Consider the following 57,671-nt stretch of genomic DNA (forward strand, 5'->3'; position numbering starts at 1 on the left):
GTCAGTAATATTATTGCTTAACTTCGGTTAAGGCTAATATTCTACTTTGATTTATAAGTCCTCAACTTAGGTTGGGGATTTTTTTTGCCTGATGTTTTACGTAACTAAGTGGCTCTAGGCGCATCTGCACAACTCTTAATTTTAGTCTTAAATAAATTAAAGGTTTGTAATGTTTTTATCTAACTGCAGTAAGGCCAATATTCGACTTTCAATCTTTAGAGTAAAAAATCTCAATCTAGGTTGATTTTAGGTCGGTGAATTGGAGAAAGAGCGTTGAATGATTGTGAGCCTATTACAGATTTGCTTACGCGAGGTTTTAGCTCTTATAGCATTTTATAAATGTATCTAAGAGTGCGCTAAATCATATCTTATTTTGCTAACTCAGCGTAAAATGCGCGCTTTATTGAAATTGAATCCCTTTATTGACCCCCTATTGGAGCTACTATGCCTTCTCTCATTGATATACTTGGTTGGACAAGTGTCTTTTTTTACATCGTTTTAATGATTTTTAATGGCATGAAAAATGTGCGTCTTGCTTCGTTCCTTTCGGTTATTAATGATGTGTCTTGGGGGATTTTAATCGGTGTAATGCCTAAAGTATTGCTAAATTTGGTAGTAGGTAGTGTGACGTTATACCGTTACTTATGTGACTTTACTGAACTATCTCGTAAGATGACTCGTTTTATTCTTGTTATTATGATCGCTTTTTTATTGTATGCGACGTATTTTTCTATCAATGATTATCTTGCAAATCCATCATTAGGTTTGTTACTTACTTGGGCTGATTTTGCGATTATTTTGACTGCCTTGAGTGTTAAAAAATTGCGTATCTTCCAATTTTTCATGTGGATATCGGCTTTTGTTGGTGGTTACGCTTATTACCTGTTAGGTATTGAGCAAATGATTGTGATTAAAACTATTGTGGCATTAATTATGACGCACAAGTTATTCATCCATCCGTTTTATCCTCAACTTGAAGGTAAATTACTGTTTTGGAAAAATTGATTTTTGCTATTTAAATATGATTAAATTCTATTTTTCCTGTGAAATATGCACGGGGGAGAGTGCTTAAGTCAGGCCTTTTATATTCACTATTCGGTTTTACAGTGAGTATCAAAAGGCTAATGTCTTTGTTGAGTTAAGCTTCGTTTTATTGAACATTTTATTTACCGTTAACATTTAACCTCAATATTGAACCTAAGTAATTAACGCCAGTCATTAACCTTAACCATTAACCTTAACCATTAACCTCAGCCATTTGCTCTAGCTCTCTACCTTAGTTTCAAACCTCGCAATGACTAAAACTACCGTATTTATTCAGCTTTATGCTTTACTATCATCAACCCTACAACGCACCTCAATCTTTTATTAAAGTGGTTTTATTCGCTAACCTGTATTTTTGATATTGAGATCATGAGAATAAGTACGATTTAGCTGCCTTGGGTTGATTTTAATTTTCCGGTGAATGTGGGATGATTAACTTTTTAATACTGAGTCATAAAATCATGCGCTTACTGTTGTTTATCTTTATTTTTATATTCGCATTATTACAGTACCATTTATGGTTCGGTAAAAATGGGCTGCAGGATCATCATGAATTTACACAGGAGGTTGAATTAGCTATTTCAGGCAATGCTGAGTTAACAACTCGTAACCAAATGATGTTTTCTGAAATTGACGATTTAAAAACAGGGACGGATGCAATCGAAGAGCGCGCACGAAATGAACTGGGTTTGATCAAAGAAGGCGAGACCTTTTTCCGCATTGTACCCAAGGAAGAAAATTAAATGAGTAAACTCTCTTTTTCTGCGGTGATACCCGCTGCAGGTATTGGTAAGCGAGTTGGGGCGCAGATCCCTAAACAGTATTTACCTCTCTTAGATAAAACGATTATTGAACATAGTATTATCCCTTTTCTTAACCACCCTGATATTAATAAAGTAGTGGTGTCTATCGCTAAAAATGATCAATGGTTTCACCTATTAGATCTGGCTAATCACCCTAAACTAACGATAGTAGAGGGGGGGGAAGAACGTGTGGATTCGGTGCTGAGTGCCCTTAAAGTCTTGCCTGATAGTGATTATATTTTAGTTCACGATGCAGCTCGTCCTTGTTTGCAAATACAAGATATCGATAAGCTGATCGCTCATGCAAACACCTATAAAACTGGTGCGATACTCGGTTGTAGAGTCCGCGACACCATGAAACGAACCGATCTGCATAACAATATTGAACGTACTGTCGACCGTAACAATCTCTGGCATGCACTCACTCCACAAATGTTTAACAATCAGCAATTAATCTCTGCTATAACGTCTACACAAGAACAGCGCTTAATAACTGATGAAGCGTCTGCTATCGAATTAGATGGAGCAGCGGTCACTGTCATTGAAGGGCGCAGTGATAACTTAAAAGTAACTCAGCCCGAAGATTTATTACTTGCTGAATTTTATCTCTCTAAATTTAACGCCCACAATTAAGGAATTAATATGATCCGAATTGGTCATGGATACGATGTACATAAGTTTGGCGGCGAAGGCCCAATTACCATTGCTGGCGTGAAGATCCCTTACTGCCAAGGTTTACTTGCTCATTCTGATGGAGATGTTGCTATCCATGCGCTTTGTGACGCGATACTAGGTGCATTAGCGCTCGGCGATATTGGAAAGCACTTTCCTGACAATGATGCTGCTTTCAAAGGTATTGATAGCCGAGAATTGTTGCTTGATGTGTACCAAAAAGTGAAACAAAAAGGCTATCGTTTAGGTAATGCAGATATCACCATTATTGCGCAAGCACCTAAAATGGCACCTTTTATTGATCAGATGTGTGTAGAGCTAACCCGTTTGCTCAATACTGATTTAGGTAACATTAATGTTAAAGCAACCACCACTGAGCAATTAGGGCCAATGGGTCGTAAAGAAGGCATTGCCTCGCATGCTGTGGTTATTTTGTTAAAGGATACACAATGAGTGAAATACAACCTGAAAAAATGGTTTATCCATTAGACTTTAATTACTTATATGGAAAACCTAGCAGTACAGGTCGATTTAAACAGCATTGTGAAGACTTTCGTGTTGAAGAGCATTTAGATTTTGATTTAACTGGCGAAGGCGAACATGTTTGTTTGTGGGTTAAAAAAGTAGGTGAAAATACTGATTATTTAGCGAGACAGCTGGCTAAATTTGCAGGCATCGCTGCTAAGAATGTGAGTTATGCAGGGTTAAAAGATCGTCAAGCTGAAACCTATCAATGGTTTTCACTTTATATTCCAGGCAAAGTGACTCCTGACTTCAGTACGTTTGAATCACCTGGTGTGAGTATTTTAAAGGTCATTCGCCATAATAAAAAACTTCGCACAGGCTGCCTTGCCGGTAATCGCTTCGCCATCGTTTTACGTGAAATATCAGATAAAGCAACGCTAGAAAGTGTACTAGATCAAGTAGCGCAGGGGGTGCCCAATTATTTTGGTAATCAACGCTTTGGTTTTGATGGGCATAACGTTAATGCCGCATTACAAATGTTTAATGGTCGAAAAATAAAAGATCGTTTTAAACGTGGTATCTACCTCAGTGCAGCGAGAAGTTACTTATTTAATCGCGTTATATCACAGCGTATTACTGATAATTTACAGGTACAACCTTTACTTGGTGATTGTGTACAGTTTGTTGCTAATCGATCTTTTTTTCCGTTACCTGATTTATCTGAACAAACATTGCTACGTTTAACTAAACGCGAAGTTTGTTTAACGGCCCCTTTATGGGGAGCGGGTGAACTTACTTCATCTGACGATGCAAAGGAGTATGAATTAGCGTGCCTGTCATCATTTGAAGACTTACAAAAAGGATTGGCGAAAGAGGGCTTAAAACAAGAGCGTCGACCGTTATTATTGATTCCTGAGCAGTTTAGCTATCAATGGTTAGATGAAACAACGTTAACAATAAAATTCTATTTACCTGCAGGATGTTATGCAACCAGTGTGATCCGCGAGCTTATTGATACAAGCTTATGATGAATTGGTGGCTCGGTTATTAGGTTATTCGTATAGCGACAATACAGCGTTATGGAAGAGGGGCAAGTATTGACGATTGCTCCTAACAATCATCTTAAGGATAGAACCACTGTTTGATTAGGGTATCTGAGTTTGACGTTTATATGTTGGTATCCTACTTATATCTGATTTAACGGCGAGTCAAAAATTAATTGTTTATTGCATTGGTTAGGCGGCAATTAGTCGTCATCCATTATTTTTATTTATAAAAGAGAATACTGTGAAAATATTTGCCCCACTTTATACAAAGGTAATGCGTTGGTCTAAGCATAAATACGCCCCTTTTTATTTATACTTAACCGCATTCATCGAGTCGATTTTTTGGCCAATTCCTGTTGATATTATGTTAGCGCCAATGGCTTTAGCAAAACGTCATCTTGCATGGCGCTTTGCTTTCGGGGCAACTGTGTTTTCAGTATTAGGTGGTGTAGTAGGATATTACCTTGGTAGTGCCTTATATGAACCAGTTGTGTTGCCATTTATAGAAATGATGGGTTATCAAGATAAAATGCAAACAGCACAATTATGGTTTAATAGTTGGGGAGTGATGGTTATTTTTATTGCCAGCTTTACACCGGTGCCATTTAAAGTATTTACTATTACTGCAGGTGTCATGAATATGGCATTCTGGCCATTTTTATTAACGGCTTTAGTTGGCCGCGGGTTACGTTTCTTTTTAGTCGCAGGTTTAATGGTATTGGGTGGTGAAAAAATGGAAGCTAAGTTGAGTAAATATATCGATGCGTTAGGTTGGTTGACAATTGTTGCTGTTGCTATTTTATACTTTACTTTAAAGCATTAATTTTATTGTGAAAATTATATTATTTACTACATTGTTTTTTTTGTTTTCATGCTCTTCTCCGGGAGGTAGAGCACCGATTTATGATGTGAAATCAAATAAAGGTGCGCTTAACAAAGGTAGTGGCACTTATATTGCAAGTGGTAAAAGTATTAAGCCAGGGCAAAAAAAGTATGTTGTTCAACAGGGCGATACGCTTTATTCCATTGCCTGGCGTGCGGGTATGGCAGTGAGTACGTTAATCAAACGTAATCACTTAAAAAAACCTTATATTATTAGAAAAGGACAGGTCCTAAATTTACGCGCAAGTACCTCTAAAGTGGTGGTTTCTTCGTCAAATAAGGCAAAAAATAGCACTGAAAGTTGCACAGTTCAAACCTGCAAACAAAACAATAAAATAGGGGTTGTTAAAAAATCATCGAAAGCATATTCTGCTAATGTTGTTGATGAAAAAGTGATTAAAAAGAAAGCAAACAATCACCAAGATTCAAATAATAAAGTGGCGAATTGGCAGTGGCCAACTAAGGGGAAGTTAACAAAAACCTTTGCTAACTCCCCGCAAGGAATGAAGGGTATCTCCATTTCTAACGTTCGAGGAACACCAATATATGCAGCGGCAAAAGGAAAAGTTGTCTATGCAGGTAGCGGTTTAAGAGGGTATGGAAAACTAATCATTATTAAGCATAATTATGACTATTTAAGTGCTTATGCACATAATGACCAACTAATAATAAAAGAGAATGAACAAGTTGAAATGGGCCAAAAGATAGCTGTGATGGGGGATAGTGATACAGATACCGTACGATTGCATTTTGATATTCGCTATCGTGGTAAGTCTGTTGATCCCCTCCGTTACTTACCTAAACATTAATAACGCGATCAAGTTTTTAGTAAGCAGTTAATGATTGAAATAATTTAGGAATATCAAAATGGTCCAATTAAAAAGTAATAGTTCATCAAATTGAAGCAGGAAAAAGGGAGTGCAACCATGGTAGGAACAACTTCAGTTAATTCAGAGAACACGGATTTAGACAAATATAATCAGCCAATCGTCGACGATCTTGAAATAGATAATGGATTAGATATTGAAAAAGCTGAGGCTGATGCGCCTGTAGAACCTGAACGTTATGCAACAAGCAGTGAATTTAAGGTTATGGATGCCACTCAGTTGTATTTGGGTGAAATTGGCTACTCTCCGTTGCTAACAGCCCAAGAAGAAGTTTATTATTCACGCCGTTCTCATCGCGGCGATGAAGTGTCTCGTAAACGTATGATTGAGAGTAATTTGCGTCTCGTTGTTAAAATCTCACGTCGCTATAATAATCGTGGTTTATCATTATTAGATTTAGTGGAAGAAGGTAATTTAGGGCTTATCCGAGCGGTTGAAAAGTTTGATGCAGAAAAAGGTTTTCGTTTTTCTACTTACGCAACATGGTGGATACGTCAAACCATTGAGCGCGCCATTATGAACCAAACTCGTACGATACGTTTGCCTATTCATATTGTTAAAAAATTGAATGTGTATTTACGTACTGCACGAGAATTAGCACATAAATTAACACATGAGCCAACACCGGAGGACATTGCTAAAGAGTTGGATGTATCAGCAAAGGAGGTGTCAAAAATCTTAAAGCTGAATGAGCGTATAAGTTCAGTGGACACTCCGCTTGGTCATAGTTCTGACAAAGAATTATTAGATATCATTCCAGACAGTAATGAGACAACCCCTGAAAATACATTACAAACTAATGATATGAAATTACGTATAGTGGATTGGTTAGAGGATTTAAACGCGAAGCAACGAGAAGTATTAGCAAGGCGCTTTGGTTTATTAGGGTACGAAGCGGCGACATTAGAAAATGTGGGGAAAGAGATTGGTTTAACACGCGAACGTGTCCGTCAAATTCAAGTAGAAGCATTAAAAGCACTGCGTGAAGTATTATCAAAACAAGGCTTATCTATTGAAGCTCTTTTTCAATCTTAATATTTGAAATCGATAGTTTAATTGAAATAGTTTAATTGAAAAGCTAATAAAAAACGCATCCAAAGGATGCGTTTTTTATATCCGAAGATAAATTTTATTTCTTACCTAGTGGCGGGCTATATTAACTCTGATTGAGAAAAACTAAATGAAGGATCAATCTCTCGTAACTCTTTAGCAAGCATCAACTGTGCCTTGGCATTTTCAATTTCTCGCCACTTACGAGGTTTAGGTTTACGTTTAACGGGAGTGTGGAATAGGTTGTTAATTTTGATATCACTATCATTTAATTGAATCTGTTGCATGTTATCCCCTTAACTTTACTGTCCAAGTGTGTGTGCCTGAATACAATAAGCTGATGAGATGGCATTTTTATGACAGATATATTGCACTTTTATTAATTGTTTCATTCCTTTTAAGTTGGCCGTATTTGCTTTTTATTTGTTATTAATTTGCTAAAGAGAACAATCATTTATATTTTTCTACGTTATAAATTAAGCTACTCCTCCTTGTAAACTTGATTACCCATCTTTAAAAAAATCAACATAACTGCTTACTGATAATCACGCTAAATTGATTTTTTTGTTCTACGCTGAATAGATTGTTGTTTGATGCTTCAGCTATATTTTTGCGATTCAAAAGCACAGTGCTAAAAATCACTACAATACAATATTTAACCTCAAACCATAAACTGTAAAATATTAGGAGGGGCAATGACTCACTTCCATGATCACGGTTTTACCTTTATTGAGTTAATCATTACGCTTGCTATTTTGGGCGTTATTATTTCAATATCCACGGCTTCATACCAAGGGATTCTGGCAAATCAAACCTTGCTTAGCCGCACGTCAGAAGTTTATTACACGTTACAACTTGCAAAAGTAGAAGCAATCAAACGGAATCAAAAAATTTACGTTAATTTTTGTCAACAAGGTAACATCTGGAAGATGGGGATCAGTGATACCAATCAATGTGATTGTTTTAGTACTAATTCGTGCCAATTAGATGGTGTTGAAAAAGTACAAGATCTTGCCGATGGAAAAACTATTTTTATTGATAGTTCAACATTAACTTTTACAGGGACGCAGGCATCCTATGGAGCATTACGTTTTTCAGTAGAAACTGGCACGGTTACAATTACCAATAGCGAGCAACATTCTTTATCAATCATACAAAGCGCGATGCGTTTAAGAGTCTGTGCGCCAGCCCAAGCTCAACTTGGGCATAAAAAATGTTAGTGCCAATATCATTAAAGTCTGGCTTTAGCCTTATTGAAATGCTGATTTCATTACTACTAGGTTCTTTACTATTAGCGATGATTATAAGTTTATACGTTACCAATGTCAGTGCTGGTTATAAAGGGATGAAGCTCTCTCGTTTCCATGCAGATATACAATCACTTGTAGGGATAATGGAAAATGATATTCGTCGAGCTGGATTCGGTGGTAGTGATTTCATGGTCGGTCTAGCCAATAATAAAGTTGTCGATAGTATTAATAACGGCGCACAACACTGTATTGTTTATGCTTATAACTATAATCATGCGATTACAGCTTCACCGTCTCATTTTATGGCTTTTCGTTATTCATCAACATCGCATAGTGTACAGTTTGGAAGAGCTTTGAACTCGCAGGCTATCAATTGTTATAGTAGTGGTAGTTGGGTCAATTTAACGGATCCTAAATTTCTAAAGGTGACAGAGTTACGTTTTGTGGAAAGCATTGCTTCAAATGGTCTAGCAACAATGCGTAATGTTGAAGTGACAGTAAAAGCACAGTTAAAAAGCAACAGCGAATATACCCATCAAATAACCACACAGATACAAGTCCGTAACCCCGAGTTTCATTGATAACGTTAAATAAACCTAAGTTGATTTTTTTATACCAGCTAAATATAAAAAAACGATACAATAGTGTTTTTTGAGCATGCTCTTTCACCAATATGCAATATAAAATACTACAAAAACACCCATAGGAAGTATTACTTTTGAATATAGCTGCTAAGTCTTGGATAACCTCTTATTTTGTTTGTTTCTTTTTTATATGGGGAATATTTTTACCTTTCTGGGGGATCTGGTTAGCTGAAAAAGGAGTGAGCCCAGAACAAATCGGTACCTTATTTTCATTAGGCTTGGTATTACGTTTTGTTAGTAATATTGGTTTATTACCTCGATTAAAAACTGCGAATGGGCCAATACGTATGGCCTGTTATCTAACCTTTACTATCCTCATCTGTTTATTATTAATCGTGTATTTTCAAGGCTGGTATGCGTTGGCGGCGGCAACCTTATTACTAAACTTTTTAATGGCGCCGATGGTCCCTATTGGTGACATCATTGGTACTCGGTTAGTAAAGCAAATCCAAATTAATTACGGCAAGATTCGGTTATGGGGATCCGTCAGCTTTATTGTTGGCTCAACTTTTGTAGGTTGGACGATCGGTGAGTTTGGACATGAAAGTATTCTATGGTTAATTATTATTGCCATTTTCTTTAATTATTGCCTGACGCTGATAAAACTTGATCCACAATTACAACAACAAAGCTTGCCGCCTAAAAATAAACACCATAACTTATTGTCATTATTAAAGCAGCCAACGGTTATTTATTTTATATTAGTGATGGGGCTGATCCAGGGGAGCCATGCCGCTTATTACTCTTTTAGTGCGCTATATTGGAATTCAATGAACATCTCTGAGTTTAATATTGCTTTGTTATGGGGGATTGGGGTTTTTGCTGAAGTATTACTGATGCGCTTTAACGATAAATGGTTCCATCATTGGTCTATTAAACAAATGTGTTTGTTAGCCGTCGTGGCAGGGTTAATAAGGTGGGCCGTATTAGCGCAAACAACCGATCTTGTTTGGTTATTGTTGGTACAAACATTCCACGCTTTCACATTTGCATTAGCGCATTTAGCGGCCATGCGTTTTATCGCTAAACAACCAGAGCATCTAATGGTCGGTTATCAAACTTTATATGCCAGTGTTGCTTTGGGGTTAGTGATGGCGTTATTAACGTTTATTTCTGGGTGGATCTACGCACCACAAGAAAGCACGCTTTTTCTGTGGATGGCCGTTATCTTATTACCGGTATTCCTTTTATTAAAACGATGGAACTGTGATCAAGACAATAGTATTGAACATAGTGATTAAGCGTAGAACCACCGCTCTACAACGCATTAAAAAATCTACTTTAAACTAATTCAAACATCATTATCAGTAGCGGTAGTGGTGTTTGTTAGGTTTTAAAAAATGCTGATTTATCTTCTCAAAATAAGTAGCTGCATTGAACTTTTCGCGCCTTTTATTATCCAATAGGTTGATATTAGCAAAATAACCCCCATTATATTTAGGTATTCACTTTGTTAATTGAGGTCTCTATGTTTGCACGATTATTTTTAATCTTTACGGGTGTGTCTTTACTAGAAATATTTGTTCTAGTTAAAGTGGGTGGTTTTTTAGGTGCCTGGCCTACTATTTCCTTAGTGATATTAACCGCGTTAATTGGCTCTGCGTTAGTGCGAAGTCAAGGCCTACAATTAGTTCAAAAGTTACAACAACGGATGGCTGCTGGTGAAATGCCGGGACAACAGCTGATTGAAGGTATGATGTTGATTATTACTGGTGTGTTATTAGTGACACCTGGTTTTGTAACCGACATCTGTGGCTTGTTGTTGTTACAGCCAAGCCTTCGAGCAGGCATTGCCAAGGTTATCTTAGCCAATGTTAAATTTGCTCCTCAAGCAAGTATGGGAGGATTTTCTAGCCAAGGTTTTACACAAAGAACAGCGCAAGATGATTCAATCATCGAAGGTGAATTCGAGCATAAAGAAGATAAAAAACTAGATTAATTAGTGATTGATCAAACTATTTTAATAATATTGCCTTAATATCATTATTTTAATGACATTTTTTTAACAAAAGTGTCATCATTCTTAAGTAGGATATGCACTGCAAATAATAATGAATTATAAAAGTGATAAATAGCAGAGGGATAACGATGAAAATTAGTCGTTCTAGCACGTTAAGAGTTTTTAAAAAATATCAACCTCGTCAAATTGCAAAATTTGCCAAAGGTTTCTTTAATGGACGTATTTTTATTGCTGGCTTAGGTCGCTTTAGGGTGGTAGATGGTAAAGTTGTAGCTTATAAACACCTTATTGCAGAGCAAAAAATAATGATCGCAGTAAGCGAAATAAACAAAATGGTTTTAGAGCTTTCTCAACCGAAAACGATTGCCGTTTAATTTTCAATACAATTGTTTATCTCTAAAACAAGACCAGCTTCACTAAGCTGGTTTTTTTATGCCTGAAACGAATTTTTTTAGCAATTTTTTTATCAATCACCTTGAATCATATTTTTTTGGCCCCATCAGTTTAAACAACTAATACAACAACTATATCTGTTAACTATCAAAGGAAGTCATAATGTCTATTCGTCCTCTACATGATCGCGTTATTTTAAAGCGTACTGAGAAAGAAACTAAATCTGCTGGTGGTATCGTTTTAACTGGTAGCGCTGCTGAAAAATCAACTCGTGGTGAAGTTATCGCCGTGGGTAAAGGCCGTATTTTGGAAAATGGTGAAGTAAGACCATTAGATGTAAAAGTAGGTGATACTGTTATTTTCAGTGAAGGCTACGGTTTGAAAACAGAAAAAATTGAAGGTGAAGAAGTTCTGATCTTAAGTGAAAATGACATTTTAGCGATTGTTGAATAATTGCTAACGATTGCTGTTTATTCTCTTGTTGTGAAAACAAAAATTAAAGAAAAGTAAAAGGAAAATATAATGTCTGCTAAAGAAGTAAAATTTGGTAACGATGCTCGAATCAAAATGCTAGATGGCGTAAACATTTTAGCCAATGCAGTACGTGTAACACTAGGTCCTAAAGGACGTAACGTTGTTATCGACAAAAGCTTTGGTGCTCCTCAAATCACTAAAGATGGTGTGACTGTTGCTAAAGAGATCGAACTTTCTGACAAGTTTGAAAACATGGGCGCACAAATGGTTAAAGAAGTTGCTTCTCAAACTAATGATGCAGCCGGTGACGGAACAACAACAGCAACAGTACTAGCACAATCAATCATCACTGAAGGCCTAAAAGCGGTTGCAGCGGGTATGAACCCAATGGATCTAAAACGTGGTATCGACCAAACAGTTAAAGCTGCTGTTATTGAATTGAAAAAACTATCTACACCTTGTTCTGATTCTAAAGCAATTACACAAGTAGGGACTATCTCTGCTAACTCTGATGTGGAAATTGGCGAAATCATTGCAACAGCAATGCAAAAAGTAGGTAACGAAGGTGTTATCACTGTTGAAGAAGGCCAAGGCTTAGAAACTGAGCTAGAAGTGGTTGAAGGTATGCAATTCGATCGTGGTTACCTATCTCCTTACTTCATGACAAACCAAGAAGCAGGTACTGTTGAGCTAGACAGCCCATTCATTCTAATCGTTGATAAAAAAATCGGTAACATCCGTGAATTATTACCAACATTAGAAGCAGTCGCTAAAGCATCAAAACCATTATTAATTATTGCTGAAGACGTTGAAGGCGAAGCGCTAGCAACATTAGTTGTTAACAACATGCGTGGTATCGTCAAAGTAGCAGCTGTTAAAGCACCTGGTTTCGGCGATCGTCGTAAAGCAATGCTACAAGACATTGCAATCCTAACAGCGGGTACTGTTATCTCTGAAGAGATTGGTCTAGACCTTGAGAAAGTACAACTTGAAGATCTTGGTCAAGCTAAACGTATCGTTATCAATAAAGATGAAACAACTATCATCGATGGTGCAGGCGAGCAAGAAGCTATCTCTGCACGTGTTAGCCAAATCAAACAACAAATTGAAGCATCTTCATCTGATTACGATAAAGAAAAACTTCAAGAGCGTTCTGCTAAATTAGCAGGCGGTGTTGCTGTCATTAAAGTTGGCGCATCAACTGAAGTTGAAATGAAAGAGAAAAAAGACCGTGTTGATGATGCTTTACATGCGACACGTGCGGCCGTTGAAGAAGGTGTGGTTGCCGGTGGTGGTGTTGCACTAGTCCGTGTTGCTGGTCTATTAAAAGATCTTAAAGGCGACAACGACGACCAAAATGTAGGTATTCGCGTTGCACTTCGTGCGATGGAATCTCCATTACGTCAAATCGTTTCTAACTGTGGTGAAGAAGCATCAGTAGTGGCAAGCAATGTACAAAAAGGCACTGCAAACTACGGTTACAATGCAACAACGGGTGAATACGGCGATATGTTAGAGATGGGTATTCTTGACCCAACTAAAGTAACTCGTAGCGCACTACAATTCGCAGCGTCTGTGGCTGGCTTAATGATCACCACTGAATGTATGATCACAGACCTACCAGTAGATGCACCAGCTGCACCTATGCCTGACATGGGCGGCATGGGTGGAATGATGTAGCGGTTTTCTAACCCTATACAGATTACTTTAAGTAGTTAAAAAAAGCCTGAATAGCAATATTCAGGCTTTTTTATTAGCTGTTTCTTTTACTCAAGGCTGTAAGTCTAAGGTCTCTTGCGTAAGCATAATCTTTATTTTTTAGGCAACACATCAGCTTGCAAGCTACAATTATCTATACGGACAAAGCAGATTAATTCACCGTTAGCATTACTAATAGCAATCTGTGCAGTTTACTGCTCTGCAATATCTGGTCTATCAATTTTTGGCTTTGTTGTAAACTTAACCTTGTTTATTATCTTCTATTTTAATTGATTTCTAATCGTTATCATTCACCTTAAATTTGACCTATCCAGTGATCATCACATTCCCTAAAACGGGCGTATATATATTGGACGATCTCTTGAGATAACGGGCCTGCTTTGATTATTTCAATGTTTTTTTGTAAATGTGCGATATTGACACTGCCAACAATAGCGGTATCTACTCCGTAGGTAAATACCGTAAATCGCAGGGCGAGTTCTAATTCGGACATACCAAACTCTAAAGCCATTTTCCTACGGCGTAGCCAATATTCTTCTGCGTAGTCATCGTTTGGCTGACTATCGAAACGCCAAGGCGCATTAGCGATGGGGCGTTTGGCAATCATACCTAAGCCTTGCTGTTTTGCTTCTGGCAGTTGATTATGAATAATGCGTTGGTCACAAAAATTCAATGACGCCATAATACTGTCGAATCGATTACTTGATACTGCGTATTGTAAATCCTTGTTTTCTCCAGAGTAGGCAATAGCTTTAATCTTTCCTTGCTGTTTGGCTTGATCAAGCGCATCGATTACTTGGCCATCTTGCAATACTGAAGTAGGGCAAGAGTGTAAATGAACGACATCAAGGAAGTCAGTTTTCATGGTTGTAAGCGCTTGTTCTACACCTGTAATAATACAGTCATAGGTCCAGTCTTGATGCCCTTCAACGCCATAACCCACTTTGGTTGATAATTTAAACTCATCTCGACGATGACTAATATATTGGCCAATTCGTTGTTCAGATAAACCATAGCCTTTAGCCGTATCAATAAAACCGATCCCCAGATCCAACACCTGATTAAGAATTCTCTCTGCTTGTTTTTCTTCTAATCGGCTATCACCGACTGTACCTGCACCATAACCAATGGCTGGTACATCAAACCCTGTTAGTCCAAAATTTCTTTTTTGCATATGAGACTCTCTTTAATAATTATTATTCGTAAAAAGTGTTAAATACTGTAGCCGTTTCATTAATTACATTAAGTACCGTTTGGGCCAAACTTATTCTCAATTTAAGGTAACTCTTCGCCGCGAGCTGATTCATACAATGCATACCAATCACTGCGTGATAATTGAATATTGCTGGCTTGGGCACATGCTTTAATACGATCTAAGTTAGTCGTACCAATGACTGGCTGCACTTTCACGGGATGACGCATTAACCACGCTAAAACAATCGCTTCTGTTGACACTTGGTATTTGCCAGCCAATTGAAAAACCAACCCAGTAGTCGCTTTAATATGGGCAGGTTGATCATCAATATTTCGCCCAGAGAATAGGCCTTGTGATAAGCAGCCCCATGCTTGAATTTGTACATTATTGGTTTGGCAATATTCCAACGTACCCGCTGCAAAATTAATATTATTTCCTTGCGAGTTGCCCACTAGCACACCACTTTCTAACCAATCTAATTTTGCTAAACTTATCTCTATTTGATTGTTAACTAATGGTGCATCTAAGGCTGATTGTAAATAAGCTATTTGTTGATGCTGCATATTTGAAACACCAAAATGACGTACTTTACCGCTATTTTTTAGTGCCAAAAGCGTATTAGCAACTTCATTTAACTCCATCAGAGGATCGGGACGATGCAGCATTAAAATATCCAGGTATTCCGTGTTTAAACGCGACAAAATATTATCGACCGATGAATTTATCCATTGTTTTGAAAAATCGTAACGCTTTGGTCCACTTTCATCCGAAAAGCGAATGCCGCATTTTGATTGTATATACATTTTTTGACGTAATTCAGGACGCTCTGCTAACACATGACCAAACGCTTTCTCTGCTTTCCCGAAAGTATAAATATCTGCATGGTCAAAAAGATTAATGCCTGATTCAAGAGCAGTATCGATAACTTGGTGAGCTTGTTTTATCTCATTGTCAGCGACAGGATTTTGATCCCATCCACCCCCTAATCCCATGCAACCAAAAGCAAGATCACCGACATCGCTAAGATATTTATTTAACGGTTTCATTTTTTTTGTATTAGCAAGTTCACTCATTTTTCACTCTCTTGTTGTTGCTTATCAATATGTTTAATAGGGTTTATTTTAATACATAAAAATAAAATAATAAGCACTGAAAAACGAAATGATTATTCGTTATAAAAAACAATTAACACTATTATGCGTTGTAATGGATAATAAGTTATCTCAGTGTCTATTTTTAATCGATATAAAGGAAAGGCAATGCAACAGCACAAAAAAATAGAATGCTTAATGTTATTTGTCGAAATTGCTCAGCAACTTAGCTTTACCAAAGCTGCTGAAAATCTATCTATTTCAACTGGATATTTATCAGATCAAATAAAAAAACTAGAAAAAGAATTTAAATGTCCTCTATTAATAAGGACAACCCGAAGTGTACGCTTAACCCCTCAAGGTGAAAAAGTGTTGATGCAGGGTAAAGAAATTAAAGCCGCTATGTTGAATTTAGAGCGTAATATTTATCATGAACATAGCGCACTTGAGGGCGTCATAAAAATAACGGCCCCTAAAATGTTTACAGAATGTTTTTTGTTAAGCATCTGTTATGATTTCCAGAAACGCCACCCCGCAGTTACCTTCGAAATTGATTCCAGTTATACCAATTATGATTTGAATCAAGATGATTATGACCTAGCCTTTCGTGCAACACTTCACCCCCCACTAAATATGGTCGCAAAAGAGTTATTCTCCTATCAACATTGTTTGTGCGCCTCTCCTACTTATCTCTCTAAACACGGCTTTCCAGAATCGGTTAAGCAACTCACTGAACACCAATGTTTGACTACGTTAGAGCAACCTTTTTGGCCGTTGAAGTCAGGTGATATTGCTACTAAAGGCTGGTTATCAATTAATGATAATAATTTGTTAAAGCAAACGGCTATACAAGGAAAGGGTATTATTCGCATTGCAGATTATTATGTCACTAAGGAGTTGCATCAAGGTAAGTTACAACAGGTATTAACCGATCAATACATTCAAGGACAAAGTATTTATATATTGCATCCACAACTCATTTATTCTTCGGCCAAAATTAATACATTTATGGCTTTTGTCCAAGAAAATATAAGTGTTTTTCAAAACAATGAAACTAAAATGTGAAATTAAGTTGGTTGATGCATAGTGTCGAGGAAATGAGGTAATACCTTTCGTCCCAACATAAATTCACCCCTTGAAATATGCTATTGAGGCATTTGAGAGTTAGCTTCCTATAGTTGTAGTACTCTAGGTGGAAAGGAGCATAAAATAAGTTAGGATATTTTGACTAAGTCCTATTAAAGCATACCCAAATATACCATTCCTCGATAACATAAAAAGCTGAGGATAACGTGATGATTTATAATAAAAAGCGACCCAAATGGATCGCTTTTAACTTATTTAAGCATCAACAACAATGACTTCACCATTAATGAAACCATCAACTGATCGCTCAAACGCTTTACCAACTAACTTCCCTGGTACGGGTTCAAAGCCAGGCATCATTTCTCCGTAGACATCCCATGCTTCAACTAACACAGTTGGATTGACTACATTGATACGCATATTTCTTGGCATTTCTAAAGAAACACATTTAACGAAGGTATCGATTGCACCACTCGTTGTTGCATCTGCAATAGCGTAAGGGATAGGTTTTTTATTTAAAATACCACTAATTAAAGTAAATGAGCCTGCATCTGAGATGTATTCTTGTCCAATACGTACTAAGTTAATTTGGCCCATCATTTTACTCATCACAGTGGTCATCCATTGTGCCTCAGTCATCTCTGTGAAATTAGCATATTCACAAAAGCCAACAGTATTAACAACCGCGTCAAAAGCACCTACTTTTTCATAAAGCGCTCTAATTGATTGTTCATTCGTTATATCTACAATGTGGTCAACATCGCCAGAGCGACCTGCTGTAATCACATTATGATTGCCTAAACCAGTTAACGCGGCTTGACCCATTTTGCCTAGTACACCAATTAAAATTACTGTTTTCATTTTCTTCTCCGTTGATTTATTTTGATGGGATGATATTAAGCAAAAAATTAAACAATTAAAAACAAACCTTTTTTGTTAGTGTTACAGGTATTAATGGTTAAGTATTATGTTATAAATAACATAATAAGAGAGAGATAAATTTGAGTAAATTAGATAGATTAGATATTAAGCAGCTACGTGTGTTTCAAGCAATAATTCGTGAGCAAAGCGCATCGAAAGCAGCAGCTCAATTGGGGCTTACACAGCAAGCCGTGAGCGAGCATTTAAAAAAATTACGTGATGTTTTTGAAGATAGATTGTTTCTTCGAAAAACCAGTGGATTTATTGCTACCCCCTTTGCACAAACGCTATCTGTTAGTGTTGATAAACTACTTAATGATTTTAATGCTTTATTATCGCCTACCCACTTTGACCCTAATACTGTAGAAGGGACATTTGTTATTGCTGCAACCGATTATGCACAGCAAATAGTATTGCCTGAGTTGATTTCAATAATAAGGATACAAGCGCCTAATTTAAAATTGATAGTTAGAGATTTTGAAATTGATAAGCTCAATGAATTGATGGAAAGTGGCAACGTTAACTTAGCGATTGCCTTTCCGGATTATATTCCAGATAGTTATCCCATTTTAAAATTATTTGAAGAACACCATGTTTGTGTCGCTTCACAGGGCGCTTCTATTTTACAAAGTCAGCCCTCGTTAGCTGAGGTTGCTCAATATCCAAGCATTATCGCATCTCCTTCAAGGCCTAACTTTAAAGGCTCTATTGATGATTGGTTCAAAACATTTGGTTTTAAAAGAAATGTAGTGGTTTCTGCACCTTGTTTTTCAATTGTGCCAATGTACCTTGAAACAACGGACTCTATTGCTTTTTTGCCCTCTCGTGCAATTAAAGGATTGGATTTAATTGAAATAAAACTTGAAGAGTCTCCCGATAAATTCGATGTTATCGCTGCTTGGCATCCGCGCTACAGTGAAGATGCGTTGCAACGTTGGGTGATATCAATGCTTCAAGCTGAGTCATAGATATTAATCTTCGAGTGATCGGTTCAGTGGCAAAGTGACTCTTTATTTGGAAAAATATAGTTAGGAATTAGGACTTTTTTGAAAAACTGATAAAGAGTTATTAATATTAAATTCACTAGTAAATTTTTAAAATTCAATTGGTTAGATTTAGTCGTGAGTTGGTGGGGTATAAGGTGGGGTATTTAATACCACTCATGTGATTAATATAATAAAAACAAGTTTATAAGTTATATATGGGCGGTATGATGTAATTCTGGCTGCATAAATCGTCTACTTCATCGTTGCTTTACCACTCGTTTAATAAACACTAAACGTCGCGGGCAAAGCGCCTTGAATTAAACAATTTCTGTGGTTTAGTTCTCATTACATGCAATTGCATTTATTAGCTGAATCCAAGCGTCCTTAAATATTCGTTTTTAAATTTACATAAATAATTAACTATCAAGATTTCATTAGATGATGGCAGAGTATGTTTAGTTTAATCACTTTAACAATAGCTGAATTGACATAGAAGGTAGGTACGCTGAGAAAAAATTGCAGTTATTAAATTGTTTAGCTAATTAAGTCGAGTTATAAAATTATAATTTAATTGCGAGTAAATCAGTTATCTAAAATATTATCTAGGGGTAAGTTGCCCCTGCCGAAGGACAACTATACGTTAGTCTAATTTATTTCAATTACTAAAAAGCATCATAAATATGATTAAATATCACCTAGACAAATATATTTAATCTCTAAATAGTCATCAAGACCATACTTAGAGCCTTCTCTGCCTTGTCCTGATTCTTTTATACCACCGAAAGGAATAATTTCTGAGCTAATTGCAACCTCATTAACACCTACCATGCCATATTCAACTGCCTCAGATACACGCCAAACTCGAGACATATCTTTAGTAAATATATAAGAGGCTAAGCCAAATTCTGTATCGTTCGCCATCGTTATAGCTTCTTGTTCAGTGCTGAACTTGAAAATAGTAGCGACGGGACCAAAAATTTCTTCACGAGCGATACGCATCTCGTTATTGAGATTAACGATTACGGTTGGCTGATAAAAATTATCACCTAAGGTATCTATATTTCCACCAGTTAAGACTTTTGCTCCTTTTTCTTTTGCATCGTTTACAAGAGCTTGGATATTTTTGGTAGCTTTACTCGTTATCAAAGGCCCTATTGTAGTGTTCTCATCAAAACCATTACCTAAAGTAAATTGTTTTACCTGAGCGGTAAATTTTTCAATGAATTCATCGTAAATGCTATCTTCAACAATAATTCTGTTGGCACAAATACAAGTTTGACCTGCATTACGAAATTTGGCTATAAGTGCACCACTTACCGCTTTATCTAAATCTGCATCTGCAAATACTATTACAGGTGCATTACCCCCTAATTCCATTGAAGTGCGCTTAACAGTGTTTGAACATTGTTGGATCAATAATTTTCCGATAGGGGTTGAACCAGTAAATGTAAACTTTTTAACTAAAGGATTAGATGTTAATTCCTTACCTATATCAACAGCATTAGTACCAACTACAACATTGAACAGTCCCGCTGGAATACCTGCTTGATCAGCAAGTTCAGCCAAAGCTAAAGCAGAAAGTGGTGTTTCAGATGCTGGTTTAAGAACAATAGCACAGCCAACGGCTAAAGCGGGGGCTGCTTTGCGCGTAATCATTGCATTAGGGAAGTTCCATGGAGTCACTGCCGCCACAACACCAATCGCTTGTTTTATAGCAATAGAGCGGCGATCAATTGTTGTGCTAGGTATTACATCACCATAAACACGTTTTGCTTCTTCGGCAAACCATTCTACAAATGAAGCACCGTAACCAACTTCACCTTTAGATTCTGCTAATACTTTTCCTTGTTCCGCTGTCATTATAATGGCTAGATCATCTTGGTTAAGCATGATTAAATCGTACCATTTACGAAGTATATTTGAGCGTTCTTTTGCGGTTAACTTTTTCCAAGGTTGCATCGCTTTTTCAGCTGCTTGAATAGCGCGATGGGTTTCACCTACTCCAAGGTCTGCGACAGATGCAATAACTTCACCATTGGCTGGGTCGATTACATCAAAGGTTTGACCTGAATCTGCATCTAACCATTGGCCATTGATATAAGACTTTGTTTTTAATAAAGAAGTATTTTTTAAGTTTGAAATTGACATATATTTACTCTATGTTTTAAAAAATAATGGAATAGATTCTAGTACCTTGGAATAAGGCATTTATAACTACGTTAAGAGATAGAGCTAGTATTGTTATTAATTACTAACTCTATTTTTAGATTATATTTATGGCTGAGAATATTACGTTTAACTTGATTGTGTATTTTGAATAGCTAAATAATTATTGTGGCTAGATGAGTTCAAGTTCTTCTAGCACAACTCTAGCAATTCTGAAGCATTCAACACCTTGTGGGACACCACAATAGATTGATATAGCATGGATGGTCGAGCGAATTTCATCTACTGTTACGCCGTTTGTAATAGCACCGCGAAGATGTAATTCCCATTCATGCATTTTACCAAGGGCTGCAATCATGGTGAGGTTCATTAATGATCGAGTTTTGGCATTAATGGTTTCATCACCCCAACCAAACCCCCAACACCATTCAGTCATCGCTTCTTGAAAGGGGAGGTTGAACGAATCAGCTTTAGCTAGATTAGCGGTGACATATTCATCACCTAAAGTTTCTTTTCTTTTACGTAAGCCTAATTCAAATAATTCTTTATCCATCGTGCTTTCCTATATCAGTTTATAAGCTATTTCAGCGGCTTCGGTTAAATGCTGAGCACTAATTTTTTTAGCGCGTTCAGCATCTTTTTGTTCAATGGCTTCAAGAATATTAGCTAAATTCTCTGGGCCTTTAGATTGTCTTCCTGCTGAGCTAAGTGTTAAAGCTCTTAACCTAGAAATACGACCATTCAATCGTTCTACCAAGTCCCATGAGACATTTTTACCACCAGTATTGAAAATGATTTTATAGAATTCAGTCGTTAATTTTAATGCTTGTAGCACATCACCTTTTTGTAAATTTTTTGTAAGCTTTTGACATAGTGAACGCAATTTCTTTATGGTTTTACTATCTGCATTTAGTGCACAACTATAAATGGCAGCACATTCAAGCATGATACGAATTTCATAAATCTCTTTCACTTCTTCTTTCGTTATAGTGGCTACCATAAAACCTGCATTAGGTACTCCGACGATTAAACGTTCACTTTCTAAGTGACGAATACATTCTCGAACTACTGTTCGACTGACACCCATACTGTCACACAAGCTTCGCTCTACAAGGCGCTCACCCGGTTTTAGTGTGTCACTTGTTATAGCGTCACGAAGAGATTCTAAAGCATTAAATTTTAGTGTTTTTGGTCTTTCTACTTTTAGCATCTGTTTAACGGCTCCATAAGATTTTGTTGGAATATGCCGGCTCTGAGAGAGAAGCATAAGAATACCTACAGAAGTATACCAAAGATTCTTTAATTAAGAACGTTATATGACTGTATACCATAATACAATGATAAATTTTGATTTTATGATGAGCTCTACATTATTTATATCTTTAATAAATTTAAATTGATCCGCCTTATTTCGTATGATTGTATACCATCCTACAAAGAGTCGGGTCATTTAAAAAAAGAGAGTTATCTATGAAACCAGAAATTAGAAAAATAGTGAGTTTTGAAGAAGAAGTGTATATCGAAGGCTTTAAAGAAGTTGAAACGCCAGTTCGAATGTTCGCCGTCGCTGCGGTAGTAAAAAACCCTTGGGCAGGGAGATTTGTTGAAAATCTACGCCCTGAAATATTGTCTTTTGGTCCAATATTGGGAAATTTATTGACGGAAAAAATCAGTGCTATGGCTGGTGGTGCTACGAACATAGAAGCTTTCGGAAAAGCTGCTGTTGTTGGAATGAATGGAGAAATTGAACACGCTTCTGCACTTATTCACACGTTACATTTTGGTAATCCTTTTCGTGAAGCAGTAGAAGCTAAGTCTTTTCTCTCATTCACAAATACCCGTGGCCCAGCTAACGCGACCATCATGGTACCAATGATGGATAAGAATGATGGCGGTCGCCGTTCTCATTATCTAACTTTGCAATTTAATATTTCTGATGCACCTGGACCTGATGAAGTAGTGATCATATTAGGTGGTGCTACTGGTGGAAGACCACATCATAGGATTGGCGATAGATATCAAGAGTTAAAGGAGCTGGGTCATGACGTCGAAAATCCTGCAGCGGTATAAAGCAGCCAATGGTATTGCTTACAGTAAATCTGGCTCGGGTGAGCCTATCGTATTAATACACGGAGTGGGTTTACGAGCAGAAGCATGGTTACAACAAATTTCTGAGTTAACTAAAACAAATACAGTATACGCCATTGATATGCCTGGGCATGGTGAGAGTGAGTTACTGGCAAATGATAAAGCAAACTTAGTAGATTATGTTGATACGATTGCCGATTGGGTAAAAGCAGTGATAAAGGCGCCGGTTATTATATTTGGCCACTCAATGGGCTCTATGATTGCGTTGAATTTTGCAGTCCGATATAGCGCTCTATGTGCGGGTGTCTGTGCACTGAATGCGGTATATCGTCGTAGCGATAAAGCAACTAATGCGGTACAGCAACGAGCATGGGCAATGATTCATCATCCTGAATTAGACAGAGTTGAAGCACCAATTAAGCGTTGGTTTAATCAGAATGGTTCAAGTTTTGAAAAAAAGATGTCTGAGCTTTGTCAGAGTTGGTTAGCAATAGCACCTGCTGAAGGATATGCCCGAGCTTATTATATTTTTAGTGAGAATGATGCTCCTGCTGATGATGCCTTATCTGAGATTAAGGTCCCAGTTACTTTTATTACTGGTGATAATGATCATAACTCTTCAGCAGAAATGTCACAACAAATGGCATCTATTTGCCCTAATGGCAGCTATGTGGTTATCCCTCACTCGGGGCACATGTTGCAGCTGACTCATCCAGAAGAACTGAACCTAGTATTGGTTAAATTTGTTCAAAATGTAAAAAATAAGGAAACACAACATGACTGTAATTGACCCGCGCGAACTGCGTAATGCTTTTGGCTCTTTTATGACTGGAGTGACGGTGGTGACTGCGATAAGCGAAACTGGAGAGAAAGTTGGATTTACTGCAAATTCATTTACTTCTGTCTCAGTTGAACCACCGCTGTTATTAGTATGCCCATCAAATAAACTATCTAGTTTTGATGTTTTTAATAATTGTAATCATTTTGTTGTGAATATTCTTGCGGAAGATCAGCAAGATGTTTCAAATACTTTTGCTGGTGGCAAAGGTGACCGTTTTGCCGATATTACTTGGTACAGTGATGCTCATGGTTGTCCGATTATCGAAGGCGCTGTTGCTCATTTTTCCTGTACTACATTCAGCAATATTCCAGCGGGCGATCATATTTTATTAGTTGGTGAAGTTATCGATTTTGATACAAATGAAAAACTGGGGTTAGGTTATGCCAAAGGTGGTTATTTCAGTCTCGGTATGGAGCATCGAGCTGAAGAATTGACGCATTCATTAAGTGGCGTAGTCGGTAGCCTTATAGAATTTGAGAATAAAATTTTATTACAGCAAACAGATAAAGGGTATCGATTGCCTGAAGTAGAAATTAGTGATGAGCGAGGTTCGAAAGAAAGCATACGTCAATACCTCGAAGCTAAAGGAATGGATTGTGAAGTAGCTTCTGTTTATTCAGTTTATGAAAACTTAGCAGATAAAAAGTTTACCAGTTTTTATCGTGTTAATGCGAATACTGAAGATACGGTTGGTCTTGGTGAATATATAGAAATCGATCAGATCGATGATCTTAAATTTGTCTCTCCTGATATTCATAGCATGATGCAACGTTTTATATTTGAAAAGAAAAATGGGGCATTTCGGTTGTATGTGGGCGATCAAGAAAGTGGTGACATTCATTAACTAATTAATAATATCAGGAGAACAGTATGAAATTTTCACTTTTTGCTCACATGGAAAGAGTCGATGACGAGCAAACTCAGAGCGAACTTTATCAAGAATTTTTGTCGCTTTGTGATATGGCCGACAAAGGCGGAATGAACACAATTTGGACTGGTGAACACCACGGTATGGACTTTACCATTGCACCAAATCCATTTTTAAACCTAGTCGATCTAGCGCATAGAACTAAAAATGTTCGATTGGGTACCGGAACGATAGTCGCGCCATTTTGGAATCCGATTAAATTAGCTGGTGAAGCTGCGATGACTGACATTCTCACCGATGGTCGTTTAGAGCTCGGTATTGCACGTGGTGCATATTCCTTTGAATACGAGCGCATGATGGCTGGTGGAATGGATGCATGGGAAGCTGGAGAGCGACTACGCGAAGTGATTCCTGCAATTAAAGGTTTGTGGAAAGGTAACCATACTCAGAATAGTAAGCATTATAGTTTTCCTAAAACTTCTTCTGCACCTAAACCTTTAACAGAAAAAGGGCCACCAATTTGGGTGGCAGCCAGGGATATCAATAGTCATGAGTTTGCTGTCGAGAACGATTGCAATGTGCAAGTTACTCCCTTATGGCAGGGACTAGATGAAGTGGAAGGCTTGATTGAAAAGTTTAACCAAGCATGTGAAATGCACAAAAAACGCCCCAAAATTATGATATTACAACATGCTTATATAGGTAAAGATGAAGCTGAATTGGCGCAAGCAGCTAAACAGTTAAATGAGTTTTATTGTTACTTTGGCGCATGGTTTAAAAATGAACGTCCAATTGATCAGGGGTTAATCAAACGTCTTAGTCCTGAAGAGATAAATACGCACCCTTTTTATAGTGAAGAAAAAATACGTAAAGACTTAATGATTGGTACTTCGAAACAGGTCATCGATCGCCTTAAACATTATCAGGATTTAGGTTATGACGAATTTTCTTACTGGACGGACTCTGGAATGAGCCGAGAGCAAAAAGAAGTTTCTTTGGCACGTTTTATCGACGAAGTAATGCCGGCATTTAACTAAGTTATATGGAGCAATAAAATGATAAAAAACAATTTTCCTCATTATCAATTATTGATTGATGGTACTTGGACTGAAGGTTCTGATAGCCAAGTAATGCAAAGTTTTAACCCTGCTAACGGCGAACAATGGGCTACATTTGCTTGTGCGAGTAAAGAAGATGTCGATCGTGCAGTGAAAGCTGCAAGACGAAACCTAAATAGTGGCGCCTGGGCTAATATGAATGCGACTCAACGTGGCGCCTTACTGTACCGATTAGCAGAATTAGTAGAGAATAATTCACAAAGGTTAGGTGAAATTGAAACGACTGACAGCGGAAAATTAGCCGCTGAAACTACTAGCCAATCTAAGTATGTTGCTAGTTATTATCGCTATTATGCAGGTTTGGCAGATAAGATTGAAGGAACTACATTACCAATCGATAAGCCCGATATGCATGTATTTACAACTCCCGTTCCAATCGGGGTAGTTGCAGCTGTTGTACCTTGGAATGCACAGATGTTCTTGACAGCCTCTAAACTGGGGCCTGCTTTAGCGGCCGGTTGTACCGTAGTACTTAAAGCCTCTGAGTTAGCGCCGGCACCTATGTTTGAGCTGGGTAAGTTGATTCAAGAAGCTGGCTTTCCTGATGGAGTCGTTTCCATCATTACAGGGGATGTTGCTAATTGTGCTATTCCATTAACTTCACATGCTGATATTGATCGCCTTGCCTTTACAGGTGGACCTGAGGCGGCTAAGCATGTCATTCGTAATACTGCAGAAAATTTCGCTGTTACATCATTAGAACTTGGCGGGAAGTCACCTATTATTGTATTCGAAGATGCGGATCTTGAAAGTGCTGCGAATGGTTTGATCGCTGGAAATTTTGGTGCTTCTGGCCAATCTTGTGTCGCTGGTTCTCGCGCCTTTATTCAACGCTCAGTTTTAGAAGAGCTTATTCAGAAAATTACAGATAAAGCTAAAAACATAGTAATAGGTGATCCTCAGTCAAATGAGACTCACATAGGCCCTTTATGTACCTTAGCACAAGTAGAATGTATCGAAAAAACGTTAGCTAAAGCTGTAGAACAGGGCGCGAGTATCCGTTTCGGAGGTAAACGTGTTCCTGAATATGGTTCTGAACATTATTTTCAACCTACTATGGTTGAATGTCCAAACGACCAAATTGAAACACTTAAAGTCGAAATGTTTGGACCGGTTATGTCAATTGTTGTCTTTGATACCGAAGAAGAAGCAATTGCAATGGCAAATGATAGTGTTTACGGATTAGGTTCGGGAGTTTTTACTCAAAATATCGCTAGAGCTCACCGTGTTTCAAGCAAAATTAAGTCAGGCATCTGTTGGGTTAATACCTACCGAGTGACTTCTCCCATTGCTCCTTTTGGTGGAATTAATCAATCGGGTTACGGACGTGAAGCTGGTGTTCAAGCTGTACTTGATTACATCAGAACAAAAACGACTTGGATTAATACCTCGTCAGAACCGATGAGTAACCCCTTTGTTATTAGGTAGCAACCATAAATTTTTATCACATACTCGTTTAAAAGCGTAGGCCTTGTTGCAGTATTTATATTGTATGCAAGGTTCAACCTTGCAGCATAAAACTGTGCTCGGCGTACCCTACTAATTTAAACCACCACATCATCATAAGCCTAAAATAAGAGCGTTAGAGTACTATTTAAGGCTTTAAATATGCCTAAAAATCAATGATTTTTAGAGTCAATATAGAAGGGAGTCGTAATGAATATAAAGCAAGAAATAACTGATCTTAATGTCGAGAAATCTCAACAAGGTTTTTATCAAGGATTTAATCAAATAGTAACTGTCGGTGCTAAGGTACTAATTATAGCTTTAGTATTGTGGGCCGCCGTATATTCCGATGAGGCTGCATACACATTAAGTGGTATTAAAGCTTGGTCATTTACTTATTTGGGGGCTTGGTACATTTATGTAATGGGATTCTTCGTTGTGGCATGTATTGCCTTAGCTGTAACGCCTTCGATAGGTAAAATTAAACTAGGTAAAGCAGATGATAAGCCTGAGTTTTCTAAATTTTCATGGATATCGATGATGTTTGGATCTGGTATTGGTATTGGCATGCTGACGTATGCAACAGCAGAACCTTTATATCACTTTGCAAATAATCCTGACACTATCCAAGGTTTTACGGCCTCTGGTAGCACTGGCAATATTATTGCTTCGATGAAGTGGGCTTTTTTTCATTGGGGGCTGAGTGCTTGGGGCTGTTATGCAATTATTGGTGTATGTCTTGCTTATTTTAGTTACAACAAAGGCTTTCCTTTAACGATACGCTCAGCGTTGATACCGTTATTTGGTCGTAAGCTTGAAGGGGCTGTCGGGCATGCCGTTGATATATTTGCGGTTATTGCTACCGTATTAGGTGTTGCTGTGACAGTAGGTTTTGGAGTAAGCCAATATGCATCCGGCATCTATGAAGTATTTGGTTGGAATTGGTTATTAAATGCCGATAAATCACCTTCGACTCAGGGAATGCTTTTTGCACTGTGTATCGTTATGTCATTATCTATAGTGTCTGCAGCTTCAGGAGTAGGGAGAGGAATTAAATGGTTGTCAAACATCAATATGTGGTTGTCAGCGGCATTAATTACTTTCTTTATAATCTTTGGTGCAACAGTTTTGTCTTTCACTTCTTTGACTCAAGGTTTAGTTGCTTATGCTCTTGACTTGCCTTCGTTATTATTTACTTATTGGGCGCCTTCTGAGGTCGAACCTATGAAAGGACTTAATGCTTGGCAGTCTGGTTGGTGGACGATCTTTATATGGGCTTGGTGGATAGGTTTTGCTCCTTTTGTAGGTTTATTCTTAGCACGTATATCAAAAGGAAGAACTATTAGAGAGTTTATTTTAGGAGCAATGTTGATCCCTACTCTTGTAGCTTGTGTATGGTTTGCAGTATTAGGTAGCACTGCTATTAACTTGGAACTTACCGGCGTAGCCGATGGAAGCATTAGTAGTGCTGGTCAAGAAGCTCAATTGTTTATGATGTTGAAGTTACTGGTATCTGACACCATTTATCCGATAATGACTTCGTTGATTTTAATACTGTTAACAACCTTTTTGGTAACATCAGCTGACTCAGCTATATTGTGCGTGAATACAATTAACTCTGTTGGAGTGATGCCTAATAAAAGTAAAACACACATTGTAATTTGGGGAGTAATGTTTTCAGCTGTAATAGGTGTATTGCTGATTTCTGGTGGTTTAGGAGCAATTAAGTCTGCTGTGATCATCGCTGCCGTCCCATTCTCTATTATTATGGCGTTGATGGTAGTATCACTAGCTATTTCGTTATTCAAAGATCGCTTATCTATTATCGAATTACAAAAAACAGTATCTCAATAAGTTGTCTCTAAGTAACTTGGGTCGGTAGAAATGGCCCAATTTTTAGTAATTAAACAATTTCTGCTATCCAGAATGATTCGTAACAAGAATTTAATAGCTCACTTCGGTGAGCTTTTTTGTATCTGCTAAAGGTGAAATAAAGCAATTATATGTATATAAATAACTTAAGAGTTGGGGGGCGTTCTTTGTTTTATCTATTCAATAATTACAACCTTTTAACTCATAATAGTGCTCGAAGCGAAGTAGAAAAATGAACCATCTAAATTCAAATTAGTAGCCATAATCAGGGAAACATTACATATTGATTATTGTAATGTTTCTTGTTTATCCTTTCATATGGTTGAATTATTTGTACTTTGGCACCATGAAGTTTTAAGTCGCCAACTTTTAGTCTTCACCTATAAAATTCTTACTGATGTATATTGGCATCACTTCCTAACATATTGAGTAAATTGTGAATAATACCTCTGTAGATAATACTGCTGTTGATGACACCTTAAATCCCAAAGAAAAGCTTAAAGCTTTTAATAGCTTATTACCTATATTTTCTTTTATAAAACCTTATAAATTAATGCTCGCACTGGCATTGTTTGCTTTATTGGTGACCGCTGCTGTTAATTTGTCGTTAGGACAAGCAGTAAAATTTGTCATTGATAATGGTTTTATTGCCGGCTCAGAGCAACAGTTACAAGAGGCGATTTTAGGCTTGGTTTTTTTGATTAGTTTATTGGCGGTCGGTACTTTTAGTCGTTTTTATTTAATGTCATGGTTAGGTGAACGAGTCAGTGCTGACATTAGAAAGGCTGTTTTTGCCCGCATCGTTACTTTGCATCCCAGTTATTTTGAAGAAAATAGAAGCGGCGAATTAATGTCTCGCTTAACAACGGACACCGCATTATTACAGTCAATAATCGGCTCTTCATTTTCTATGTCGTTACGTAGTTTATTATTATTGATTGGCGGTTTGGTGATGTTATTTGTCACCAACTTAAAACTGTCTTTAGTGGTTGTGGTGGCTGTTCCTTTTATTTTAATCCCGATGATAGTTTACGGCCGAAAAGTGAGATCGTTAGCGGAAAGTTCGCAGGGGGCGATTGCAGATATTGGTACGTATGCTGGCGAAATAATTCAAAATATTAAAGTCGTACAAAGTTATACGCATGAAGCCAGAGAGCAGGTTGCTTTTGGCCATGAAGTTGAGAAAGCCTTTATTGTCGCAAAGAACAGGGTAAAACAACGTTCTATTTTGATTGCCATTGTCATCTTTCTAACCTTTGCAACCATTAGCGCTATGTTGTGGGTTGGAGGTATGGACGTGTTATCAGGCAAGATGACGGGTGGTGAATTAGGAGCATTTGTTTTTTACGCGATAATGGTGGCGATGTCGGTGGCGACAATTGCAGAGGTTTATGGTGAACTTCAACGTGCAGCGGGGTCAGCAACACGTTTGCTCGATTTATTAAAAGTAGAGAGCGATATAAAACAACCAAGCCAACCTAGCACCATAAAAGTACAAGCATCATCTGCTATCAGTTTTGAACAGGTCAACTTTTCTTATCCTTCTCGGCCAGATTCGCCCGCATTACATGATATTAACTTAGTCATTGCAACGGGAAAAACGGTCGCTTTAGTAGGGCCCTCTGGCGCAGGTAAAACAACCCTATTTGAACTGTTACAACGATTTTATGACCCGCAGCAAGGTCAAATAAAGTTTAATGAAACTGATATTACCCAACTTCGATTAACAGATTTACGTGATGCGATGGGAATGGTGCCGCAGCAGCCAATATTATTTAGCTCCGATGTATGGCACAACATACGTTACGGTAATCCACAGGCAACAGATGCTGAAGTCATCGATGCCGCAAAACGTGCCCATGCCGATGAGTTTATTAATCAATTGCCACAGGGTTATGGCAGTTTTTTAGGTGAACAAGGTGTGCGTTTGTCCGGCGGACAAAAACAGCGAATTGCCTTAGCACGCGCTATTTTAAAAGATCCTAATGTATTATTGCTAGATGAAGCGACTAGCTCTTTAGATGCGCAAAGTGAAAGCCATGTACAAGCCGCACTGAATGATTTAATGGAAAATAGAACCACACTTATTATTGCACATCGTTTATCCACGGTGATAGATGCGGATTTAATTGTAGTCATGGATAAAGGCAGGATTGTTGACACTGGCGATCACCATTCGTTATTAAACAGTTCCGCATTATATAAAAAGTTGTGTGAGTTACAGTTTGATAAAGTGACCGGTCAGGTTTGATATTTTAAAAGTGAAAGGGGAGTTAATCATTAGACAGCGTCTATTATTACTCCACTAACAGTCTTAGTGGGATATTTAGTGCCTTATTTTCTAATGGCAAAAGGGCACTAAATAGGTTAAAAAATCACTTTAATATTGGCTTAAGGTTAATTGTTATAAGTTTTGTAATTGCGCTATCAACCATTTATGAATTGGGCTGTTGTTAGTGCGTAGGTGCCATGCCGCTATTACTTTAAATGTAGGAGGCTGTGCTGCTATTTTTAATTGTTTAACTTTGCTGTTTGGTAATAACCTAGCAGGGTAAAACGCCAACATATCGGTAGTATGAAGGATATCTGGCACTGCTGAAAAACTTGGTACCGACATAACAATATTGCGTTTTAGCCCTTGGCTTTCAAACCATTGATCATGTGACCCTCGTAAATTAGCTCTTGAAGGCGATACCACCAATTGTGCATGCTGTGCAAATTGCGCCAAGCTTAATGGCTCGGTGTAAATATTGTTGTCTATACCGGTAATACATAAATGCTGCTCTTCAAATAAAGTGACATAAGCAAGATTGTCTGGGATGAATTCCGGAAAGCTAATCAGCAAATCAAGCTCGCCTGCCGTGATCAGCTGATTAACATTATCGGAAGCAAAATCGCGCACTATTAACTTTAAACCGGGGGCTTCGCGACGGGTAATATTAAATAACTGCGGCAGTAAAGCCTGCGTGGCGTAATCGGTTGCGCTTATGGTGAACACACCTTTGTAGGTTTGCGGGCTAAACTGCTCGGGCTCTAATAAAGATGTTAATTGCTTTAAAATTTGATTAACAGGATCTCTAAGCCCTTGTGCTTTAGGAGTCGCAACCATGCTATTGCCCTGACGAATAAACAAAGGGTCTTCAAATAAATCTCGTAGCTTTCGTAATTGCTCACTAATAGCTTGTTGGGTTAAGCCCATTTTTCGCGCTACTTGCGACAGGTTTTGCAGCTCTAATAAGCTACTGAGTACCCTTAACTGTTTTATATCGAGTCGATTAATACCATTCATAGTTGTATGCTGTACAAAAAAGTGTTGTTTCAAATTGTATCGTTAAATCTCTATGCTGCCAATCTTGCTTAACCACTATTTAAGCCTTTGTTTGCTTTATAAGAGAATTTAAAATGAAATCAGAATTAGTTAATACCGACCCTTTATTTTCATCAATTGAGCTTGGTCCTTTTACGCTTAAAAATCGTATAGTGATGCCGCCGCTTACTCGTTCTCGAAGTACACAACCTGGCAATATCCCTAATCAATTAATGGCAGAGTATTATGCACAGCGCGCATCGGCTGGATTTATGGTGACCGAAGGCACACAAATAGAACCTCGTGGCCAAGGTTATGCTTGGACTCCTGGTATTCATAGTGCAGAACAAGTACAAGGATGGAAGAAAGTAACAAAAGCCGTACATGATAAAGGCGGCATTATTTTTGCTCAGCTTTGGCATGTAGGTCGTGTCTCACACACCACGCTACAACCTAATTCAGAGAAACCTGTTGGCCCTTCAGATCTTGTGGCTGACAACGTCAGTGTATTTATTGAAACGGGTCCTGGTCAAGGTGCATTGGCAGAGCCAAGTGAACCTCGTGCACTAACAACAGCCGAGGTTGGCGAACTAGTAAACATGTATGCGCAAGCTGCACGTAATGCACTTGAAGCAGGCTTTGATGGTGTAGAGTTACATTGCGCTAATGGTTATTTAGTCAATCAGTTTATTTCAGAGCATACAAATAAACGTGACGATCAATATGGTGGTACGCTTGCTAATCGTTTACGCTTTTTAAAAGAGATTGTTGAAGCAGTAAGTGAGGTTGTTGGCGCTAATCGTTTAGGTGTACGTTTTGCTCCTTTATTTGAAAGCACAGATGAGGAGCGCGTTTATTTAGGGCTCGTTGAGTCAAACCCTCATGATACTTATATACAAGCCGTTAAATTGCTTGAGCAAGCGGGCATTGCTTATTTATCCATTGCTGAGGCAGATTGGGAAAACGCCCCCGATTTACCACAAGCATTTTATGAAGCAGTAAGAGCAGAGTTTTCAGGACGCATTATATACGCTGGTAAATACACGATTGAAAAAGCGGTAAACGTACTTGCTAAAGGTTATGGTGACTTATTTGCATTTGGTCGCCCGTTTATTGCTAACCCAGATTTGCCAGAGCGTATCGCAAATAATTGGCCACTCAATAAAGCCGATGCAGCTACTATGTATGGCGGTACAGAAGTCGGTTATAGCGATTATTCGTTTTATCAAAAGTAGCTAATCTATAAAGCCAAGGAAGGCTTGATTGTAGCGGCTAAGTCATATTAGTCATCAATTGATAGGTTGTTTAAGTTGCCAGCTGCAAGTTACATAGGTGCTTAAGTTGCTTAAGTTATTTAAGTTACAAGTTGCATAGGTTGTCTAATTTGCTTAACTTGCTTAGAGGGCGTTACTACCAGCAGGGCAAAACCTTGCTTTCATTTTACACTTAATGCTCGCTCGCAAAGGCGTGCATTGGCCTTAGCAAAAAGGCTAACGTTATGCTAAATAAGTCAGAATAATCACTAAGTTTATCTGCTTTTTTTATTCTCTGTTGGAGTGTCAGGTTGCTGCTCGGCCCGAAGTGCTTTTTGCGCGCGTTCATCAAGTGGTACACAGCAACGTTTATTTTCTGGGGTTAATCCCATTTCATCTAACCAGTCACAATAGTGTTGCCACGCTTTTTTTATTATGTTCATAAACCCTCGGTTTGTATTAATAACCTAGTTTCTCGCTGTACATATAATACCGCGTTATTACATTCAAAAATGAATAAATGACGATTATATTTTATGTTACCTGCTCTAGGCCCGTTTGTGGTGGCAAAATGATGTTGGTCGCTAGTTTGTAGTTTCTAACTCGCAATGGGGCACAAAGTGAGTTAGAAATATTATATAATCTTGTCAATAAGTCATTTCTTAGACGGATTTTTATATGTTTATGTACAGAGTCGAAATAAGTCCGTATTCCTGATGTTAATACCTAATTATTCTGCCGATTCACGGAAAATTCGAGCAAAGAATACCGTTATGTATAGGTAGCTAAAAATTTCAGCTACCATAAGCCTATCGGCTAATGCTGCCCAACTTGATATGCTCCAGCTTCAAAACCAAAAGATTTCACTAAACGATTCCAAGAGTTAATTTGCATTATCGCTAGTGTTAAATTAGCTATTTCATCTTGCTTAAAATATTGGCTAAGTTTGTCAAACTTTTGTTGTCTATTTTTATTTTCTTCATCGTTGAGCAAGCTGACAGATTCAACCCATGCTAGTAGTGATTTCTCCGTATCACTATAAAAATCAACATCCCGCCATGTTAATGAAGAATAAATACGAAGCTCAGTCTCCCCTGCAGCAAATGCCTCTTTAAAGTGCATCTCAGTACAGTAAGCGCATTTATTTAATGTTGATACGTAATATTGCAGTATTTCCATAAATGATTTTTCAATAATATTTAAGCTAGTGAGGTATTGCTCTGTTTTTATCATGCAATTCATTAAGGGTTTTGGTACGTTTTCATAAGGTATTCTTGGCATATTGTTCTCTCTAGTATGTTTGGAAAAATACATTCTACTTATTGCGTAAAAAGATAGAACCCGTACTATATAACGAATAGTTTTGCACATAACGCAAAGGTTGAAATGCTAAAGTTGACTCGTGTTTTTATAAAAGTGGTTGAGTTGGGGAGTTTCTCTAAGGCGGCTAAAGTATTAAATATGGCTCCATCATCGGTAACTCGGTGTATTGATAAACTTGAGGATGAATTAGGCGTTACATTATTAAAACGAAGCACTAGGCAGCTTTTGTTAACCGACAAAGGGGCTATATTCTTAAATGGTTCGAATAAGTTGGTTTCTGACAGTGATCATTTGCTAATGTCTCTGTCTAATCAAAGTATGGAGCCTAAAGGTAACTTAAGAATATCTACATTTGAAAGTTTTGGTCGATTAAATATTTGTCCTTTAATACCTGAGTTTTTAGATCGATACCCTAATATCAATATTGAAATAGAATTAGACAATAAGATAGTTGATCTTGGGGGCGAGAATATTGATTTAGCTATTCGTATAGGTATTCCTGAAGACTCTAGTTTAAAATCTCGAAAGTTACTGTCTAACCATACGCATATTTGTGCATCCCCTGATTACTTGTCAAAACACGATAATATAGATCAACCTCAAGATCTATCATTTCATAATTGCTTATTGTTAAATCAACAACGACAAAGAACTTATTGGTATTTTAAAAATGCTAATCGCAATGTAAAAGTACCCGTCAATGGGAATTTAAAGTCAAAGGGGGGAACGCCATTATTGGAGGCTGCTTTACACGGGCTTGGTGTTGCTCAGCTAGCTAGCTGGATGGTTATTGACTTTGTAAAGAGTGGAGATCTTGTTATCTGTCTTAAAGATTGGGAGCCACTTCTTAATGAAAACTCTAATGGTAATATATATGCAATTTATAAACACAATCCCTATCCAAACCCCAACATTAGGTTGTTTATAGATTATTTAATTGTTAAGTTAAACTCGCAATAATTATCGTGTTTTTGCTATGAGTTTTAGATGAATAAAGAGCTTTATCTGCACAGGTTAATAATTCATTTGCAAGGTCATTTATTTTTAGATCTGTGACCTTTTATTTTACCAGTCCAATACATAAAGAGCTGGACACCCGAGCCTTTTTGACGGTACAAGGTCCTAAAGTAGACTCAGCTAGCTGCTAACATGTTTTTCTTAAATACAGTTTATGTCCAATCTTTCCTTAATAGATGTGATTACTTGTGCGCGTAAATATCAGAGAGCCTGAGTTAGCTACTCAATGAGAGCTCGTACATAAGTAAGCGCTTTATTCTTAGTTACTAGTTTTATCATTGACACAGGGGACTCCACATAAGTTGTTCCCTTTACAAAACTTTTAACGCAGAAATCGCTTGTTTTAAGCAGTAGGATTGATCAGTTACTTAGTGGAATTGGTATAACCATTAAATAACTATCATATGTTCAGTTAATCGCGTTTTCTACCTATCCGAGTTATGCACTTGTTTTTTAAGTCTAAGTAACATGGGTATATCATCAGATAGTGTTTTTATTTGCTGTGTTCTCAGCCAAAATATTGGATAATATGGTAAAGATATATTATTGATGGAGAAAATGTGATGGGTAAAAAAATGACCATGGCGGAGATTTCAAAAAAACTTGGGATCTCAACAATGACCGTGTCACGTTACTTTAATGACGGTTATGTCTCGGCTGAGAATCGCCTTAACATTGATGCTATCGTCAAAGAAAGTCATTATACCCCTAATATATTTGCTCGCTCAATTCGTAGCCAATCTAATATTATTGGTTTCGTTGCCCCTCGAATTGAATCATATACAACGAGTTTAGTGATTAAAGGGGCACTGGCTGCGGCGAATGAATCACAAGTCCGAATGCTGTTTCATGCCACAGGGTTTAGCCATGAGTCAGAATGCCAAGCCGTTAGAGAGTTTAATGGCTTAAATGCATTGGGCACTATTATTATTGCTTCAAAGCGCAGTGTCGAAGAGCCTTTTTATCAAACCTTAGATAATGTGTTATTTATTGGTAAAAACACCCCCCATCATTGCTGTTTATATTACCCTGAACAAGCCGCGATTAAAGCGTTAGTCTCACAAACCATTACTCAGTTAAAACAGCAGCAGGCACCGCTCGAAGCCATACATTATGTTTATGATGACCGCATGCTATCAAGCCGTACTAAATTGATGCAAGAAACCATTACTGACACGATACCAGAGCTGAATTTTTCGTTGCAAGCATTGGCTGATTCAGAGCAAAAAATCGAATACCAAGAAATTCAATTACAGCCCAATAATGTCTATTTTTGTGCCACCGATAATATTGCCATTCGTTTATATCGCCGCGCCAAAGAACAGCAATTAAAAATTGGTCATAACCTATGGATTATAGGCATAGGGGATTATGACTACAGTGATTTATTAGTACCAAGTCTTAGTACCGTTGCTTTTAATTATTATCAAGTGGGCTACCAAGCCGTTAAAAAAATGATTAAGCTTGATTTCAGTTCAGCTGAAGGCCAATTCGATATAAAAATCAGAGAAAGCTCACAGTTTATTTAAAAACGTATTGCATCCAATTAAATTCAATTTCATCATATGTGTTAACGATAACACATTCAAGATTGAATAGATGAAACACACCAATAATATTCACTTAAAACCACTTGCGTGGTGGAAAAAAGCGACTGCTTACCAAATTTATCCCCGTAGTTTTTATGATACAAACCAAGATGGTATTGGTGATATTGAGGGGATTATTGCCAAGCTGGATTACCTTGCTGATTTGGGTATTGATTTATTATGGATTTGTCCATTTTATGAATCACCGAATGATGATAACGGTTACGATATTAGTGACTATCAAGCAATTCATCCTGACTTTGGAACCCTTGAGGATGTCGACCGATTAATCAGTGCCGCTCATGATCGTGGCATTCGTATTATTATGGATTTAGTGATCAACCACACTAGCGATGAGCATCCATGGTTCATTGAATCTCGTAAAAGTAAAGATAGTCCTAAACGTGATTGGTATATTTGGCGTGATGGTTGTGAGCCTACAGCTGAAAAGCCGACTCGCGATCCCAATAACTGGGAAAGTATTTTTCATGGTAGTGCATGGGAGTATGATGCCAAAACTGCACAATACTACCTGCACCTATTTTCTAAAAAGCAGCCCGATCTTAATTGGGAAAACCCTGAGGTTAAACAAGCATTATTTAACATGATTCATTGGTGGTTGGCTCGTGGTATTGATGGTTTCCGTGTGGATGCTATTAGCCATATTCAGAAACAAGCAGGTTTACCTTCTTTACCCAATCCAAAGGGTGAAAATTATGTTTCTTCATTTGACTATCACATGAATGTTGAAGGTATTGATAAGCCTCTCTATGAGCTAAGAGATCAGGCATTTTCACCCTTTGATATTGTTACCGTTGGTGAGGCAAACGGGGTCGCTGCAGAAAACGCATTAACTTGGGTTGCCGAAGCCAACGAACATGATCAAGGCGGTGTTTTTAATATGATTTTTCAGTTTGAACACATGAAATTATGGTCGGAAGAGCAAAGTCGCGAGCGTTTTGATTTAGTGGGATTTAAACAAATTTTATCGCATTGGCAAAATGCATTAGAAGGCAAAGGCTGGAACGCACTTTATCTAGAGAATCACGATCAAGCCCGTAGTATTGATACCTTTGCTCATCCTGATTATTGGTATGGTAGTGCTACCGCTTTAGCAAGTTGTTATTTTTTAATGAAAGGCACCCCGTTTATTTATCAGGGCCAAGAGATCGGCATGGTAAATCGTCAGTTTACATCTCTTAACGACTTTAATGATGTGTCTGCTAGAAATTTAATTCAAAAGTTAAAGCAACAAGGACAAACCGACGACAATATCTTGGCGTTGTTAAATCAAGTATCCCGTGATCATAGTCGTTTACCAATGCAATGGAATGACCACGCTTTTGCTGGTTTTTCTGAGGTGCCGCCTTGGTTTGCTGTGAATCCAAATTACACCGATATCAATGTTGAACAACAACAGCAAGATCCAAACTCGATTTTGAATTTTTATAAGCAGTTAATTGCTCTGCGTAAATCAAATGAAAGTTTGGTGGTTGGTCGTTATCAATTGTTGCTGCCTGACGATCCTAATATCTATGCTTATCAACGCATTGCTCAAGATATGACATGGACCATTATTACCAATTTAAATGCACAAGAGAGCATCGTTAATATCGACACTGCACAATTAGGAGCGTTAATGCTTGATAACCAAACTATCAATAATGAACACATTCGGTCGGATTTTATAACCACGCAAATAGCCCCCGCTTATGCAGCGTATATATTTGTAAGAAAACATTAAATTATATTTATGGCAGGGCGTTGATGACGTTTACCTGCATTTCAACCAAGGAATTAGTTATGAGTAAATTACTATCATTTGATTTTTGGCAAAGATTTGGAAAATCACTTATCGTTGTTATCGCGGTGATGCCAGCAGCCGGTATTATGATTTCATTAGGTAAAGTCGTCGCAATGTATGCTGGTGGGTTCGGTGCTATTGAAACACTAGGCCATATTATGGAAAATATTGGTTGGGGAATTATTGTTAACCTGCACCTGTTATTTGCTGTCGCTATTGGTGGTTCGTGGGCAAAAGAGCGTGCGGGAGGTGCATTTGCTGCGCTCATTGCTTTCATATTAATTAACCGTATCACCGGGGTTATATTGGGCGTAAATAACGATATGCTGAGTGATCCTCATGCGATTGTGATGAGTTTATTTGGAACTGAGCTGCCTGTCTCTCAATTTTTTACTAATATTTTAGGCGCTCCAGCGCTAAATATGGGTGTTTTTATCGGCATTATGTCCGGCTATTTAGGTGCCAACTTATATAACCGTTACTATGATTTCTCTCGGTTACCTGAGGCATTAGCATTTTTTAACGGTAAGCGTTTTGTGCCTTTTATGGTTATTTTCTATTCGGTGATCATTGCACTTGGTTTATCGATAGTATGGCCTTTAATTCAAGGTGCACTCAATGATTTTGGTCAATGGATTGCAACCTCTAAAGACAGTGCGCCCATCACAGCTCCTTTCTTGTATGGTACGTTAGAGCGTTTATTACTGCCGTTTGGTTTACATCACACCTTAACAATTCCAATGAATTACACAGAGTTGGGTGGTTCTTATGAGCTTTTGACTGGGGCTAGTGCGGGTTCAAGTGTTTATGGTCAAGATCCATTATGGCTTGCTTGGATAAGTGATTTGAATAATCTTAAATTAACCGATCCGGCAACTTACCAGCATTTATTGGATACTGTGCATCCAGCACGTTTTAAAGCGGGGCAGGTAATTATAGCAGCGTCATCATTGATTGGGATTGGGCTTGCGATGTATCACTGTGTTGATAATGATAAACGTAAGCAATATAAACCGATGTTTTTATCCGCTGGTCTTGCGGTGTTATTAACGGGCGTGACTGAACCTATTGAATTCATGTTTATGTTCATTGCTCCCGTTTTGTATGTTGCACACGCGGTGTTAACAGGCATTGCATTTGCATTGGTGGATGTTATGGATCTACGAGTACATGCCTTTGGTTTGATTGAATTACTCACTCGTATACCAATGATGATTTCAGCGGGCATAGGAGGTGATTTAATTCGTTTCGCGTTGGTGTGTATTGTTTTCTTTGTCGTTAACTATGCGCTGTTCCGTTTGCTCATTGTGAAGTTTCATTTACCAACACCAGGGCGTAAGGGTAACTATCTAGATGAAAATGCAGAAGCTATGTCGCAAGATGACAAGCTTGACATTATTATTCAAAATTTAGGGGGGCGTGGCAATATTACTGAGATTGATGCTTGTATGACTCGCTTGCGTATTACGGTTAATGATCCGCTATTGGTTGCTGAATACTCGTTATGGAAATCCACGGGAGCACTTGGATTAGTGGTTAAAGAACAGGGTGTACAAGCTATTTATGGTCCTGGAGTGGATGTGATTAAATCTAGGTTACTTGCTAAGTTTTCAGAGCAACCTGCGTAATTCATTCTCTATATTAGTTGTGAACAACAAGCGAACAATATCGATAAACGCAGCCTTGAAGCTGCGTTTCTATCTCAGTACATTAAATAAGCGAATAATAAATGAAGTTATTGACGCTAAATACCCATAGTTGGCAAGAAGATAAACAGTTAGAAAAGTTGGATATAGTAGCGCAAGCCATTATTGAACAAGGGTGCGATGTGATTGCATTACAAGAGGTTAATCAATGCCAAGATAGTCCGGTCGTTGATGCCAGCATATTGAGTAATCATCCCGTGTTAGCTGATAACTATGGTTATTTATTACAGAAAAAACTGGCAGAACACGGTCATCACTACCAACTTACGTGGGATTTTGTTCACCAAAGTTATGAAGTATATCAAGAGGGGTTAGCATTTTTGACACGATTGCCCATTGTTGAACATGAGGTCATTGACTTAAGTGATAACTATGATGTGAACTTTTGGAAACATCGACGAGCAGTGCGTATTAAAGTCGCTTTTCAACAAGGTGAGTTCGATTTTTATAATTGTCATTGCGGCTGGTGGAATGACTCAGAGAGCCCATTTGAGGATCATATCAAACGTATCACGGCGACATTATCAACAGGGTTGAGCTTTCTATTGGGTGATTTCAATAACCCGAGTCATATACGCGATGAAGGTTATGATTATGTATTACAGCGCGGTTTAATTGATTGTTATGAAATAGCAGAAACAAAAGATGCTGGTGCCACTGTGATTAAAAATATTGATGGTTGGCAACAAAATAGCCAGGCTTTACGGATTGATTTGATTCTTAGTAATCAATTGGTTGTGGTAAAGCAGCATCAGACGATTTTTAATAACGATTTTTATCCTATTGTGTCGGATCATTTTGGGGTGTTGGTTGAAGTGGAAGTTGCTTAGTCTTTATTAAATCATTGATTCCTTTGCAAAGAGTGTATCCATGAAATTAATAATAGGACTGTTTTATTTTAGAACTCATCGCATGTTTAATAAAAAATAATACTGGATCACATTTGGTATAACTATAAATGATCCAAGGAGAAAAAATGTTATCTGTTGTTGCTGATGTTGGTGGTACAAATATCCGACTTGCTGTTTGTGATGTTAAAACGGGGGAGTTGAGTCAATTAAATGAATTTGCTTGTGCCGAATTTATAACACTTGAAGTTGCACTGACTCAATACTTTGAAATATTACAAGGTGAAGTGAAACACCTTTGTATTGGTATTGCTTGTCCCGTTGAGAATGATCATGTTGTGATGACCAATTTAAGTTGGGATTTTTCTAAGCAAGCACTTAAAGAAAGATTAAAATTAGCGTCGTTATATGTCATCAATGACTACACCGCAATTTCATTAGCGGTACCCTTTCTTTCTTCAGTAGAAAAAATACAAGTAGGTGGTGGTGAATGTAAAGAGAATGCTGTAACGGCTATCTTTGGTCCTGGGACAGGGCTGGGTGTTTCACACATTATTAAATCGGCGGATAAATGGATCAGTTTGGATGGTGAAGGTGGACACGTAAGTTTCGCAGCTAATACACCAGAACAGGCTGATATTTTATGTTTACTACAAGCGAAATTTGGTCACGTTTCTGCAGAGCGTATTTTGTCCGGGCAGGGTTTAGTCAATTTATACCAAAGTCTTTGTGCTTTATCTAAACGTGAAGTTAAATTTGAGCAGCCGAAAGAGGTCTCTAAAGCGGCATTAGACGGCAGTTGTGATTTGGCACGGAGAAGTCTGGATGTTTTTTGTCAAGTGATGGGCAGTTTTGCTGGTAACCTCGCATTAAACCTTGCTTGTACAGGAGGTGTTTACATCGCGGGCGGTATCGTACCTCGCTTTGCTGAGTTATTTCAATCTAGCGAGTTCAGGTATTTCTTTGAAGATAAAGGGCGTTTTAAGGCGTATCTATCATCTATTCCAACTTTTTTAATTACCCATAATAACCCTGGGTTATTGGGGGCGAGTGTTTATCTTCGTCAAGAGTTAGGTTTATTAAATAATGATGCATTAGAGTGATACATTCATGACGAATAGGGCTGACTATTAACGGCCTAAATTTATAATGCAAAGCAATTGTTGAATCTGCATTGTTATTTCCCATTGCAAAGTGAGAGAGGATTTTTTAAATCTGTGTAAGTCGGCACAAAGGGTAATAATAAAAAATGCTGTCGAAACCCCTGATAAACCAGTTCGATTATTAGGGGTAACGGTAGGGTTAGAAAGTTAATCAACAGAGCCACAAACATGACAGCTTAGTTTGATTGATGATTTAAATGTCTGAATGATTACTCTGGGCTGCTTCACAGGGTGGTGAACAAGATGCTTAAATAGCAGGTAATAAAAAAGCAAACCGATGAACTCAGGTTTGCTTTTTTATTTTATTAACAATGGGTCACTCTCTATTACATAGAAACGTTACGGATGCCTTCATAAATAAATTGAATGGCTAACGCCGCAAGGATACCCCCTAAAAAGTGACGTAATATTTCATCACTCGTTTGTGTTATGCCTAAGCAATCTTACCCACTCATTGACAAGTTTCCAGCTCGGTATGGGGCGTTAGCGCCATAGGGGGCATGTACTATTTTGAAGTATGTAACGTCAGCTGTTCCGACAAAGCGGACATTAACTTTGTATATAACTTAGATTGAATAGAGTATTACTTCTAAAACGCTTTAGTCAAAAAAACGTCTTAAAAATAATAAAACCAGTGCCAAATATATTTGGCCACTAAGTAGTTAGTAAGCCTAATATATTTGTTACTTATTAATGTGTTTTTTGGAATACATAGCGGTCTTATTTTTTATAGGGCAAGTGCATATTTAATAGCAATTCAAAACTAAAGATCAGGTTCTGATGGTGTTGTGGTGATTGCCCTGCATATTCAATATAAACAATATTTAAATGCTAGACATATTCAAATATCATAAAAAGGGAAGTAGGCACTGCCTACTTTCCTTAACGTTTTACACAGTTCTATTACCTATAAAAATGGTCAGTAAGCATAATGGACTAAACCAATGAAGTTAAAAATACACTCCGCATTTTTATCTAATGCTTCACTGAAATAACCTTTCATATCATAACAGACTGCACTCTTATTTTTTCTTTGCTTCATCAAACGTGGGGATATTACCGCTCGGCATATCACCACCCTCCGGAAGTTCCAATACTACATCAGATAAAACCAATGTTGATGGATTAGCTCCGTTAGATGGTGTTGCCACACCGTCAGTCACACAAAGAGTGTAGTTATATCGGCGCACTGTATCACCCTGTGGACCGTGCCCAAATTCAAAAACATTTTCATCACTTGCTACTTTAGGATCGCTACGTTGTGTACCCGCACCATGTACATCAATCCATTCACTGGATTTTCTGTCATACCCCATTCCTCGCCCAAAAGAAATATAAGTAGCAGCCGCTACATCACTCGGATAACTGATTAAAGTGGTGCTACTCCAGTATTGTGCATGATCTTTTTGTCCAGCTTCATTCGTGATAGGCGTCAAGTTAAACACTGGATCAATAGTCGGACTATTTGTGGTATCGGGAGAGCGGCTATAATCAACAAGCGTGTGTAGCTTGATTAATACGGTAACCTCGCTTGCCTGTATTGCGAGCAAACTCTCTACTAAGCGTCGATTGACTCACATTCAATTGTTTAGCTATTATATTTTGACTCATGCCTATTTTCTTTAGTGCGTAAATCTGGCATCGTTGCGCATAGGTCAGTTGTTTATATGTTTTCATTGTTGCATCTCTTGCCGGAGAAAAAGCGATAAGCATATATTCAGCTGATCGTCTTTTCTACCAATTCAAGTTATGCACTTATGATCTGAATCCAAGATATATTTACTTCTCATTAATCGGGTAAAAGTAAGATAGGCATGGTTGTTCTAATGAGTTGATGAGTGAAATGGAAAGATAAATTTTTAGGCTGAGCCCCAAAGGATATTGTCCATCGGGGTTGCGTGGTCACTTGTGATTATAGATTGATGACAGGTTTCACTTTCACTTTATTTAAGCCTAAAAGTAAGTTCCAGGGATTGCCAATAGCATAGATCAATAATCCTCGTCGATCAGTTCATTGATTGTTGTAACCTTATTATGCAATGTTTCTATGAACCGGGCATTTATCGGCAATGGCTAAAAATGGTTGTTTTTGTTGCTCATTTAACTGATTTACATTGCTAATTTCATCGAATGATCACTTCAATGCCATTTTGTTTATCATAATCGCTAGTATCTCCTTGATAATGACGAGTATGCGATAACGCTACTCTGATATGTTCAATCGGTAGTTTTGCATAAGTCGCCCACTGCAATTCAGGAACTGAGCCTAAGTTATACACTCACAGCCTTATTTTGGTGTTGTTCAGCCACGGATTAAGTTTTCTGCGCTGCTTTGGTTTTTTTATCTATCGCATCAAACAGAGATGCGTTGAGGACGCTTAATTGTTCTCTAAGCATTTTTCGTTTTTCCTCTGCTTCCGGACTTTTATCGCCCTGCAACGCTTCAAGCTGTTCTTTTATTTTTTCTATCTGCTCTTTGATTCTGGCAATGACCGCATCGGCTGGGCTGCCTCCGCCCCCACTGACTTCATCCGCTTGCTTTTGCCTGCCTTCAATAGAGAGGCTGACTTTATCCCCTTGGCCACTATCGTTTTCTTTGCCAGCTTCAGTCTTCGTTAGCCGTTCTTCGGTTTCGGGGGAGGACTTAATTTGCACATTTCCCTGATTTATCTTCTGTTGTGGTACACCCATTGAGCTTATATCAACATTCATTTTATGGTTCCTTTGGTTTTAGTCTCACTTATTATCGACATCACAAAATAATTCCACTTAATTATTCATCTACCCACTTTTTTTGTTTTCAAGTCATCGTCGTTCTACTTGGATCGTAATAGTTTGAGCATCTATGCGCCTTTGTGCCATAGAAAGCTATGCTAAAAACGCTCTCATTGCGAATTAGAAACTTACAGATCTAAGCCACAGCAACCCAAGGCTTGAAGTAATATAAGTTCTATTCTATGTTTTCTGAATATTTAATACCATTAATCACAGTAAATAGCTGATCTATTTTACTGGTTAACACGACTCACTTCTGCTTTGTAAATTTCGTAAAGAGAACAACCGTTTACGTAAATTTATGCCTAGAATTAAGCTGTTTTTCCTGCGCGAAATTTAGACCACAACCTTAATGTAACCGGTATAACATGAGCAACAGGTTATTTATTTAAAAATTGAGTCGAGAGGTTCCACTGCTCTATTTCTTTATCACTCATCCAATGCATACCTTGTGCCGATGAAGCCTCGAGTGTTCTAAAATAAAATGCAGGACCTTTCTCCTTGCCCAAACACATGGTGAAATAGGCTATTTGATATTGATGAGCAGGGTGATCTTTGGCTAAATTGTCGGCGGATATTCCTCCTCCGGCCCATGCGTGTATACCTAAACGTGCTCCTTTGTTAACTATACGTTCTTTTCCTGCGCAAAATAAATCAACACCGCCTGATGATATTTCACTGTTGGCAAGTACCTTGGTATTCAACCCAGCCTCTCTAATAATGCGACCGGTATGCATGTTAACAGCATCATTGATAGAGCCGGGTACATTTTGTAAGACGATAGTGTCAACTTCTGGATTGTTTTTAATTAAATCTTTAAATTGGCTATATCCTTTAGTCCCTAAGGTACCATTCAAAAAAGCTTGTGTTCCTCTTACTTCTAATGTTGTATTGCCGATACTGGCTAAAACCTCTCCAACTTTCATGGAGAAAGCACTTTCTTTACCATCGATTTCAGTTAATAGTGTACCTTCAATGTTAAATACGACAGTGTCACCTTCTATAGCTTCTATGTTGCTGATACCTTTCGCAACAATATATGTCTCCATGTTTGATGCTTTTTCTTCAGAAATCTCCAGCAAATTTATGTCAAAAAAAATCGTTTGTGCGGTGAATTTACTTTTTTCCAAATCTTCAATTTCGGCTATTTGTAACAGTGTTTTTGTATTATTCCCATCTTTAAATAAGGTAATCATGACTACATTATTATCTTCGTCATTAGTTTCGATAAAAAAGAAATCAATTTTGAAGTCTTTTTCATCTATTGTTAAACCAAACTCTTTAATCGCCATTAGCTGTTTTTCAACTTCAGCATCAATATTTGCTTTTGAAATGTTCTCGTCAAGCTCAGCATAGTTTGCCCAACATTTATTATTATACCAATAACCATTTTTCTTTTCGCAGTTGGCATTGGTGCCGACATTAAGTGTTTTATTAAGCATATCCGCTGATGACGAACAACCCAACAAGATGTTGACGGTGATAATTATAAAAAATATTTTTTTTATCAAAATTTCTTCCTGATCTAGGGATCTAATCTCATTTTTAAGTGATTATTCATTATTGTCGTTAATAAGGTGTTTATTTAAATAACTGACATCACCCACTACATTATTACAAATCAATAAGTTACTCTTTTTAGATGTGGCTGTAAGCCCTATTCTATCAGGGGACTGTGTAACATCAGTTATATAACGATTTCCGAGTTGGCTTGGTGTATTTCACTATTTCATCTTTGCCTATTTAGTGAATACCAGTTATTGCATTTATTCTTGATAAAGTACAAGTTAGCTGATCCATACTCATTTCCAAGTAACAAATTAGTACGTTAATGATAGATAAGCGTTGTGCTGCCTCTACGGGCTAAATATAGCAACTTTAATTTGGCGATAATATATTAAATTTGTATGAGTTTGTCTGGATTTTTCTAGATTTGTCTGGGGTTATTGCGCATGATTCCTTTAAGGCCAAAAGATGGCCAATGTGTCATCCCGGCCTAGAGTTAGAGCGATGATGAAGTTATTAATAAAAGGCTAATAAGTTTGAATGTTTTCAAGGGCAATACGATAAAGGTTAAGTGTCCCAGTTAGGTTGATAGTCAATGATAGGTCGTTATTTTTGATGCTGAAAGTGATGCTGAAGTGATTTATATCGCTCAGCGAAAAGCCACACCTGAATTTGCACCACAAGCATAATAGTTAACCTTAACCTTAACCTAACTCCTAACCCCTAAGAGTTCGATCAGATGATAAATAAAATTATAAGTAAATATAAAGCAACATTAGATAATTTTAAAGGGGGTGAATTAAAATGCCATTGCCTCACAAAGCCAGTTATTGTTGAAATTAAAGGGCAAAGTGCTCATAACCATGCTTGTGGTTGTTCTAAATGTTGGAAACCAGATGGTGCTCTTTTCTCACAGGTTGCTGTGATTTCTAAAGATAACCTTAAAGTAACAAACAATGAGTCAAAGCTCACTGTTATTGATGACAGTGCAACAATTAAGCGCTTTGCTTGTAAGCGTTGTGGGGTACATATGTATGGTCGCATTGACAATACAGAGCATCCTTTCTTTGGCTTAGATTTTATCCATACTGAACTATCTACGCAAAAAAGCTGGTCTGCACCAACATTTGCCGCATTTGTATCGTCAATTATTGAAACAGGTACTAAGCCTGAAGATATGGATGCAATACGTCAGCAATTAACTTCACAAGGATTAGCGCCTTATGATTGCCTTTCTCCTGTATTGATGGATGTAATAGCAACACACATCGCAAGTCATTAAGTAATATAAGTAATTATGTCATTTATTTTAAAGGCTCTTTTGAGCCTTTTTTTTTGGTCGATCGCCGACGGCAATCTTAATATTTAGCGCAATATATCCTCGTTACATTACACACCATTCAAAATGCTAATTTCAACAGAGGGGACTTTGTTTAAGTGAAATGGATAGTGAAAAATAAAATCGTTGCTAAGTGATGGGTTGTAGATCCTGCCTTGGCAAAGGCTACCATTGAAAAAGTTAAGACAATTTTTCAGCAAGAAAATCGACCAGCAACCTAAAAGACCAAGAGGGTCAGCTCTTTCATTTTGCATTACTTAGTATTTAGCCACATATGTATAGCTTCCTAAGGCGTATATGGACTCCACCTATTTTACAAGTATAAATTGACATAAACATTTAAGATGCGTGCGTATATACGGCTTTTTATTGAGGGGGCTACCCTCTAGCCTTAGATGTTTGCGCACCTATTATCCTCTTCGCTTTGACAGTCTGTTATGACTTCCGCCCTAGACAGGTTTTAATAGGTTGGTCTTACCGTTTATGCTGCATCATTGTTGTAAAATTGGGTAAAGTTATTCATTTTATTTTTGGTTTTCTGATTAAATTTTTTTTATATTTACCTATTCGATTACTAATAATTGTTGCTGATATTTTGTTTCATATCTTAACATTGCCCAAGCCGTTCTGACCGTTTTATTTGCTAACGCGATGCAGGTTCTCTTGATACCTAATCGCTCTCTCAGCTGAATCAGCCAGGCTTGTTTCACTGTTTTCAGTTCATCCGGCAACCTGGAAATATAGGCAAGTGCACCTTGGTATAACGCGCACCTTAACTCTTTAACACCACCATGTTTAATAATGCCTGTCATCACCGTTTTACCACCGGAGCTATGTTGCTTCGGCGTAACACCAACAAAGGCAGCTGCTTGTCGACCATTTTTAAATTGCTTTCCATCACCTATAGTCGAATAAAGCATACTTGAACAAACTTCTGCTACTCCTTCTAATGCCATAAGGTTTTTAGAGGGTGTTAATTGTCGAACTAATGCATTTTTTACTTTTTCTAACTTGGCAAATTCGATTTTTAGATTGAGATATTGTTCCCACAGCTGATGCAAAGTAGTGATTAAGCATGCTGGAATTAGGGCTGGTTCATCTAGTGTTTTTTGTACTGCGGTTCTTAGCCCTAACAAACCTTGAGTACTTGTAACCCCATACTCATATAACATTGCACGAATATGGTTCCCTAATGAAGTAATATTCCTTGAAAAATAAAGACGACTCGTTTCTAACGTTTGCAGAGATTGTTGTTCTTCATTTTTAGGCTTACTGAATTTTATCCCTATTTGTAATGATGCGTTCGCAATGGCCAATGCATCATTAGCATCAGTTTTATGACCTTCGAGGAATCCTTTCACTTTTTTAGGGCTGATAATACGAACATCATGACCAAATTGCTCTGCATATCTTCCCCAGTAATGGCTACTACCACAGCCTTCGATAGCAACAACGGCTGGTTTTACTCTAGCCAATAGCTCTTTTAACTTTTGTCGATTCACCGATTTATTACTAATTAATTCACCATGTTTACTGATTTGGCAAATTTGAAGAATATTTTTAGCTAGATCGATTCCGATAATATTAGATTTCAACATAGTATGGTCTCCTTATTAGTTACCGTAACTCTAGGCTAATTGCTAGAGTTGGTGGAGTCCATACATCGCTTTGGCGGCGTTAGTGAGTTCCCTTTCTCGCCCGTAAAGCACCCTGAAAATTGACGAGTGCCTTATTGTGATGAACACCTTGCCTGTGTTTATTGATTAGAAGCTTTATACCAACGAGCTAATAAATGGGCTGTTTGTTTGGTGGCACTATTTTTCTTTTCACTTTCACGGGTGAGGGCAGACCAAGCGAGATCAAGCCCTTGTTTACCCAGTTGAGTGCAACTTACTCGTTTAGATTTTAGTGCCGCATCGATGGCCCATTTAGAAAGAATACTCACCCCTAACCCTGCGCTAATTAACTCTATAATGGCATCCGTCATCTCAACCACTTCTACTTGCTGGGGAATGACACCAGACGGACGAATAAAGCGTTCATACTCAAACCCTGGTGTGACGTTCTGGCTATAGGTGTAATACTGTTGTTGACTTAAATCTTTAGCTTCAATATAGCGTTGATGGCTAAGTGCATGATCATATTGAGTGACTAGCACCAGTTCATCTTTAAAAAGGGAGGTTGGAATAATGCCGGGAGTTGCTAAATAACCCGGTGCGATGACGATATCTACTGAGCTATGTTGCAAGTTGCTAATTGGGTTTTGTGTGGCGGAAGCGATTAAGCGTAGTTGAATGTTAGGTGCTTGTTTACTGACATACTGCATGAACTCAGGGAGCCAGTGATAGCAAGAGTATGAGGCAACCCCTAGTCGAACAATCTGTTTTTCATTACTTGCATCTAGTTCAAAGTCATTTTCTGCTCGCTCAAGAATAGGCAATGCCTGTAACGCGGCTTGTGTAATCAATTCGCCTGCCGGTGTGAGTTTTATTCGACGACCTTCTTTTTCAAATAACTTCCCGCCCATACGGCGCTCGGCTTCGGCAATACGATGGCTCAATGCTGATTGGCTGATACCCAATGAGTCGGCGGCTTGCGCTACATTGTTGAGTTCAGAGAGGGATTTTAGCATTTGCCAATGTCTTACTTCGAGTTTCATTACGCGCCTACAGGGTGTATTTAAAAATGAGTTAATACATGAATTTTATGCATGTATTGGCTGCTAAATTCACTTATATATTAATTTAATTTCAGATATTGTCTAGCCAATCAATAGGTAGTTAATCTGCTTAATCTAGTTAATCCATATATTCAGTTGATCAATAAAGCTTTTAAATGGGTATCTATTTTTATACGCAAGTGAGCGGATATAGTTGATGTAAGCAGGTTGGTGCTGTGGCCGTAAATGGTGCTGGGTTAAGTTATAAAATTGACTTGGTTAAATAATGAAAATGGGCTGAATTAATGCCTGAATCGAGTCGAGCCAAATGATGGCAATAGGCATTAGATGATCAAAAAGGGCAAGTGAACGAATGAAAATGGATATTCAAAAAATAAAAATGAGCGGGCCGATGATGGTATTGCTTTCAGCTGTTGGGTTTGGCTTTAATCCTTTATTCGCTCAAATTCTATTTGATCAAGGAATGAGTACAGAACTGGTCACGCTTTATCGTTTTATATTACCGGGTATTTTATTATCATTTTATTTGTCGGCTCCCAAGCATTTATGGCCAGAAGTGATCCGAATGTTGTTGCTTGGATTTGCTAGTGCTATTGGCGTACTGGCTTATTTCCATGCATTAAAAGCGCTTGATTCATCAACCGCTATCTTAATTTATTATACTTATCCCTTTTTCTCATTATTAATCGGCGTGTTAATTTTTAAGCGTGCGCTAAGTGTTAACGGTTTATTATCAGCAATGCTGGTCCTTATTGCTGCATCACTTGTTATCGACCCAGCTGCGCTGTCAATGGGATCAAAGTGGGCGCTATTTGGTTGCTTTTTAGCGCCAATGGTTTTTGCTTTTCAAATACAATACCTCGCCAAACCCAAACAAAAATTAACTGCTGCTTGCCGTATTGCTTGGGCAACAATGGGGCATTTAATTATATTAATACCTTTAGTTATTTATGCTGCTCCAGTTGTTGTTTTTCCTGAACAAATAAGTGGATGGAGTGTATTGATGGGCTTAGCTTTTCTCGCCGCTGCTTTACCGCAATATTTATTTGTAGTGGGCGCGATTAAAACTAAGCCTGAGATCATTGCTGTTTTTGGTTCTGCTGAGCTGGTGGTTGCAATGCTCTCCTGCGCCATATTCTTGGAGCAAGATTTAACAAGGTTGGATATCACGGCGATGCTGCTGGTGATGGTTGCGTTATGTATTCGTCATCCCACCCCTTTGCCAAAGGCGACTTTTATTAACTCTAACGATGCTGAAACTAATATTAAAAAAGCGTCTCTATAATTAAAGGTAAATGATTGGTCGAAGTTGTATTTGTCTGTCGTAATGAAGTGAGGGCTGGAGAATGTTTATTTTATAAATCGGAGCAGTTGATTACTGCTGAATAATTGCTCGGAGTGAATGCTTAGCACGACTATTCAGTCTCTATCTTTTCACTAAAACTTTTTTGCATGTAAGTAGATTGTCGATGACACTTTGTCGACATTGAGTTTTTTGAAAGCAATAGTGATAGTATCCTCTCTCACTGAGCAACAAAGAGGCAATCCTTTGGCCCCATTATTAGAGCGTGATGTTCATTTATTTGACCTTGATAACACCTTATATTCTCCAGAAAATGCCATTTTAGAGCAAATTGCCCCTAGAATGCGTCGCTTTATCAGCAATGAGCTAGGTATATCTATTGAAGAGTCTAATCTGCTGTGTGAAAGTTATTATCAGCAATACGGCGGCACAATAAGAGGCATTCAATTACATTATCCAAGTGTTGATTTAAAGAAGTTTTCTGATTTCTCTCATCAAGTTAATTTAGATAAGGTTAAAAAAGCCACCATGCTTAAAGACGCATTACATGCCTTTAAAAAATCACGTTATGTATTTACTAACTCGCCACTGGCTTATGCCACAAGGGTATTAAAGCATATTGATTTATATGATTGTTTCGATGGTATTTTTAGTGTTGAATTAACTGGTTACCGAATGAAACCTGATCCGCATGCTTTTAATACTATTTGCCAACACTTTGGTTTTAAAGCTTCTGATGCTGCTTTTTATGATGATCAAGTCTCTAATATATCCACCGCTAAAGCCTTAGGTATGCGGACTATATTAGTGAACAGAAGTGACATTAATCAGCACGATGCTTGCTATAAAACTGAAGACTTGCCTAGTTTCGTCGCATCCTTAACAAAATAATTTCTGCCTTGCTGTTTAACAAGTTATTGAGGCAGATTCTATTGCTTTTGTTTGAATTTCTTATACGCCGCTTCGGGGGCGTATTTTCAATGTATTAACCTATTAACCTATTAACCTATTAACTAACCTATGAACCTTTGAAGCATGTAAAAATGTAACCCTTTACGTGCTAAATATCTAAGTTTCTTACTCTTTTATTTGTTTTCATTTACTTCCCTGAGCTTTTCACTCTCACCGTTATTTTTTATCTTATTGTGCCGTTAATATCGATGTTAAATAGCCATTATTACCCTCTATTTTTTTGGTGAAAATTATTTATATTATTAGCTGATTGAGTGATTGCTAATCACTTTAGAGAAGTCTATATTGAAATCGTTTCTTACCTTTTAACTGGACCATTATCTTGTCGAATAAATCAACTTCTTGTTCCTTTGGTACCTTGCTTGGTTATGCACCAGGTGGGGTTGCGTCGTATTCTAGCGACTATGATAGTGCGAGTGATATTGAGTATCCTAAACGTAGTGCTTTTCGCAGTTATGTTGACGGTATCTATATGGGCTATAAATGGCAATGCGTTGAATTTGCTCGGCGCTGGATGTATCAAAACTGTGGTTATATTTTTGATGATGTGTCCATGGCCTATGAGATTTTTAACTTACGTTCCGTGCGTGAGATTGCATCCAATACTCGTTTACCTTTACAGGCTTTTAGTAATGGTAGTAAACGTCATCCGCAACCCGGCTGTTTATTAATTTGGGAGCAAGGTGGTGAGTTTGAGCAAACCGGGCATGTCGCTATTGTGACTGAAGTTTTCCCTGACAAAATTCGTATTGCAGAGCAAAATCTTGACCATACTGTTTGGCCTGAGGGGAGAAATTACAGCCGTGAATTAGTTGCGACGATTAGTGAAGACGGTGAATATTGGTTGGCGTGTTCATTTAACGATGCGTTGATTTTAGGGTGGATGATACAAACTGACGATGATACTTATGCAGAGGTCTGTGAAGCAACCAATAAGCAGTTGTTTTCTTTGTCGAGTCATTCCGCTAAACCTATTGTTGGGCCACAAAAGTCTTGGTTAAATGTCGCTAATAAAGATGAAGCGGCTTATGTACAAGCCTTACAAGGGCACAAATTAAGCGCCATCGCAGCGGATGAATATCGCTATTATGTGTTATCCGAAACCGCGCAGGATACGTTACGCCGCGCGACCAATGAACTGCATGGTTTATTCATGCATGCCACGGATTATGTACTTGATAATGAACATTTATTAGATAAATTTAATTTGCCTCGTGCACTATTGCCTAAAATTCGCCAATCCTGGGATAATCGTTTAAATCAGTTGATCACCAGTCGTTTTGATTTCGCGATGACAACGCAGGGGCTAAAGGTCTACGAATATAACTGCGATTCAGCTTCATGTTATATGGAAGGGGCCAAAATTCAGGGTAAATGGGCGCAACATTATGGCGTTCATGAAGGTGAAGATGCCGGCAAAGATCTCTTTAAACAACTGGTGAAAGCATGGCAGAAAAGTCAGGTCAAAGGCCTTATTCATATTCTTCACGATGATGATCCAGAAGAGAAGTACCACGCTTTATTTATTCAACAGACATTAAAAGCAGCGGGTATTGAGAGTCGCTTAATAGAGGGCATACACTCTTTAATATGGGATGAACAAGGTAACGTGGTTGACGCGCAAGGTGATGTATTGCATTGGGTTTGGAAAACATGGTCATGGGAAACTGCATTGGATCAAATTCGCTTAGAGTGTGAATCTGATGATACGTCATCTGAAAGTTTTGAACCTTTATCGAGAAAAGGCAAAACGCCGCGACTTGCTGATGTGTTATTACATAAAAATATTATGATATTTGAACCACTGTGGACATTAATTCCAAGTAACAAAGCAATATTGCCAGTGTTGTGGTCATTATTCCCTAATCACCCGTTATTATTGCATGCAGATTTTGCACTGAATGATGATTTACAAGCAAGTGGTTATGTTAGTAAACCTATTGTTGGGCGATGCGGTGCCAATATTCAACTAATTGACCATGAGCAGGATGTACTTGAAGCGACGGGAGGCAAGTTTGCCGCTCAAGATAATATTTACCAAGCGTTATTTCCGTTACCGCTGGTGGATGGTTATTATGTACAAGTTTGTACGTTCACTGCGGCTGGTAAATACGCTGGTAGTTGCTTACGAGTAGATTCTTCGATGATTATTAGTAAAGACAGTGATTGTTTAGCGTTACGCTTTGTTAATGATGAGGATATTTTGCAATCATCATAGGTAGTTTTGTTGTTACTTTATTTTTCTATTAAGCTCACTTCGGTGGGCTTTTTTTAGCTTGTATTTGCCATTTTAGTTTATGCAAATCCTATTAACGATTATTTTTTATCAGCAAAATAGATCAACAACGGATCGAAAATGCTCATAAAATTAGCACAATTTTTCATGGCATCACTTAACCACATCTGCAATCATTTCAAGCGTTGATTGTTGGCTTTATATTTTTTAAATCCTTTTAAATAGTGTGGTTATAATGTTGTTCGATACTTTAAGTTACAAATGTTTTTTTTGTAAAGCTTTAATGAAGAATTTTTTCATATTTTTTGTGTGCTGATAAGCGCTTATTAACTTATTATATTGTGTATTTATTTATTTGACATAGCCTTAGCGTTGCAAGCTACTTCTCGTCATTAGATAGGTTATACAATGAATATAAAATTGAATCAAAAATCAGATATCCTAGAACAAATTTTCTCGCGCTTAAAAGCACATTTCCCAACGCGCGAACAATCTCTCCTACAAAGTTTTATTAATGCTATTTATCGTGATGTTAGCATTGTTGATTTAGCCACTATCAGTCCGGATGATTTATCTGGTTTAACGGTTTCATTGTGGCGAGAAGTGCATCAATGGAAAGGTGAAATTGCCAAGGTTAAAGTCTTTAATCCTGATGTTGAAGAGGATGAGTGGCAATCTAGTCATACTGTTATTAGTGTATTAAGTCGTAATATTCCATTTGTTATTGATACGGTAAAAATAACCTTAAATAAACATAACACTAAATTACACCGTATTTTTTATAGCGAAATACACAGTGAGCGTGGTGCTTCCGGTAAGTTGAAAAAATTAAATACTGAAAATGATACAGAGCTGTTGTTATATATTGAAATTGACCAAACAACCTCATCGACAGAGCGCGCTAAAATTCAAAAATGTTTGGAGCAGGCATTAGCGAGTGTATCGCAAGTCGTTGATGATTATCATCAAATGATCGACAAAGTAAAAGGGGCAATTGCCACCAGTAAAAAAGCTGTCAGCGCTATCGCTTCAAAATCTGACTTTACTGAGCAACAAACTTATTTAGATTGGATGGCAGACGATCATTTTACTTTCCTAGCTTGTGATCAATTTACGGTTAAAGATAATGTTATTTCTATTGTAAAAGATAGCCAGTTAGGTTTATTAAAACACAAAGATTTTATGCAAGATAAAGCGCAGTTTGACTGTGTGCAAGAGTTACAAGATCCTTCTTTATTACACTTTAGTAAAGCGTCACAACGTGCGATGGTGCATCGTATTGCTTATCCTGATGTTGTGTATGTTAAACAGTTTAACAAACAAGGAGTATTAATTGGCGGGCTTCGTTTTATAGGTCTTTATACTTCATCTGTTTATAGCGGTAGCCCGTTAGGAATTCCTGTTATACGTCAAAAAATCAGTAATATACTAGCACAATCTGGGTTGAGCCTAGGAGGGCATTATTACAAAGAACTAACGCAAATATTATCGACCTATGCGGTTGAAGATTTATTGTTATGCGATGAAAAAACGTTACTTCATAATGTTATCGAAGTTTTACATGCGCAGGAAAGAAAGCAGCTTAAATTATTCTTAAGAACTGACGGTAATAAACGCTTTGTTACCGCTTTATTGTATGTGCCTCGTGATGTTTACAATACAGAGGTTCGACTTAAATTTGTCGAGTTGTTATCGCGTACTATGCCAATCGCAGACAGTGATTTCCAAACCTATTTAAGTGAATCTAACCTCGCACGCTTACGTTTAGTGATCCACCTTGATAAAGCTTTTGAAGGCGAATTAGAGGTGGATGCTATCCAGTTGCGTATGCAGCAAATCACTAAAGCGTGGCATGAAGAGTTACAAGATTCATTGTTTGAGCA

General features: G+C 37.8%; 53 protein-coding genes (1 of these 53 cut by a window edge). 36 read left to right on the plus strand and 17 right to left on the minus strand.

All coding sequences use genetic code 11. The features are described 5' to 3' along the window. The first annotated feature begins 444 nt into the window (after nt 1-444). From H5084_RS03020 to rpoS, 8 genes are all read left to right on the plus strand, one after another. Complete coding sequence (locus H5084_RS03020) at nt 445-1,005, plus strand: hypothetical protein (RefSeq protein WP_028868785.1); 561 nt, start codon at nt 445-447, stop codon at nt 1,003-1,005. A 500-nt stretch (nt 1,006-1,505) separates the two neighbouring features. Then, entirely contained in the window at nt 1,506-1,787 is a 282-nt protein-coding gene (gene ftsB, locus H5084_RS03025) for a cell division protein FtsB (protein ID WP_028868786.1), read from the plus strand. Continuing rightward, nucleotides 1,788-2,480, plus strand: coding sequence for a 2-C-methyl-D-erythritol 4-phosphate cytidylyltransferase (gene ispD, locus H5084_RS03030; protein ID WP_182689489.1), 693 nt, complete (start codon nt 1,788-1,790; stop codon nt 2,478-2,480). It begins immediately after the preceding gene. A gap of 9 nt (nt 2,481-2,489) precedes the next feature. Further along, nucleotides 2,490-2,972 (plus strand): 2-C-methyl-D-erythritol 2,4-cyclodiphosphate synthase, encoded by a 483-nt coding sequence (gene ispF, locus H5084_RS03035; RefSeq protein ID WP_028868788.1) that lies wholly within the window; start codon nt 2,490-2,492, stop codon nt 2,970-2,972. Further along, complete coding sequence (gene truD, locus H5084_RS03040) at nt 2,969-4,012, plus strand: tRNA pseudouridine(13) synthase TruD (protein WP_182689490.1); 1,044 nt, start codon at nt 2,969-2,971, stop codon at nt 4,010-4,012. The genes ispF and truD overlap by 4 nt, the downstream gene beginning before the upstream one ends. Before the next feature lie 259 nt (nt 4,013-4,271). Continuing rightward, the gene (locus tag H5084_RS03045; protein ID WP_182689491.1) at nt 4,272-4,853 is read left to right on the plus strand and encodes a YqaA family protein; all 582 of its coding nucleotides are present in this window, start codon (nt 4,272-4,274) and stop codon (nt 4,851-4,853) included. A gap of 85 nt (nt 4,854-4,938) precedes the next feature. After that, nucleotides 4,939-5,721 carry a peptidoglycan DD-metalloendopeptidase family protein gene (locus H5084_RS03050; RefSeq protein WP_245600409.1) on the plus strand — a complete coding sequence of 261 codons (783 nt, stop codon included), beginning with the start codon at nt 4,939-4,941 and terminating at the stop codon, nt 5,719-5,721. Between the two features lie 117 nt (nt 5,722-5,838). Beyond that, nucleotides 5,839-6,834, plus strand: coding sequence for an RNA polymerase sigma factor RpoS (gene rpoS, locus H5084_RS03055; protein WP_028868792.1), 996 nt, complete (start codon nt 5,839-5,841; stop codon nt 6,832-6,834). Between the two features lie 116 nt (nt 6,835-6,950). On the opposite strand, the gene H5084_RS03060 is transcribed toward rpoS, so the two are convergent. Then, nucleotides 6,951-7,136 (minus strand): DUF3545 family protein, encoded by a 186-nt coding sequence (locus H5084_RS03060; protein ID WP_028868793.1) that lies wholly within the window; start codon nt 7,134-7,136, stop codon nt 6,951-6,953. A 408-nt stretch (nt 7,137-7,544) separates the two neighbouring features. On the opposite strand from H5084_RS03060, the gene H5084_RS03065 reads away from it, so the two are divergent. The 7 genes from H5084_RS03065 (at nt 7,545) to groL (ending at nt 13,250) form a co-directional block, all read left to right on the plus strand. Further along, nucleotides 7,545-8,069, plus strand: coding sequence for a GspH/FimT family pseudopilin (locus tag H5084_RS03065; RefSeq protein WP_182689492.1), 525 nt, complete (start codon nt 7,545-7,547; stop codon nt 8,067-8,069). After that, nucleotides 8,063-8,680: a prepilin-type N-terminal cleavage/methylation domain-containing protein gene (locus H5084_RS03070; protein WP_028868795.1), complete on the plus strand. Its 618-nt coding sequence runs from the start codon at nt 8,063-8,065 to the stop codon at nt 8,678-8,680. The genes H5084_RS03065 and H5084_RS03070 overlap by 7 nt, the downstream gene beginning before the upstream one ends. Nucleotides 8,681-8,817: 137 nt before the next feature. Beyond that, the gene (locus H5084_RS03075) at nt 8,818-9,984 is read left to right on the plus strand and encodes a 3-phenylpropionate MFS transporter (RefSeq protein ID WP_051369133.1); all 1,167 of its coding nucleotides are present in this window, start codon (nt 8,818-8,820) and stop codon (nt 9,982-9,984) included. A 227-nt stretch (nt 9,985-10,211) separates the two neighbouring features. Beyond that, the gene (locus H5084_RS03080) at nt 10,212-10,682 is read left to right on the plus strand and encodes an FxsA family protein (RefSeq protein WP_028868796.1); all 471 of its coding nucleotides are present in this window, start codon (nt 10,212-10,214) and stop codon (nt 10,680-10,682) included. Nucleotides 10,683-10,831: 149 nt separating this feature from the next. Beyond that, nucleotides 10,832-11,077 carry a DUF1107 family protein gene (locus H5084_RS03085; RefSeq protein WP_028868797.1) on the plus strand — a complete coding sequence of 82 codons (246 nt, stop codon included), beginning with the start codon at nt 10,832-10,834 and terminating at the stop codon, nt 11,075-11,077. A 181-nt stretch (nt 11,078-11,258) separates the two neighbouring features. Next, the gene (locus H5084_RS03090) at nt 11,259-11,549 is read left to right on the plus strand and encodes a co-chaperone GroES (RefSeq protein WP_025565176.1); all 291 of its coding nucleotides are present in this window, start codon (nt 11,259-11,261) and stop codon (nt 11,547-11,549) included. Nucleotides 11,550-11,618: 69 nt separating this feature from the next. Further along, on the plus strand, nt 11,619-13,250 hold the full coding sequence (gene groL, locus H5084_RS03095) for a chaperonin GroEL (protein ID WP_182689493.1): 1,632 nt from the start codon (nt 11,619-11,621) through the stop codon (nt 13,248-13,250). A 334-nt stretch (nt 13,251-13,584) separates the two neighbouring features. Here groL and H5084_RS03100 read toward each other — a convergent pair whose 3' ends face one another. Together H5084_RS03100 and H5084_RS03105 are read right to left on the minus strand one after the other, a co-directional pair. Continuing rightward, nucleotides 13,585-14,463: an aldo/keto reductase gene (locus H5084_RS03100; RefSeq protein WP_182689494.1), complete on the minus strand. Its 879-nt coding sequence runs from the start codon at nt 14,461-14,463 to the stop codon at nt 13,585-13,587. A 101-nt stretch (nt 14,464-14,564) separates the two neighbouring features. Then, entirely contained in the window at nt 14,565-15,557 is a 993-nt protein-coding gene (locus H5084_RS03105) for an aldo/keto reductase family oxidoreductase (RefSeq protein ID WP_182689495.1), read from the minus strand. A 186-nt stretch (nt 15,558-15,743) separates the two neighbouring features. On the opposite strand from H5084_RS03105, the gene H5084_RS03110 reads away from it, so the two are divergent. Beyond that, complete coding sequence (locus tag H5084_RS03110) at nt 15,744-16,640, plus strand: LysR family transcriptional regulator (RefSeq protein WP_182689496.1); 897 nt, start codon at nt 15,744-15,746, stop codon at nt 16,638-16,640. A gap of 276 nt (nt 16,641-16,916) precedes the next feature. On the opposite strand, the gene H5084_RS03115 is transcribed toward H5084_RS03110, so the two are convergent. Continuing rightward, on the minus strand, nt 16,917-17,522 hold the full coding sequence (locus H5084_RS03115; protein ID WP_182689497.1) for a short chain dehydrogenase: 606 nt from the start codon (nt 17,520-17,522) through the stop codon (nt 16,917-16,919). 140 nt (nt 17,523-17,662) lie between these two features. Here H5084_RS03115 and H5084_RS03120 point away from each other — a divergent pair, with 140 nt between their 5' ends. Continuing rightward, nucleotides 17,663-18,550: a LysR family transcriptional regulator gene (locus H5084_RS03120; protein ID WP_182689498.1), complete on the plus strand. Its 888-nt coding sequence runs from the start codon at nt 17,663-17,665 to the stop codon at nt 18,548-18,550. 702 nt (nt 18,551-19,252) lie between these two features. Here the strand turns inward: H5084_RS03120 and H5084_RS03125 are convergent. The 3 genes from H5084_RS03125 to H5084_RS03135 all read right to left on the minus strand — a co-directional run bounded on the left by H5084_RS03125 (nt 19,253) and on the right by H5084_RS03135 (nt 22,001). Further along, nucleotides 19,253-20,716, minus strand: a complete 1,464-nt coding sequence (locus H5084_RS03125) for an NAD-dependent succinate-semialdehyde dehydrogenase (protein ID WP_182689499.1) — start codon at nt 20,714-20,716, stop codon at nt 19,253-19,255. 190 nt (nt 20,717-20,906) lie between these two features. Continuing rightward, nucleotides 20,907-21,287, minus strand: coding sequence for a carboxymuconolactone decarboxylase family protein (locus H5084_RS03130; RefSeq protein WP_182689500.1), 381 nt, complete (start codon nt 21,285-21,287; stop codon nt 20,907-20,909). A 9-nt stretch (nt 21,288-21,296) separates the two neighbouring features. Then, on the minus strand, nt 21,297-22,001 hold the full coding sequence (locus H5084_RS03135) for a GntR family transcriptional regulator (RefSeq protein ID WP_220485883.1): 705 nt from the start codon (nt 21,999-22,001) through the stop codon (nt 21,297-21,299). A 203-nt stretch (nt 22,002-22,204) separates the two neighbouring features. On the opposite strand from H5084_RS03135, the gene H5084_RS03140 reads away from it, so the two are divergent. The 7 genes from H5084_RS03140 (at nt 22,205) to H5084_RS03170 (ending at nt 31,218) form a co-directional block, all read left to right on the plus strand. Next, complete coding sequence (locus tag H5084_RS03140; RefSeq protein ID WP_182689501.1) at nt 22,205-22,804, plus strand: amino acid synthesis family protein; 600 nt, start codon at nt 22,205-22,207, stop codon at nt 22,802-22,804. Next, on the plus strand, nt 22,776-23,612 hold the full coding sequence (locus H5084_RS03145) for an alpha/beta fold hydrolase (RefSeq protein WP_182689502.1): 837 nt from the start codon (nt 22,776-22,778) through the stop codon (nt 23,610-23,612). The genes H5084_RS03140 and H5084_RS03145 overlap by 29 nt, the downstream gene beginning before the upstream one ends. Next, on the plus strand, nt 23,599-24,507 hold the full coding sequence (locus H5084_RS03150) for a flavin reductase family protein (protein WP_182689503.1): 909 nt from the start codon (nt 23,599-23,601) through the stop codon (nt 24,505-24,507). The genes H5084_RS03145 and H5084_RS03150 overlap by 14 nt, the downstream gene beginning before the upstream one ends. A 26-nt stretch (nt 24,508-24,533) precedes the next feature. Further along, nucleotides 24,534-25,568 (plus strand): LLM class flavin-dependent oxidoreductase, encoded by a 1,035-nt coding sequence (locus H5084_RS03155; protein ID WP_182689504.1) that lies wholly within the window; start codon nt 24,534-24,536, stop codon nt 25,566-25,568. Between the two features lie 18 nt (nt 25,569-25,586). Continuing rightward, nucleotides 25,587-27,077, plus strand: a complete 1,491-nt coding sequence (locus H5084_RS03160; protein WP_182689505.1) for an aldehyde dehydrogenase — start codon at nt 25,587-25,589, stop codon at nt 27,075-27,077. A gap of 228 nt (nt 27,078-27,305) precedes the next feature. Beyond that, on the plus strand, nt 27,306-28,949 hold the full coding sequence (locus tag H5084_RS03165; protein WP_182689506.1) for a BCCT family transporter: 1,644 nt from the start codon (nt 27,306-27,308) through the stop codon (nt 28,947-28,949). A 541-nt stretch (nt 28,950-29,490) separates the two neighbouring features. Continuing rightward, the gene (locus H5084_RS03170) at nt 29,491-31,218 is read left to right on the plus strand and encodes an ABC transporter transmembrane domain-containing protein (protein WP_409077625.1); all 1,728 of its coding nucleotides are present in this window, start codon (nt 29,491-29,493) and stop codon (nt 31,216-31,218) included. A gap of 153 nt (nt 31,219-31,371) precedes the next feature. Here H5084_RS03170 and H5084_RS03175 read toward each other — a convergent pair whose 3' ends face one another. Continuing rightward, complete coding sequence (locus H5084_RS03175; RefSeq protein ID WP_220485884.1) at nt 31,372-32,289, minus strand: LysR family transcriptional regulator; 918 nt, start codon at nt 32,287-32,289, stop codon at nt 31,372-31,374. Nucleotides 32,290-32,369: 80 nt separating this feature from the next. Between H5084_RS03175 and H5084_RS03180 the strand changes: the two genes are divergently transcribed. Beyond that, nucleotides 32,370-33,509 carry an alkene reductase gene (locus H5084_RS03180; RefSeq protein ID WP_182689508.1) on the plus strand — a complete coding sequence of 380 codons (1,140 nt, stop codon included), beginning with the start codon at nt 32,370-32,372 and terminating at the stop codon, nt 33,507-33,509. Nucleotides 33,510-33,802: 293 nt separating this feature from the next. Here H5084_RS03180 and H5084_RS03185 read toward each other — a convergent pair whose 3' ends face one another. Beyond that, entirely contained in the window at nt 33,803-33,970 is a 168-nt protein-coding gene (locus H5084_RS03185) for a hypothetical protein (protein ID WP_169727653.1), read from the minus strand. A gap of 373 nt (nt 33,971-34,343) precedes the next feature. After that, the gene (locus tag H5084_RS03190) at nt 34,344-34,808 is read right to left on the minus strand and encodes a carboxymuconolactone decarboxylase family protein (protein ID WP_259396668.1); all 465 of its coding nucleotides are present in this window, start codon (nt 34,806-34,808) and stop codon (nt 34,344-34,346) included. A gap of 105 nt (nt 34,809-34,913) precedes the next feature. Between H5084_RS03190 and H5084_RS03195 the strand changes: the two genes are divergently transcribed. From H5084_RS03195 to H5084_RS03220, 6 genes are all read left to right on the plus strand, one after another. Continuing rightward, nucleotides 34,914-35,810 carry a LysR family transcriptional regulator gene (locus H5084_RS03195; RefSeq protein WP_182689509.1) on the plus strand — a complete coding sequence of 299 codons (897 nt, stop codon included), beginning with the start codon at nt 34,914-34,916 and terminating at the stop codon, nt 35,808-35,810. A gap of 620 nt (nt 35,811-36,430) precedes the next feature. Then, nucleotides 36,431-37,396 carry a LacI family DNA-binding transcriptional regulator gene (locus H5084_RS03200; RefSeq protein WP_182689555.1) on the plus strand — a complete coding sequence of 322 codons (966 nt, stop codon included), beginning with the start codon at nt 36,431-36,433 and terminating at the stop codon, nt 37,394-37,396. A gap of 70 nt (nt 37,397-37,466) precedes the next feature. Next, nucleotides 37,467-39,200, plus strand: coding sequence for an alpha-glucosidase (locus H5084_RS03205; protein WP_182689510.1), 1,734 nt, complete (start codon nt 37,467-37,469; stop codon nt 39,198-39,200). Between the two features lie 59 nt (nt 39,201-39,259). Continuing rightward, complete coding sequence (locus H5084_RS03210) at nt 39,260-40,888, plus strand: PTS transporter subunit IIBC (RefSeq protein WP_028868902.1); 1,629 nt, start codon at nt 39,260-39,262, stop codon at nt 40,886-40,888. 101 nt (nt 40,889-40,989) lie between these two features. Beyond that, nucleotides 40,990-41,796, plus strand: a complete 807-nt coding sequence (locus tag H5084_RS03215) for an endonuclease/exonuclease/phosphatase family protein (protein WP_182689511.1) — start codon at nt 40,990-40,992, stop codon at nt 41,794-41,796. 146 nt (nt 41,797-41,942) lie between these two features. Further along, nucleotides 41,943-42,917, plus strand: a complete 975-nt coding sequence (locus H5084_RS03220; protein WP_182689512.1) for a glucokinase — start codon at nt 41,943-41,945, stop codon at nt 42,915-42,917. Nucleotides 42,918-43,999: 1,082 nt separating this feature from the next. Here H5084_RS03220 and H5084_RS03225 read toward each other — a convergent pair. The 5 genes from H5084_RS03225 to H5084_RS03240 all read right to left on the minus strand — a co-directional run bounded on the left by H5084_RS03225 (nt 44,000) and on the right by H5084_RS03240 (nt 47,263). Further along, entirely contained in the window at nt 44,000-44,527 is a 528-nt protein-coding gene (locus tag H5084_RS03225) for a DUF1566 domain-containing protein (protein WP_259396671.1), read from the minus strand. Then, a complete protein-coding gene (locus tag H5084_RS19900; RefSeq protein WP_310735730.1) occupies nt 44,469-44,690 on the minus strand; it encodes a helix-turn-helix domain-containing protein in 222 nt (73 codons plus the stop codon). The genes H5084_RS03225 and H5084_RS19900 overlap by 59 nt, the downstream gene beginning before the upstream one ends. Nucleotides 44,691-45,100: 410 nt before the next feature. After that, the gene (locus H5084_RS03230) at nt 45,101-45,256 is read right to left on the minus strand and encodes a hypothetical protein (RefSeq protein WP_182689513.1); all 156 of its coding nucleotides are present in this window, start codon (nt 45,254-45,256) and stop codon (nt 45,101-45,103) included. Between the two features lie 34 nt (nt 45,257-45,290). Next, nucleotides 45,291-45,689: a FlxA-like family protein gene (locus H5084_RS03235; RefSeq protein ID WP_182689514.1), complete on the minus strand. Its 399-nt coding sequence runs from the start codon at nt 45,687-45,689 to the stop codon at nt 45,291-45,293. Between the two features lie 443 nt (nt 45,690-46,132). After that, nucleotides 46,133-47,263 carry a hypothetical protein gene (locus H5084_RS03240; protein WP_182689515.1) on the minus strand — a complete coding sequence of 377 codons (1,131 nt, stop codon included), beginning with the start codon at nt 47,261-47,263 and terminating at the stop codon, nt 46,133-46,135. Nucleotides 47,264-47,997: 734 nt separating this feature from the next. Here H5084_RS03240 and gfa point away from each other — a divergent pair. Beyond that, the gene (gfa, locus tag H5084_RS03245) at nt 47,998-48,540 is read left to right on the plus strand and encodes an S-(hydroxymethyl)glutathione synthase (protein WP_182689516.1); all 543 of its coding nucleotides are present in this window, start codon (nt 47,998-48,000) and stop codon (nt 48,538-48,540) included. Between the two features lie 620 nt (nt 48,541-49,160). Here the strand turns inward: gfa and H5084_RS03250 are convergent. Both H5084_RS03250 and H5084_RS03255 read right to left on the minus strand, forming a co-directional pair. Further along, the gene (locus H5084_RS03250; RefSeq protein ID WP_182689517.1) at nt 49,161-50,195 is read right to left on the minus strand and encodes an IS110 family transposase; all 1,035 of its coding nucleotides are present in this window, start codon (nt 50,193-50,195) and stop codon (nt 49,161-49,163) included. Between the two features lie 158 nt (nt 50,196-50,353). Beyond that, complete coding sequence (locus H5084_RS03255; protein ID WP_220485885.1) at nt 50,354-51,256, minus strand: LysR family transcriptional regulator; 903 nt, start codon at nt 51,254-51,256, stop codon at nt 50,354-50,356. Between the two features lie 373 nt (nt 51,257-51,629). On the opposite strand from H5084_RS03255, the gene H5084_RS03260 reads away from it, so the two are divergent. From H5084_RS03260 to H5084_RS03275, 4 genes are all read left to right on the plus strand, one after another. Then, nucleotides 51,630-52,562, plus strand: coding sequence for a DMT family transporter (locus H5084_RS03260; RefSeq protein WP_182689518.1), 933 nt, complete (start codon nt 51,630-51,632; stop codon nt 52,560-52,562). A gap of 264 nt (nt 52,563-52,826) precedes the next feature. Next, complete coding sequence (locus H5084_RS03265) at nt 52,827-53,471, plus strand: pyrimidine 5'-nucleotidase (protein ID WP_182689519.1); 645 nt, start codon at nt 52,827-52,829, stop codon at nt 53,469-53,471. 403 nt (nt 53,472-53,874) lie between these two features. Beyond that, the gene (gene gss, locus H5084_RS03270) at nt 53,875-55,770 is read left to right on the plus strand and encodes a bifunctional glutathionylspermidine amidase/synthase (RefSeq protein WP_182689520.1); all 1,896 of its coding nucleotides are present in this window, start codon (nt 53,875-53,877) and stop codon (nt 55,768-55,770) included. Between the two features lie 426 nt (nt 55,771-56,196). Then, a protein-coding gene (locus H5084_RS03275; RefSeq protein ID WP_182689521.1) for an NAD-glutamate dehydrogenase crosses the window boundary here: on the plus strand, nt 56,197-57,671 show its 5' end (the start). The gene runs 3,313 nt beyond the window's last position; 1,475 of the gene's 4,788 nt are visible here — the first part of the coding sequence; the start codon lies at nt 56,197-56,199; its stop codon lies beyond the right edge, outside the window.

It is taken from the genome of Psychromonas sp. SR45-3 (genome assembly GCF_014163575.1).
GTDB lineage: Bacteria > Pseudomonadota > Gammaproteobacteria > Enterobacterales > Psychromonadaceae > Psychromonas > Psychromonas arctica.

Coding starts and splice junctions, on each gene's coding strand:
- H5084_RS03135 (WP_220485883.1), bottom strand. CDS start 22,001: ATGCTTCTCTCTCAGAGCCGGCATATTCCAACAAAATCTTATGGAGCC.
- H5084_RS03140 (WP_182689501.1), top strand. CDS start 22,205: ATGAAACCAGAAATTAGAAAAATAGTGAGTTTTGAAGAAGAAGTGTAT.
- groL (WP_182689493.1), top strand. CDS start 11,619: ATGTCTGCTAAAGAAGTAAAATTTGGTAACGATGCTCGAATCAAAATG.
- H5084_RS03200 (WP_182689555.1), top strand. CDS start 36,431: ATGGGTAAAAAAATGACCATGGCGGAGATTTCAAAAAAACTTGGGATC.
- H5084_RS03150 (WP_182689503.1), top strand. CDS start 23,599: ATGACTGTAATTGACCCGCGCGAACTGCGTAATGCTTTTGGCTCTTTT.
- H5084_RS03160 (WP_182689505.1), top strand. CDS start 25,587: ATGATAAAAAACAATTTTCCTCATTATCAATTATTGATTGATGGTACT.
- H5084_RS03260 (WP_182689518.1), top strand. CDS start 51,630: ATGAAAATGGATATTCAAAAAATAAAAATGAGCGGGCCGATGATGGTA.
- H5084_RS03215 (WP_182689511.1), top strand. CDS start 40,990: ATGAAGTTATTGACGCTAAATACCCATAGTTGGCAAGAAGATAAACAG.
- gfa (WP_182689516.1), top strand. CDS start 47,998: ATGATAAATAAAATTATAAGTAAATATAAAGCAACATTAGATAATTTT.
- H5084_RS03185 (WP_169727653.1), bottom strand. CDS start 33,970: ATGAACATAATAAAAAAAGCGTGGCAACACTATTGTGACTGGTTAGAT.
- H5084_RS03235 (WP_182689514.1), bottom strand. CDS start 45,689: ATGAATGTTGATATAAGCTCAATGGGTGTACCACAACAGAAGATAAAT.
- H5084_RS03090 (WP_025565176.1), top strand. CDS start 11,259: ATGTCTATTCGTCCTCTACATGATCGCGTTATTTTAAAGCGTACTGAG.
- H5084_RS03115 (WP_182689497.1), bottom strand. CDS start 17,522: ATGAAAACAGTAATTTTAATTGGTGTACTAGGCAAAATGGGTCAAGCC.
- H5084_RS03180 (WP_182689508.1), top strand. CDS start 32,370: ATGAAATCAGAATTAGTTAATACCGACCCTTTATTTTCATCAATTGAG.
- H5084_RS03020 (WP_028868785.1), top strand. CDS start 445: ATGCCTTCTCTCATTGATATACTTGGTTGGACAAGTGTCTTTTTTTAC.
- H5084_RS03130 (WP_182689500.1), bottom strand. CDS start 21,287: ATGGATAAAGAATTATTTGAATTAGGCTTACGTAAAAGAAAAGAAACT.
- H5084_RS03255 (WP_220485885.1), bottom strand. CDS start 51,256: ATGAAACTCGAAGTAAGACATTGGCAAATGCTAAAATCCCTCTCTGAA.
- H5084_RS03085 (WP_028868797.1), top strand. CDS start 10,832: ATGAAAATTAGTCGTTCTAGCACGTTAAGAGTTTTTAAAAAATATCAA.
- H5084_RS03110 (WP_182689496.1), top strand. CDS start 15,744: ATGCAACAGCACAAAAAAATAGAATGCTTAATGTTATTTGTCGAAATT.
- H5084_RS03165 (WP_182689506.1), top strand. CDS start 27,306: ATGAATATAAAGCAAGAAATAACTGATCTTAATGTCGAGAAATCTCAA.
- H5084_RS03220 (WP_182689512.1), top strand. CDS start 41,943: ATGTTATCTGTTGTTGCTGATGTTGGTGGTACAAATATCCGACTTGCT.
- H5084_RS19900 (WP_310735730.1), bottom strand. CDS start 44,690: ATGCTTATCGCTTTTTCTCCGGCAAGAGATGCAACAATGAAAACATAT.
- H5084_RS03105 (WP_182689495.1), bottom strand. CDS start 15,557: ATGAGTGAACTTGCTAATACAAAAAAAATGAAACCGTTAAATAAATAT.
- H5084_RS03125 (WP_182689499.1), bottom strand. CDS start 20,716: ATGTCAATTTCAAACTTAAAAAATACTTCTTTATTAAAAACAAAGTCT.
- H5084_RS03145 (WP_182689502.1), top strand. CDS start 22,776: ATGACGTCGAAAATCCTGCAGCGGTATAAAGCAGCCAATGGTATTGCT.
- H5084_RS03210 (WP_028868902.1), top strand. CDS start 39,260: ATGAGTAAATTACTATCATTTGATTTTTGGCAAAGATTTGGAAAATCA.
- H5084_RS03190 (WP_259396668.1), bottom strand. CDS start 34,808: ATGCCAAGAATACCTTATGAAAACGTACCAAAACCCTTAATGAATTGC.
- ftsB (WP_028868786.1), top strand. CDS start 1,506: ATGCGCTTACTGTTGTTTATCTTTATTTTTATATTCGCATTATTACAG.
- H5084_RS03195 (WP_182689509.1), top strand. CDS start 34,914: ATGCTAAAGTTGACTCGTGTTTTTATAAAAGTGGTTGAGTTGGGGAGT.
- H5084_RS03100 (WP_182689494.1), bottom strand. CDS start 14,463: ATGCAAAAAAGAAATTTTGGACTAACAGGGTTTGATGTACCAGCCATT.
- H5084_RS03080 (WP_028868796.1), top strand. CDS start 10,212: ATGTTTGCACGATTATTTTTAATCTTTACGGGTGTGTCTTTACTAGAA.
- truD (WP_182689490.1), top strand. CDS start 2,969: ATGAGTGAAATACAACCTGAAAAAATGGTTTATCCATTAGACTTTAAT.
- H5084_RS03060 (WP_028868793.1), bottom strand. CDS start 7,136: ATGCAACAGATTCAATTAAATGATAGTGATATCAAAATTAACAACCTA.
- H5084_RS03065 (WP_182689492.1), top strand. CDS start 7,545: ATGACTCACTTCCATGATCACGGTTTTACCTTTATTGAGTTAATCATT.
- H5084_RS03205 (WP_182689510.1), top strand. CDS start 37,467: ATGAAACACACCAATAATATTCACTTAAAACCACTTGCGTGGTGGAAA.
- H5084_RS03250 (WP_182689517.1), bottom strand. CDS start 50,195: ATGTTGAAATCTAATATTATCGGAATCGATCTAGCTAAAAATATTCTT.
- H5084_RS03155 (WP_182689504.1), top strand. CDS start 24,534: ATGAAATTTTCACTTTTTGCTCACATGGAAAGAGTCGATGACGAGCAA.
- ispD (WP_182689489.1), top strand. CDS start 1,788: ATGAGTAAACTCTCTTTTTCTGCGGTGATACCCGCTGCAGGTATTGGT.
- rpoS (WP_028868792.1), top strand. CDS start 5,839: ATGGTAGGAACAACTTCAGTTAATTCAGAGAACACGGATTTAGACAAA.
- ispF (WP_028868788.1), top strand. CDS start 2,490: ATGATCCGAATTGGTCATGGATACGATGTACATAAGTTTGGCGGCGAA.
- H5084_RS03070 (WP_028868795.1), top strand. CDS start 8,063: ATGTTAGTGCCAATATCATTAAAGTCTGGCTTTAGCCTTATTGAAATG.